General features: G+C 63.1%; 49 protein-coding genes and 3 pseudogenes (2 of these 52 cut by a window edge). 28 read left to right on the top strand and 24 right to left on the bottom strand.

Annotated elements, in window-relative coordinates:
• The 4 genes from AXW84_RS07830 to AXW84_RS07815 all read left to right on the top strand — a co-directional run.
• Window positions 1-369, top strand: the 3' portion of a protein-coding gene (locus AXW84_RS07830; RefSeq protein ID WP_068231047.1) for a TolC family protein. It extends 1,395 nt beyond the left edge of the window; the window shows 369 of its 1,764 coding nt (coding positions 1,396-1,764); its start codon lies beyond the left edge, outside the window; its stop codon occupies window positions 367-369.
• Window positions 370-489: 120 nt separating this feature from the next.
• A complete protein-coding gene (locus AXW84_RS07825; RefSeq protein WP_068231044.1) occupies window positions 490-1,821 on the top strand; it encodes an HlyD family secretion protein in 1,332 nt (443 codons plus the stop codon).
• A 34-nt stretch (window positions 1,822-1,855) separates the two neighbouring features.
• The gene (locus AXW84_RS07820; RefSeq protein ID WP_068231041.1) at window positions 1,856-2,497 is read left to right on the top strand and encodes a hypothetical protein; all 642 of its coding nucleotides are present in this window, start codon (window positions 1,856-1,858) and stop codon (window positions 2,495-2,497) included.
• Between the two features lie 34 nt (window positions 2,498-2,531).
• Window positions 2,532-4,148 carry a DHA2 family efflux MFS transporter permease subunit gene (locus tag AXW84_RS07815; protein WP_068231037.1) on the top strand — a complete coding sequence of 539 codons (1,617 nt, stop codon included), beginning with the start codon at window positions 2,532-2,534 and terminating at the stop codon, window positions 4,146-4,148.
• 64 nt (window positions 4,149-4,212) lie between these two features.
• Here AXW84_RS07815 and AXW84_RS07810 read toward each other — a convergent pair whose 3' ends face one another.
• From AXW84_RS07810 to AXW84_RS07785, 7 genes are all read right to left on the bottom strand, one after another.
• Window positions 4,213-4,941 (bottom strand): phytanoyl-CoA dioxygenase family protein, encoded by a 729-nt coding sequence (locus tag AXW84_RS07810; RefSeq protein WP_068231034.1) that lies wholly within the window; start codon window positions 4,939-4,941, stop codon window positions 4,213-4,215.
• A 1-nt stretch (window position 4,942) separates the two neighbouring features.
• Window positions 4,943-5,224: a hypothetical protein gene (locus tag AXW84_RS07805; RefSeq protein ID WP_162268250.1), complete on the bottom strand. Its 282-nt coding sequence runs from the start codon at window positions 5,222-5,224 to the stop codon at window positions 4,943-4,945.
• 103 nt (window positions 5,225-5,327) lie between these two features.
• Window positions 5,328-5,804 (bottom strand): energy transducer TonB, encoded by a 477-nt coding sequence (locus AXW84_RS24650; protein WP_157886882.1) that lies wholly within the window; start codon window positions 5,802-5,804, stop codon window positions 5,328-5,330.
• Between the two features lie 31 nt (window positions 5,805-5,835).
• Window positions 5,836-7,842, bottom strand: coding sequence for a (E)-4-hydroxy-3-methylbut-2-enyl-diphosphate synthase (gene ispG / locus AXW84_RS07800; protein ID WP_068231027.1), 2,007 nt, complete (start codon window positions 7,840-7,842; stop codon window positions 5,836-5,838).
• A gap of 342 nt (window positions 7,843-8,184) precedes the next feature.
• Window positions 8,185-9,159: an NAD(P)H-quinone oxidoreductase gene (locus tag AXW84_RS07795; protein ID WP_068231025.1), complete on the bottom strand. Its 975-nt coding sequence runs from the start codon at window positions 9,157-9,159 to the stop codon at window positions 8,185-8,187.
• A gap of 50 nt (window positions 9,160-9,209) precedes the next feature.
• Window positions 9,210-9,722, bottom strand: a complete 513-nt coding sequence (locus AXW84_RS07790) for a PAS domain-containing protein (RefSeq protein WP_068231021.1) — start codon at window positions 9,720-9,722, stop codon at window positions 9,210-9,212.
• Between the two features lie 49 nt (window positions 9,723-9,771).
• Window positions 9,772-10,137: a hypothetical protein gene (locus AXW84_RS07785; RefSeq protein WP_157886881.1), complete on the bottom strand. Its 366-nt coding sequence runs from the start codon at window positions 10,135-10,137 to the stop codon at window positions 9,772-9,774.
• 197 nt (window positions 10,138-10,334) lie between these two features.
• Here AXW84_RS07785 and AXW84_RS07780 point away from each other — a divergent pair, with 197 nt between their 5' ends.
• A complete protein-coding gene (locus AXW84_RS07780) occupies window positions 10,335-10,838 on the top strand; it encodes a hypothetical protein (RefSeq protein ID WP_157886880.1) in 504 nt (167 codons plus the stop codon).
• 190 nt (window positions 10,839-11,028) lie between these two features.
• Here the strand turns inward: AXW84_RS07780 and AXW84_RS07775 are convergent, their stop codons facing one another.
• On the bottom strand, window positions 11,029-13,218 hold the full coding sequence (locus AXW84_RS07775) for a glutamine synthetase III family protein (protein WP_068231012.1): 2,190 nt from the start codon (window positions 13,216-13,218) through the stop codon (window positions 11,029-11,031).
• Window positions 13,219-13,547: 329 nt separating this feature from the next.
• Between AXW84_RS07775 and mtaB the strand changes: the two genes are divergently transcribed.
• Genes mtaB through AXW84_RS23125 form a run of 3 tightly spaced genes read left to right on the top strand, consistent with a single transcriptional unit; the run spans window position 13,548 to window position 15,398 of the window.
• Complete coding sequence (mtaB, locus tag AXW84_RS07770; protein WP_068231009.1) at window positions 13,548-14,882, top strand: tRNA (N(6)-L-threonylcarbamoyladenosine(37)-C(2))-methylthiotransferase MtaB; 1,335 nt, start codon at window positions 13,548-13,550, stop codon at window positions 14,880-14,882.
• Between the two features lie 55 nt (window positions 14,883-14,937).
• Window positions 14,938-15,117 (top strand): hypothetical protein, encoded by a 180-nt coding sequence (locus AXW84_RS07765; protein ID WP_068231006.1) that lies wholly within the window; start codon window positions 14,938-14,940, stop codon window positions 15,115-15,117.
• Entirely contained in the window at window positions 15,105-15,398 is a 294-nt protein-coding gene (locus AXW84_RS23125; protein ID WP_071891103.1) for a type II toxin-antitoxin system RelE/ParE family toxin, read from the top strand. The genes AXW84_RS07765 and AXW84_RS23125 overlap by 13 nt, the downstream gene beginning before the upstream one ends.
• On the opposite strand, the gene AXW84_RS24645 is transcribed toward AXW84_RS23125, so the two are convergent.
• The 6 genes from AXW84_RS24645 to AXW84_RS07740 form a co-directional block, all read right to left on the bottom strand.
• Window positions 15,382-15,678 carry a hypothetical protein gene (locus tag AXW84_RS24645; RefSeq protein WP_157886879.1) on the bottom strand — a complete coding sequence of 99 codons (297 nt, stop codon included), beginning with the start codon at window positions 15,676-15,678 and terminating at the stop codon, window positions 15,382-15,384. The genes AXW84_RS23125 and AXW84_RS24645 overlap by 17 nt on opposite strands.
• Before the next feature lie 19 nt (window positions 15,679-15,697).
• Complete coding sequence (gene gldG / locus AXW84_RS07760; RefSeq protein ID WP_068231003.1) at window positions 15,698-17,431, bottom strand: gliding motility-associated ABC transporter substrate-binding protein GldG; 1,734 nt, start codon at window positions 17,429-17,431, stop codon at window positions 15,698-15,700.
• Window positions 17,432-18,157, bottom strand: coding sequence for a gliding motility-associated ABC transporter permease subunit GldF (gene gldF, locus AXW84_RS07755; RefSeq protein ID WP_068231000.1), 726 nt, complete (start codon window positions 18,155-18,157; stop codon window positions 17,432-17,434).
• 96 nt (window positions 18,158-18,253) lie between these two features.
• On the bottom strand, window positions 18,254-19,162 hold the full coding sequence (gene gldA / locus AXW84_RS07750) for a gliding motility-associated ABC transporter ATP-binding subunit GldA (RefSeq protein ID WP_068230997.1): 909 nt from the start codon (window positions 19,160-19,162) through the stop codon (window positions 18,254-18,256).
• A 94-nt stretch (window positions 19,163-19,256) separates the two neighbouring features.
• Window positions 19,257-19,952, bottom strand: a complete 696-nt coding sequence (locus AXW84_RS07745; RefSeq protein ID WP_068230994.1) for an SDR family oxidoreductase — start codon at window positions 19,950-19,952, stop codon at window positions 19,257-19,259.
• A gap of 98 nt (window positions 19,953-20,050) precedes the next feature.
• A complete protein-coding gene (locus AXW84_RS07740) occupies window positions 20,051-20,710 on the bottom strand; it encodes an SDR family oxidoreductase (protein WP_236943277.1) in 660 nt (219 codons plus the stop codon).
• 152 nt (window positions 20,711-20,862) lie between these two features.
• On the opposite strand from AXW84_RS07740, the gene AXW84_RS07735 reads away from it, so the two are divergent.
• Both AXW84_RS07735 and AXW84_RS07730 read left to right on the top strand, forming a co-directional pair.
• Window positions 20,863-21,594 (top strand): MlaE family ABC transporter permease, encoded by a 732-nt coding sequence (locus AXW84_RS07735; RefSeq protein WP_068230987.1) that lies wholly within the window; start codon window positions 20,863-20,865, stop codon window positions 21,592-21,594.
• Between the two features lie 62 nt (window positions 21,595-21,656).
• On the top strand, window positions 21,657-22,466 hold the full coding sequence (locus AXW84_RS07730; RefSeq protein ID WP_068230984.1) for an ABC transporter ATP-binding protein: 810 nt from the start codon (window positions 21,657-21,659) through the stop codon (window positions 22,464-22,466).
• A gap of 52 nt (window positions 22,467-22,518) precedes the next feature.
• Here the strand turns inward: AXW84_RS07730 and AXW84_RS07725 are convergent, their stop codons facing one another.
• From AXW84_RS07725 to AXW84_RS07710, 4 genes are all read right to left on the bottom strand, one after another.
• Window positions 22,519-23,046, bottom strand: a complete 528-nt coding sequence (locus AXW84_RS07725; protein WP_068230964.1) for a YfiT family bacillithiol transferase — start codon at window positions 23,044-23,046, stop codon at window positions 22,519-22,521.
• 84 nt (window positions 23,047-23,130) lie between these two features.
• A complete protein-coding gene (locus tag AXW84_RS07720; RefSeq protein WP_068230961.1) occupies window positions 23,131-23,751 on the bottom strand; it encodes a bifunctional nuclease family protein in 621 nt (206 codons plus the stop codon).
• A gap of 191 nt (window positions 23,752-23,942) precedes the next feature.
• Complete coding sequence (locus tag AXW84_RS07715; protein ID WP_068230958.1) at window positions 23,943-24,920, bottom strand: electron transfer flavoprotein subunit alpha/FixB family protein; 978 nt, start codon at window positions 24,918-24,920, stop codon at window positions 23,943-23,945.
• Between the two features lie 125 nt (window positions 24,921-25,045).
• Entirely contained in the window at window positions 25,046-25,786 is a 741-nt protein-coding gene (locus AXW84_RS07710; RefSeq protein ID WP_068230955.1) for an electron transfer flavoprotein subunit beta/FixA family protein, read from the bottom strand.
• 167 nt (window positions 25,787-25,953) lie between these two features.
• On the opposite strand from AXW84_RS07710, the gene AXW84_RS07705 reads away from it, so the two are divergent.
• Window positions 25,954-26,292 carry a hypothetical protein gene (locus AXW84_RS07705; RefSeq protein WP_068230953.1) on the top strand — a complete coding sequence of 113 codons (339 nt, stop codon included), beginning with the start codon at window positions 25,954-25,956 and terminating at the stop codon, window positions 26,290-26,292.
• 26 nt (window positions 26,293-26,318) lie between these two features.
• On the opposite strand, the gene AXW84_RS07700 is transcribed toward AXW84_RS07705, so the two are convergent.
• On the bottom strand, window positions 26,319-27,458 hold the full coding sequence (locus AXW84_RS07700; protein WP_071892620.1) for a TlpA disulfide reductase family protein: 1,140 nt from the start codon (window positions 27,456-27,458) through the stop codon (window positions 26,319-26,321).
• A gap of 145 nt (window positions 27,459-27,603) precedes the next feature.
• Between AXW84_RS07700 and AXW84_RS07695 the strand changes: the two genes are divergently transcribed.
• The 13 genes and pseudogenes from AXW84_RS07695 to AXW84_RS23930 form a co-directional block, all read left to right on the top strand.
• Window positions 27,604-28,290, top strand: coding sequence for a response regulator transcription factor (locus AXW84_RS07695; protein ID WP_068230947.1), 687 nt, complete (start codon window positions 27,604-27,606; stop codon window positions 28,288-28,290).
• Window positions 28,291-28,431: 141 nt separating this feature from the next.
• Window positions 28,432-29,799 (top strand): HAMP domain-containing sensor histidine kinase, encoded by a 1,368-nt coding sequence (locus AXW84_RS07690; RefSeq protein ID WP_068230943.1) that lies wholly within the window; start codon window positions 28,432-28,434, stop codon window positions 29,797-29,799.
• A gap of 119 nt (window positions 29,800-29,918) precedes the next feature.
• A complete protein-coding gene (locus AXW84_RS25785; protein WP_236943276.1) occupies window positions 29,919-30,311 on the top strand; it encodes a SulP family inorganic anion transporter in 393 nt (130 codons plus the stop codon).
• Window positions 30,290-30,877, top strand: a complete 588-nt coding sequence (locus tag AXW84_RS25780; RefSeq protein WP_068230939.1) for an STAS domain-containing protein — start codon at window positions 30,290-30,292, stop codon at window positions 30,875-30,877. Before AXW84_RS25785 ends, AXW84_RS25780 begins: the two co-directional genes overlap by 22 nt.
• Window positions 30,878-31,120: 243 nt before the next feature.
• Window positions 31,121-32,701, top strand: a complete 1,581-nt coding sequence (locus AXW84_RS07675; RefSeq protein WP_157886878.1) for a TolC family protein — start codon at window positions 31,121-31,123, stop codon at window positions 32,699-32,701.
• A gap of 55 nt (window positions 32,702-32,756) precedes the next feature.
• Window positions 32,757-33,893, top strand: coding sequence for an efflux RND transporter periplasmic adaptor subunit (locus tag AXW84_RS07670; RefSeq protein WP_068230933.1), 1,137 nt, complete (start codon window positions 32,757-32,759; stop codon window positions 33,891-33,893).
• A gap of 72 nt (window positions 33,894-33,965) precedes the next feature.
• A complete protein-coding gene (locus AXW84_RS07665; protein ID WP_068230930.1) occupies window positions 33,966-37,076 on the top strand; it encodes an efflux RND transporter permease subunit in 3,111 nt (1,036 codons plus the stop codon).
• A gap of 25 nt (window positions 37,077-37,101) precedes the next feature.
• Window positions 37,102-37,410 (top strand): helix-turn-helix domain-containing protein, encoded by a 309-nt coding sequence (locus AXW84_RS07660; protein ID WP_068230927.1) that lies wholly within the window; start codon window positions 37,102-37,104, stop codon window positions 37,408-37,410.
• A gap of 134 nt (window positions 37,411-37,544) precedes the next feature.
• On the top strand, window positions 37,545-38,486 hold the full coding sequence (locus AXW84_RS07655) for a DUF2279 domain-containing protein (protein WP_068230925.1): 942 nt from the start codon (window positions 37,545-37,547) through the stop codon (window positions 38,484-38,486).
• Window positions 38,487-38,707: 221 nt separating this feature from the next.
• Complete coding sequence (locus AXW84_RS07650) at window positions 38,708-40,081, top strand: TolC family protein (RefSeq protein WP_068230922.1); 1,374 nt, start codon at window positions 38,708-38,710, stop codon at window positions 40,079-40,081.
• Between the two features lie 116 nt (window positions 40,082-40,197).
• Entirely contained in the window at window positions 40,198-41,283 is a 1,086-nt protein-coding gene (locus AXW84_RS07645) for an efflux RND transporter periplasmic adaptor subunit (RefSeq protein WP_068230919.1), read from the top strand.
• A 100-nt stretch (window positions 41,284-41,383) separates the two neighbouring features.
• On the top strand, window positions 41,384-44,542 hold the full coding sequence (locus tag AXW84_RS07640; RefSeq protein WP_068230916.1) for an efflux RND transporter permease subunit: 3,159 nt from the start codon (window positions 41,384-41,386) through the stop codon (window positions 44,540-44,542).
• 194 nt (window positions 44,543-44,736) lie between these two features.
• A pseudogene (locus tag AXW84_RS23930) lies at window positions 44,737-47,335 on the top strand (efflux RND transporter permease subunit); the annotation flags it as partial.
• A gap of 12 nt (window positions 47,336-47,347) precedes the next feature.
• On the opposite strand, the pseudogene AXW84_RS25775 reads toward AXW84_RS23930, so the two are convergent.
• Window positions 47,348-47,569: pseudogene (locus tag AXW84_RS25775) on the bottom strand (transposase); the annotation flags it as partial.
• A 139-nt stretch (window positions 47,570-47,708) separates the two neighbouring features.
• Here AXW84_RS25775 and AXW84_RS07610 point away from each other — a divergent pair.
• The 4 genes and pseudogenes from AXW84_RS07610 to AXW84_RS07595 all read left to right on the top strand — a co-directional run.
• Window positions 47,709-48,155 (top strand): annotated as a pseudogene (locus tag AXW84_RS07610) (efflux RND transporter permease subunit); the annotation flags it as partial.
• A gap of 121 nt (window positions 48,156-48,276) precedes the next feature.
• Entirely contained in the window at window positions 48,277-48,735 is a 459-nt protein-coding gene (locus AXW84_RS07605; protein WP_162268249.1) for a BLUF domain-containing protein, read from the top strand.
• Between the two features lie 490 nt (window positions 48,736-49,225).
• Window positions 49,226-50,155, top strand: coding sequence for a LysR substrate-binding domain-containing protein (locus tag AXW84_RS07600; protein WP_068230891.1), 930 nt, complete (start codon window positions 49,226-49,228; stop codon window positions 50,153-50,155).
• 308 nt (window positions 50,156-50,463) lie between these two features.
• Window positions 50,464-51,417 carry a YeiH family protein gene (locus AXW84_RS07595; RefSeq protein ID WP_236943275.1) on the top strand — a complete coding sequence of 318 codons (954 nt, stop codon included), beginning with the start codon at window positions 50,464-50,466 and terminating at the stop codon, window positions 51,415-51,417.
• 113 nt (window positions 51,418-51,530) lie between these two features.
• Here the strand turns inward: AXW84_RS07595 and AXW84_RS07590 are convergent, their stop codons facing one another.
• The 4 genes from AXW84_RS07590 to AXW84_RS07575 form a co-directional block, all read right to left on the bottom strand.
• Window positions 51,531-51,932: a response regulator gene (locus AXW84_RS07590; RefSeq protein ID WP_068230885.1), complete on the bottom strand. Its 402-nt coding sequence runs from the start codon at window positions 51,930-51,932 to the stop codon at window positions 51,531-51,533.
• 22 nt (window positions 51,933-51,954) lie between these two features.
• Window positions 51,955-55,650 carry a PAS domain-containing protein gene (locus AXW84_RS07585; protein WP_068230882.1) on the bottom strand — a complete coding sequence of 1,232 codons (3,696 nt, stop codon included), beginning with the start codon at window positions 55,648-55,650 and terminating at the stop codon, window positions 51,955-51,957.
• Between the two features lie 214 nt (window positions 55,651-55,864).
• The gene (locus tag AXW84_RS07580) at window positions 55,865-56,992 is read right to left on the bottom strand and encodes a sulfite oxidase (protein ID WP_082773764.1); all 1,128 of its coding nucleotides are present in this window, start codon (window positions 56,990-56,992) and stop codon (window positions 55,865-55,867) included.
• A gap of 239 nt (window positions 56,993-57,231) precedes the next feature.
• Window positions 57,232-57,244, bottom strand: the 3' portion of a protein-coding gene (locus tag AXW84_RS07575; protein WP_068230880.1) for a DMT family transporter. The gene runs 431 nt beyond the window's last position; the window shows 13 of its 444 coding nt (coding positions 432-444); the start codon falls outside the window, past its right edge; it ends in the stop codon at window positions 57,232-57,234.

Here is a 57,244-nt window from a genome sequence, read left to right as displayed (position 1 = left end):
CCCGTGTTCGACGGTGGCTACGTCGGCGGCCGGGTGAAGGCCGCCCTGAGCGAGCAGCGCCAAGCCGAGTTGGAGCTGGGCAACACCCGCGGCCAGGTGGAGCAGGACGTGCGCCAGGCCCTGATTGGCTGGAACCTGGCCGCCGCCCAGGTGCAGGCCGCCGACGAGCAGCTGGCCCTGGCCGGCCGCGAGCTGGCGCTGGCCACCCAGCGCTTCCGGGCCGGCGTGGCCGACAACCTCGAAGTGCTGCAAGCGCAGGCGGCCCTGGCCAACGCCCGCGCCCTGCGCGTGCAGGCCCTGGCCCAGTACGGCGCGGCCCGGCTCAATTTCGCTGCGGCTACCGGCACAGCGCAGTCTTTTCGCTTATAAGTAGTTGTTTTTAAGATGATTTTGAAAGCCCACCATCTGTCATCCTGAGCTTCCCAGACAGTTTATTCAGCAAGGCAAAATCAGCCGGCAAGAAACCAGATTCTGAACCCTACCCCCCTCATGGCCGATCACCTTACGTCTCCCGCCCGGCGGCAAGTCGCCGACCCTTCGGACGCGCCCGACCGGCGCGTGGGTAACAACCCGCGCCGCGTGCAGCCACAGGCCAAGGATGCACCCGCCGACACCACCGAAAAGCCCATTTACCGGCGCACCTGGTTTCTCATCCTGGCGGCGGTGGGGTTGGTGCTGCTGCTGATTTGGGGCGTGCGCTACTATCTATACACCAGCGACCACGAGACTACCGACGACGCCTTCGTAGAGGGCAATGCCGTGCGGGTGAGTCCGCGCGCGGCCGGCCAGGTGCTGAAGGTGTACGTGCGTGACAACCAGCTGGTAAAGAAAGGCACGCTGCTAATGGAAATAGACCCGCGCGACTACCAGGCCCAGCTGGCCCAGGCCGAGGCTCAGGTGACCAGCGCCCGCGCCCAGCGCAACACCGCCGAGCAGGCCAGCGCCTCGCGGCGCAGCGTGATTGCCCAGCAGCAGGCCCAACTAGCCGCCGCCGAGGCCAGCGCGGCCCAGGCCCAGGCCGAGGCGCGCGCCGCCCACGCCCAGGCCGCCAACGACGCCCGCAACGAGCAGCGCTACGCCGAGCTGTACAAGACCGATGCCGTGTCGCGCCAGCGCTACGACCAGGCCCTGACCACCGCCCGCGCCAGCGCCGACCAGGCCGCCGCCGCCGACCAACGCACCCAGGCCGCCCGCGCCCAGGCCAGCCAGGCCACCGCCGTGGTGGCCCAGGCCCGCAACGACTACCGCCAGGCCACCGAGCAAATCAGCGTGTCCGACGCCCAGATTGCCCAGGCCCAGGCCGCCGCCGACCAGGCCCGGCTCCAGCTCTCCTACACCAAGCTCTACGCCACCGAAACCGGGCGCGTAACAGGCAAGGCCGTGGACGAGGGCCAGACCGTGGCCGTGGGCCAGCAGTTGCTGCTCATCACCTACGGGCAGCTGTGGGTGACGGCCAACTTTAAGGAGACGCAGCTGGCCCACATGCGGGTAGGCCAGCCGGTGTTGATTGAGGTCGACACCTATTCGGGCGAGCAGTTTCGGGGGTCGGTCGAGAGCTTCCAGCGGGGCACTGGGGCACGCTTCAGCCTGCTGCCGGCCGAGAATGCTACCGGCAACTACGTGAAGGTGGTGCAGCGCATCCCGGTCAAAATCGTGTTCAACGGCCAGCCCGACCTGCACCTGCTGGCCCCCGGCATGTCGGTGACGCCCGAGGTGGACATCACCGTGGTGCCCACCCGGCAGGCCGCCGATACCACCCACGTCGAGGCCAGCCCCCGCGTAGTGAACCACGCCGCCCGCCGCCGGGTGGGGCCCCAGTAACCTTCTTACTATCAAGTTCAACCGCTCTTCAATCATGGAAGCCCCTACCCCCCCCGGCCGCTGGGAAGCCGACCTCAACGGCTTTTTTGCCAACCTCGCGCAAGAGGACCAGGCATTTATCGACAACCTGAAGCGCCAGACCGACTTCTATAACAATACCGCGCGCCCGGCCCTCGAAACGGCTGCCGCCGCCCTGCGCCCCCACGCCCGCACCTGCGACACCGGCCTCGACGATGGCCGCGTGTACCTCATTATCCGGCACCTGGATGGCCCCGTCGAGTTTCAGTACGCCGTGGTGGCCGAGGTACGCATCGAGGCCGTACTGCCCTACGTGCACTGCTGGTTCGAGGAAAACAAGCTGGCTAAGGCCATTGAAGCCGAGCAGGGCCAGCCCGAGGCGCCGCCCAAAGAAGAGAAGGACGATAAAAAGGACAAGAAGAAGGACGACGACAAGGCCGACGGTAAAGAGGGCGGCGATGAGGCCCCGGAAGGCGGCGGCGACAAGCAAGATGACAAGGAGCCCACCCGCACCAAAACTATCGAGTTACTAGGCACCTGGCGCGACGACCGCCAGATTGAGAGCGTGACGCAGGAAGAAATCCTCGCCGATTTCCTCAACCACTACCAGGAAGCCGTGGCGCAGGCGCGCACCCACCTGCACACCACGCCGCGCTAACGCCGGCAGCCCTTCCCCTCCTTTTCCCTTCGTCATGGCGCAAACGCAAACCTTGTCTAAGCCCGCCGGGGCCGGGCTGGCCGGTCACCTCAAGTGGGCCATCGCCATCACGGTGGCGCTGGGCACGTTCATGGACGTGCTGGACAACTCCAGCGTGTCGGTGGCCCTGCAAAACATCGGCGGCAGCCTCGGTGCCTCGCAAGACGACGTGACTTGGGTCATCACGGTGCTGCTGGTGGCCAAGGCCGTGATGCTACCCACGGCGAGCTTTTTGTCCACGGCCATTGGGCGGTCGCGCCTGTTCATGCTGGCGCTAGTGGCCTACGGGGTGTCGTCGCTGCTGTGCGGGCTGTCGTCGTCGCTGGGCATGCTGCTGGTCATGCGAGCCTTTCAAGGTCTGTGCGGCGGCATTATTCCGCCCGTCGGCCAGGCCATTCTCAAAGATTCCTTTCCGCCCGAGGAGCAGGGGCAGGCGTTTGCGCTGTTTGGCGTGGCCACGGTGGTGGCCCCCACGGTGGGGCCCCTGCTCTGCGGCTGGCTCGTGGACAGCTACAGCTGGCACTGGGTGTTTTTCGTCAACGTGCCCATTGCCCTCATCACCGCGTTCTTGGTGACGGCGCTGGTGAAAGACCCGCCGGAGCTGGTGAAGGAAAAAGCCAACGCCTGGGCCAAGGGCATCAGCGTGGACTACATCGGCCTGAGCCTGCTGGGCCTGGGCCTGAGCGCGTTGCAATACGTGCTGAGCCGGGGCGAGCGCGACGACTGGTTCAGCTCGCAGGCCATTATCCTGCTCAGTGTTGCGGCGGCGGTGCTACTGGTGGGCGGCATTATCTGGGAGATGCGCGCCAAAAACCCGCTCCTCGACCTGAGCCTGTTCCGCAGCCGCACGTTCACGGCTGCCATGCTGGTCATGTTCGTGGTGGGCGCGCTGCTCTACGGCAGCACCACGCAGCTGCCGCAGTTTTTGCAGTCGCTGCTGGGCTACCGGGCCGTCGATAGCGGCCTGGCCATCACGCCGGGCGGCCTGTCGCTGATTTTGCTGATGCCCATTGTGGGCTGGCTAACGGGCAAGGTGCAGGCCCGCTGGCTGATCGGCTTTGGCCTGGTAGTTAGCTCGTTGGCCTGCTTCTACTACGCGCACATCCTGAGCACCACCGTTGATTTTCGCACGGTGGCCACGGCGCGCATCTACCAAAGCCTGGGGCTGGGCTTCCTGTTCGTGCCCATTACCGTGGCTTCCTACGTGGGCCTGGCCAAGTCCAAAACCAACCAAGTGGCTATGTTCACCAACCTGGTGCAAACCATCGGGGGCGGCTTTGGTATCGCGGCCATCGAAACCGTAATTGCCCGCCGCAGCCAGTTCCACCAGAGCCGCATCGTCGACCACCTCACCTTCACCAACCCCGACTACGCGGCGGGCCTGCGCCAGTTCGCTACCTCCGTGTTCGGCCGGGTCAACGCCAGCGGGGTCGATGCCATGCGGCAGGCCCAGGGGGCCATCTACCGGGTCGTGCAGCAGCAGGCCACCACCCTGGCTTACACCGACGCCTTCTACCTGTTGGGGTTCGCCTGCCTGTTTTCCATCGGGCTCGTTTTCCTCATGAAAGCCAATAAACCCGGCGCGGGCGGCCAGGCCGACGCAGCTGCCTAAGGCGGACGGCCGACCCCTGCTAGTTACCCAGCAGTTTTCGGGCCCCCAGCCTGCCGCGCAAGCTTCACCGAGCGTGCCACAGCGCCCGCCGCTCGCGCCACACCAGCCCCGCGGGCAGCTCCTGGGCCGAAAACTCCAGATGAACCACCCGCCGCGGCCGGTCGCTGGTGCTGCGGTTGGAGGCGTGCAGTAGCAGCGGCTTCATCAGCAGGGCCCCACCGGCGGGCACGGCGCACACAGCGGCCGTAGCTGTTTGGCCAGCAATGGTTTCGGCCGGCACCACGCCACGCCGGTGCGAGCCGGGCACCACTTTCAGGGCCCCATTAGTGGCGTCGCAGTCGTCGAGGTGCAGGCGCACGGTGATGGTGTTTTCAAGCACTTCCACCGGCGGCTGCACCGCCACCCAGCCGGCCTTGGCCGTCCAGGGCCCAAAGCCGAGCACATCGGCGCGGTGCTCCACGTTAATCATCAAATCCTGGTGCCAAGCCACTAGCCAGTTCGAGCCCGCCGGCTTGTCGAAATAAATAGCCTTGGTGAGGTGGCAGCCGGTCGGAAACAATTCGCCCAACACGTCACGCAGCGCAGCAGTATTTAATAGGGCCCCCAGCGCCGCTATTTCTTCCAGCAAATTGCGAATTGCAAACACGTCCTGGCTACGCCGGAAATTGGCGCCAGCCGCGGGGGCGCTTTCGATGCAGTGCAGCAGGGCGGTTACTTCGAGCAGAGTGAGGAGCTGCGGGAGAATTGTTAAACCATGCTGCCGGAGCAATTGAACTGATGCAGAAGTAACCATATCAATCGCCAAAAGCTAACAAGCCGCAATCAGCTGCAAATGCTTGCTTTAAGATGGAAGCCAGATTGGGTATAGCCGCAGCAACGGCAGGCGTTAGCATTACCCGCTTTTGTTGCACGTTCTGACTTATCCAGCGAAACTTACCGTAATAATCGAGGTGACTTTCAATTATTTTTAAATTCTGGGCTTGTACAAATTCCTCGTACTCAATACCGCCGACATAGGTTAAGCCCCGGTGATGCACGGGTTTTTCGTCGGGGATAAAACTAAAATCAAGCATCAATAATACTCAGGTTGTAACAGGCAAATAGCAGAAGCATTTTGGTAACGGCTGGAAAATTTAGTACGTCATCGCCATGTGGCGGATGAAGGCACAAAAAACGCTATTAATTAGCTTCTTTTCCAAAATCGATTCCAGTTGTAATACCAACTGGTACAGCGCGCCCTTTCTGAATGCCGGGATTAAGAGTACCCAATGTTCTTACAGCAGCGGCAGCCGCTTCGAGGCAAGCATTGTTTAATCTTTTGTCAAAGGCAGGCATTGGCACTACGTCAGTAATTCGGCCATCCCGAGCAACCATAAATCGAACAAAAACTTTAGCTGGCTTATTGATCGGTTTGAAATCCGCCGGATATACAAGACCTTTTTGAATTGCATTATGAATTCTGATTTCTTTTTTCGCATTGCTCAAATTTTGGTCACTGGACAATGAAGGCATACTATCTACATAGACATAAGGACCATCAGCTACAACTATAGTATCCTTGGATACTGACGATTGCAGAGTCTGGCCTTGCGAGGTATTAGGCCATAAAATCAAGCCGCAAAAAGAAACAATAAGAATTTCCCAGACTTCTTTCATGACTCGTAAATCAGTTTAGACAAACTCATCATTAAACTCCCACCGGTTCGCCCACCACTTCCTTTTCAATCCACTTGCCGTCTTCGCGCATTAGCTCGATTAATTCGTCCACGGCGCGCTCTTCGGGGACGGCTTTTTTGATGACGTCCTGGCCGCGGTAGAGGGCGATTTTGCCTTTGCCCACGCCCACGTAGCCGTAGTCGGCGTCGGCCATTTCGCCGGGGCCGTTCACGATGCAGCCCATGATGCCAATTTTGATGCCCTTGAGGTGGTCGGTGCGCTGGCGAATCAGAGCGGTGGTTTCCTGCAAGTCGAACAGGGTGCGGCCACAGCTGGGGCAGCTGATGTATTCGGTCTTGCTCATGCGGGTGCGCGCCGCCTGCAAAATGCCAAAGCTGAGCTGGTTGAGCCCCCCCACGGTGCCAAGCCAAGCCTCCTGCGGCATTTCGGTCAGCAGCTCAGTGCTCAGCGCTACCCCGTCGCCAAGGCCATCGATGAGTAGCCCCCCCGCATCGGTGGCCGCGTCGAGCTGCGTTTGGGCAGCCGGTTGGGGCCCATGGGCCCGGCAGATGACGACCGGGCAGCTCACGCCGGCGTTTATTAATTCAAAAAAGGCCCGGCGCAGTTCCGGCATGGCGTGGGCGTTGGTCGTCACGAGTGCTACCACCACGGCACGGTCGTCGCGCAGGCGGGCGAGCAGGGCAGCGTCGAGTACGTCGAGCGACAGCAGCAAGAAGTTGAGCTGCGGGTGATGCTCGGGCAACCCACTGCGGCGCGGGTCGGCCATGTAGCGGTCGGCCGTCATCAGGGGGTAATGGTCGAGGCGGCGGCCGGTGTCGGCCCAGGCGGTGTAATTCACGATTTCCTTCAGGCCGTTGGGCAGCATGAAGGGCACCGGCCGCTCGCCGGTGTAGATGTAGTCGGCCCCCAGGTCCGACATCTGGAACTTATCGAGGAACTGCGAGTATAGGTGCCCGGCGGCGCGCAGGTCGCCGTATTCCAGCCGCGGCAGCCGCGAAAGGTCGGCGACGACGCGCGGCACGTTCAGGCCCCCAAAGTTGGCCACCTCGTGGGTGTGGCGGCGCAGGTACTGAAACGGGTTGAGGGGCTCGGGGCCCACCAGCGGCCGGATGGGCCGGGCCGTGGCGGCGCGGCCCACGTAGCGGTCAATCAGCATGCGGGCCACGGGGGCCTCGGCCTCTGGGGCCTCCGTCAGGCTCACGCGCACGGTGTCGCCCAGGCCATCTTCGAGCAGCGTGCCGATGCCCACGGCCGACTTGATGCGGCCGTCCTCGGCCTCGCCGGCCTCCGTCACGCCCAGGTGCAGCGGGTAGGGTTGCAGGCCCTCTTCGTCGAGCTTTTGCACCAGCAGGCGGTAGGCCTGCACCATCACCTGGGTGTTGCTGGCCTTCATGCTCAGCACCACGTCGTGGTAATTCTCCTCCTCACAAAGGCGCAAAAACTCCAGCGCCGACTCCACCATGCCCAGCGGCGTGTCGCCGTAGCGGCTCAAGATCCGGTCGCTCAGCGAGCCGTGGTTGGTGCCGATGCGCATGGCCGTGCCGTACTGCTTGCAGATTTTCACCAGCGGCCGGAACCGCTCGCGGATGCGCTCGACCTCGGCCGCGTAGCTGGCGTCGGTATACTCAATTTCCTCAAACTTCTTTTTGTCAGCGTAGTTGCCGGGATTTACGCGCACCTTTTCCACGATGCGGGCGGCCAGCTCGGCGGCGTTGGGCGTGAAGTGAATGTCGGCGATGAGCGGCACATTGCAGCCGCGGGCCCGCAGTTCCTTCTTGATTTCCAGCAGGTTCTGGGCCTCCTTCACGCTGGGGGCTGTGATGCGCACGTACTCGCAGCCGGCGGCCACCATGCGCAGGGTTTGCTCCACCGAGCCGAGGGTGTCCATCGTGTCGACGGTGGTCATGCTCTGCACGCGGATGGGGTAGTCGCCGCCCATGGGCACGCCACCGATGTTCACCACCCGCGCCACGCGGCGCTTGTACTCGGTCAGGCTGGGGCAATACGTCTTGTTCATGGCCAGAAAACTAGGGGCCCCGGTCGAAAGTTGCAGGGCCACACAAAGGTAACTTGATGGCGCGACGCCTGGCCCCGCCCGCATTATTCCACCCGTCGCGGCATTGCCGGGGCCCCACGCCCGCGGCCACACCCGCGCCACGGTAGGGCGGCCCGTGGCTCGGTTTTGCGGCGGGTACAGGTTTTGGGTCAGCACCCACGCCGATAGGGCCCAGGCTAGCGGTTTTCAAGTCAGTATACCGCCAACGGCTTGTAGAACGGAGTAGCACTCCGTTTCCGTGCGAACGCCAAACGGAGTGGCACTCCGTTTTACAACACCGGGTACACTTGCTTGCAAACTGCTTTAGCTTCTCACCTCCAGCACAATTTTGCCAATGTGGGCGCTACTTTCCAGCAGCCGATGCGCCCCAGCGGCTTCGGCCAGCGGAAACGTTTGGTGGATGAGCGGGCGAAACTTACCGGCCGCCACCAAAGGCCACACGTGCTGCTCAACGGCGGCGGCCAGCGCGGCCTTGAAATCGGCCGAGCGCGGGCGCAACGTGCTGCCCGTGATGGTAAGGCGGCGTTGCATTACCTCCAGTGCACTAAAGGCGCCGGCCCCACCCTGCGTGGCGTTGATGAACACCAGGCGACCGTCATCCTTCAGCAAACGCAGATTTTTGGCGATGTAGTCGCCGCCCACCATGTCGAGAACGACGTCCACACCTTCGCCTTTTAGCACCTCCTCGAAGTCCTCGGCTTTGTAGTTGATAGCCCAGTCGGCGCCCAAGTCGCGGCACGCCGCGCACTTGGCATCGGAGCCGGCCGTGGTGGCCACGCGGCTGCCCAAAGCGTGGGCCAGTTGGATGGCCGTGGTGCCGATGCCGCTGCTGCCGCCGTGCACCAGCAGCGTTTCACCAGGTTGCAGGGCCCCGCGCTGGAACACGTTGTGCCACACCGTGAACACGGTTTCGGGCAAGGCTGCGGCCGCTACCGGGCCCAGGCCGTCGGGCACGGGCAGGCAGTGCCGGGCGTCCACCACGGCATATTCGGCGTAGCCACCGCTCGCCAGCAGGGCGCACACGGCGTCGCCGGGCTGCCAGCGCGGGGCCCCGGGGCCGCAGGCTTCCACCACACCCGCTATTTCGAGGCCGGGCACCGAGCCCGCCACGTCGCCACTCCCGGCGTACTTGCCCTGGCGCAGCAGCACGTCGGGGCGGTTCACGCCGGCGGCCTGCACGCGCACCAGCACCTGGCCCGCGGCGGGCCGGGGCTTGGGTGCATCGGTGAGCTGTAACACGTCGGGGCCGCCGGCTTGGCGGATGGTAATGGCTTTCATGGACGGCGCGGATGGGTACGGGGCCCTGTACGGGCCCCACCGCTGGGCCGTTACCTGGCCGCCAGCTGCTGCTGCAAATCCTGCACCTGGTGCTCCAGCTCCAAGTTGCGGAACGTTACCTTGGCTTCGAGGTCGGCGTAGGAACTTTGCAGCTGCTCGGCCACCAGCTTCTGGTCGTGGATGTCGGTGCACGTGCCAAACCACGTGGTGAGGGCCCCCTGGGCGTCGTGCCACGGGCGGGCCTGGCCCAAAAACCAACGGTAGCTGCCATCAGCCGCCCGGAAGCGGTATTCAATGCCGTAATTGTCGCCCGTGGCCAGCGAGTGGCCCCATACGTCGCGCGCCCGGGCCCGGTCGTCGGGGTGTAGCAGGTTGTTCCACATATCGGGCCCCACGCTGTCGGCCAGCGTGCAACCGGTGAAATCAATCCACCGCTGATTGAAATAAATGTGGAAGCCGGCAGCATCGGTTACCCACACCAGCTGCGGAATCATGTCAACCAAAAACGTAAACTGTTCCGCGCCAATAGCGGGCACGGCGGCGGCAGAAGCGTTGGGATTCACAGGCAAATAAATAAGTAGCGAGAAATGGCCAAATTAACGTGCAGGGCGCCTAAAGTCGGCCAAGCTGGAGCTCCATACCCGACGCAAAATACAGGCTGAGCTGGCTGCGCAGCCCATCGGCCGAGCGGCGCAGGCGCGTCACTAAAGCCCGGGTTTCCTCAGCGGGCAGCTCGAAGCGCAGGTACGGGCGGTTCAGCAGCTCGTCGCGCGTCACGGCCCAACGGCCAGTTTCGGCAGGGCCGTCAGACGCTGCGTGCGTTTCCAACTGCCCGGGGCCCAGTACCAGCCGCGTGGCCTGGGCCAGCAGGCTGTCCGGATCGTTGCGATTCAGCACCCGGCTGAGCACCGCCCAGTCGCCATTGAAATACGCATCGGGAATTTGTTGTAGATTAATATCCAGAAGCAAATCAGTCATGTACAGGTATAAACTGCGCCGGCAATGCTCCAACGCAAAAATAAAAACCGGCTCAGGCCCAACCAGAAGCGAGCCGCTTTGCTCGCCCTTGGGGGCCCAAATCACAACCAACAACGGTAGTGCTGCCGTACTCGTTCCGTAATTGACCCTGTTCACTCTCCTGAAAGGAAACTTTACGCCCCGCCGTGCCCCGCCTTATGAAGACCCCCGCATTGTTTCCTTTGGTGGCCCGCGCTGCCCGCCGCACCGGCCTCACGGCTTGGCAAACGGGCCGCTTGTTTCGCCAACTCGCCGCCCGGGCCCTCGACGCGGTGCAGGACGTGCTGCGGGCCGAGGTAGAAAAAGGCAACTTTAAGCTGGTGGCCGACTTTTTGTCCAATAAGGCCGTGCCCGCTGCCCGGGTGCTGCTACTCGAGCGCATGAGCGTGCGCCTGCTGGCCCGCCTGGGCTTGCGCGGGGCCCTGGCTTCCAACGTGGTGGGCTGGGTGCTGCCCTTTGTGCTGGAGAAACTAGTAGTGGCGGCCCTGAAAAGCGGCCTGCTCGATAAGCTGAAGGCCAACCCTACCGTGGGCGAAACCCTCGGCCGGCTCGACGAGCTGCGCCTCGCCACCTGGCACTTGCTCGTGCCCGACCCCGGCAGCGGCGCCGAGCTGGTCGAGGATGGGGCCCCGGCCCAGCTTCCCAGCGGGGGCCCCGCCTAGCCACCGGCCCGGGGCCCCATCCTCGGCCAGCCCGGCACTTCACCGCCTTGCCCGCGCCAGGGCCGCCCAAGGCCTCAAGCTGCCCACCATGGCCCACAAAAAAAGGCAGCCTACGCAGGCTGCCTCTTTCAAAACCGGGGCGCGGCGAGAATTCCCACCCAACACCGGACCCGATTCTACCCCTTGGGGCCTAGTTCCGGAACAAAAGCTCGCGGTACTTAACCAAGGGCCAGTCCTCATCGGCCACCATCTGCTCGAGCTTATCTACGGCACGGCGGATGGGGGCGAACTTCGTTTTAATGTCGTCGCAATAAGCAATGGCCTGCTCGCGCACATCGGTTAGCTTGTTGGCGTCTTTGCGGGCTTCTACCATCGCGTCGACGTTGGTTTTGATGGTCGACACGTAGCCCGAAATGGCCTTAATCATTTCAATCGTCACCTGCGCGTGGTCGGTGTCGAGGCCCAGCTCGCGCAGGCCGCGCACGTTTTCCACGAGCTTGGTTTGGTAAGCAATGGCCGTGGGGATGATGTGGTTGATGGCCAAATCGCCCATCACGCGGCCCTCAATCTGAATCTTCTTCTGGTACTCTTCCAGCAAAATCTCGTGCCGGGCGTGCAGCTCCACCTTCGACAGGATGCCGTGGCGAACAAACAGGTCCGTAGAATCTTGCGTCACCAGGGCATCGAGGGCCAGAGGCGTGGTCGGCACGTTTTTCAGGCCCCGGCGAGCGGCTTCCTCTTTCCACTCGTCAGAATAGCCGTTGCCCTCGAAGCGGATGCTTTTCGAGCTGATAACGTATTGGCGCAGCACCTCCACGATGGCCACTTCCTTCTTTTTGCCCTGGTCAATCAGTTCGTCCACTTCAGTTTTGAAATCGATGAGCTGGTCGGCCACGATGGCGTTCAGCGTCGTCATGGCCGACGAGCAGTTGGCCGATGAGCCCACGGCGCGGAACTCAAACTTATTGCCGGTGAAGGCAAACGGCGACGTCCGGTTGCGGTCGGTGTTGTCGAGCAGAATGGGCGGAATCTTGTCGATGCCGAGCTTCAAGTAAATGTTGTCGCCCTTGTCGAGCGGCACCTTGGCCGTGCGCTCCAACTCGTCGAGCACCGAGTCCAGCATCGAACCCACGAACACCGACATGATGGCGGGCGGCGCTTCGTTGGCCCCCAGGCGGTGGTCGTTAGACGCCGAGGCGATGCTGGCGCGCAGCAAGTCGCCGTAGCGGTGCACCGCCTTGATGGTGGTGATGAAGAACGCGAGGAATTGCAGGTTTTCTTTCGGCCGGCGGCCGGGAGCGAGCAAGTTCACGCCCGTATCGGTGCTCATCGCCCAGTTGTTGTGCTTGCCCGAGCCATTCACGCCAGCAAAGGGTTTCTCGTGCAGCAGCACCTTGAGGTTGTGGCGCTCGGCCACCCGCCCCATGATGTCCATCAACAGCTGGTTGTGGTCCACGGCCAGGTTAGCATCCTCGAAAGTAGGGGCACACTCAAACTGGTTAGGGGCCACCTCGTTGTGGCGGGTGCGCAGCGGAATGCCGAGTTGGTTGGCTTCTTCCTCAAATTCGAGCATGAAGCCGTGGGCCCTTGCCGGAATCGAACCAAAGTAATGGTCGTCGAGCTGCTGGCCCTTGGCCGGAGCGTGGCCAAACAAGGTGCGGCCGGTCATCACCAGGTCGGGGCGGGCGTCGTACAGTGCCTTGTCTACCAAGAAGTATTCCTGCTCGATGCCCAGCGTAGTGTGCACCCGGCTCACGTCCTTGTCAAAGTACTGGCACACGTCGAGTGCAGCTTTTTCCAGCACGGCCAGCGACTTCAGCAGCGGGGCTTTGTAGTCAAGCGCCTCGCCAGTGTAGGCCACGAAGATGGTAGGAATGCACAGCGTTTTGGCGCCTACGGTTTCAATAATAAATGCGGGTGAGGTAGGGTCCCAAGCGGTGTAGCCGCGGGCCTCAAACGTATTGCGGATGCCACCGTTGGGAAACGACGAGGCATCGGGCTCCTGCTGCACCAGCGCCGAGCCTTTGAAGCTCTCGATGGCGCGGCCTTCCGAGTTCAGGTCGAAAAACGAGTCGTGCTTTTCGGCCGTTGCGCCGGTCAGGGGCTGGAACCAATGCGTGTAGTGCGTGGCCCCCTTGGCCATGGCCCAGGTTTTCATGGCTGAAGCCACGGCGTCGGCCACGTTGCGCTCCACTGCGGCGCCCTGCTTTACGGCGGCTTGCAGCTTCTTAAAATATTCGCCGGCCATATTGGCCCGCATAGCTTCTAGGTTGAACACGTTTTGGCCGAAGCTGTCGGAGCGCCGCGGGTGGGCGGGCTTTACAGTAACGGCTTTGCGCTCGTTAACCAATTCAAGCGCTTTGAAACGGAGGATAGCCATACGGGTGGGTAAAGGAAGAAGGCTAAGTTAAAATTTCAACAACAGGTGTGTTTTTGTAAGGACAAAGATATGGTTTGAATTAATTTTACCAACGAACACCTCCTAAAACAGGGTATTTTCCTGAAAAAAACGGAATTTTAAAGTTTAACGTAAAAAATTAAAGGGACTTGCAAACGTTTCAAGTAAGCGCAACCGTTCCCGCATAAGTTATATCGAGCGGCTTGTTTGATGGTAATGCTTCCACCATGCGGAAGAGTGCTCCTGCACTCTGCCCATAAGCTCATACTCATCGGCTAGGGCCCCGAGCCCTGTTCGTATCTTTGCGGGCTATGGCAACTTCCCAATCCGTCGCCTTTTACACGTTAGGCTGTAAGCTCAACTTCTCCGAAACGTCGGCCATCGGCCGGCAATTTGAGGACAAAGGCTTTCAACCGGTGGCGTTCGAAGCCGGCGCCGACTACTACGTTATTAATACCTGCTCCGTCACGGACCACGCTGACCGCAAATGCCGCAAGGTAGTCCAGCAGGCCCTGAAGCACAACCCCGCGGCCTTCGTGGCCATCGTGGGCTGCTACGCCCAGCTTAAGCCCGAGGAGATTTCCAACATTCCCGGCGTGGCGGCGGTACTCGGCGCGGCCGAGAAATTCCAGCTCGCCGACACCATTGCTGGCTTGCCGAGGCCGGCGGCCGGGGCCCCCGGCCACGTGCGGGCCTCCCCTATTTCGGCCGCTACGGAGTTTCACCCGGCCCACTCGTTTGGCGACCGCACCCGCACGTTTTTGAAAGTGCAGGACGGCTGCGACTACTCGTGCTCATTTTGCACCATTCCGCTGGCGCGGGGCGGCAGCCGCTCGGGCAGCATCGCCAGCGTGGTGGCGCGGGTGGAGGAGTTGGCCGCCCAGGGCGTGCCCGAAATCGTGCTCACGGGCGTGAACCTGGGCGATTTCGGCCTCCAGGGCCCCGAGCGCGAGCGGCGCGAAGACTTCACCCAGCTGGTGGCGGCCCTCGATCAAGTAAAAGGTATCCGGCGCTTCCGCATCAGCAGCTGCGAGCCCAACTTGCTGACGGACGAGATTTTGACGACTGTGGCGGCCTCGCGGTGCTTCATGCCCCACTTCCACATCCCGCTGCAAAGCGGGTCCGACAAAATACTGGGCCTGATGCGTCGCCGCTACCGCCGGGCCCTCTACGCCCAGCGCGTGGCCCGCATCAAGGAGCTGATGCCGCACGCCTGCATCGGCGTGGACGTGATTGTGGGCTTCCCGGGCGAGACGGACGCCGACTTCCTGGATACCTACCAGTTCCTCAACGAGCTACCCATCAGCTACCTCCACGTATTCCCATACTCGGAGCGGCCCGACACGCTGGCCCCTACCCTGCCCGGCCGCGTGCAAGACCGGCTGCGCCACGAGCGCACCACCCAGCTCCGCAGCCTCTCGGAAAAGAAAAAGCGTGCCTTTTACGAGGAGCACATAGGCCTGGAAACCGAAGTCCTGTTTGAGGACGACGTGCACAACGGCCGCATGGAAGGCTTCACGCCCAACTACATCCGCGTGGTGGCCAAGTACGACCCGCTGCTGGTGGGCGAAACCAGGGCCCTCCGCCTAAGCGCCGTCAATGCCCAGGGACTGATGGAGGCGGAAGAAGTTGGGGTGCTGGTGTAGGCCGTAGAAAACTACTGGCTTCCTATCTTTAACGGAACGCTCAATCCCATCCGCCATGACTAAAGAAACCTTGAAAACCACGATTGACCAACTTCCCGATAAGTTTGAGTTGGAAGAACTGATTGACCGCCTGATTTACATCGAGAAAATAGAGCAAGGATTTGCCGCTGCTGAGCGCGGAGAATCCAAGACGCACGAAGAAGTCAAGGAATTAGTAAAGTCATGGCGCAAATAGTCTGGTCGAATCCGGCAATCGAGGATTTGCACCAACTGCGTGAATTTTATTCACAGTTCTCTGAAGGCTATGCCAACCGGCTTATTGATAAGCTAATTGCGCGGGTGGATATTCTAATAAACTTCCCGCAGAGCGGCCGAATGGCTCCGCAATTTAAGGATGGGCTTACGCGGGAATTGGTGAGTGGGGATTATAGTATTATCTACCGTATCCACACTACGGATACAGTTGTTATTTCCCGTATTCAAAACAACGCCAAGCCACTCACGCGGCTGAATTAGAAACATCGAGTTCCAACTTCTTATTCCATTCCACAACGTCGCTTAAGCAGTGTAAATAAGAATTTGGGGAGTCTTTTAAATCGATTCCTTCTACCAAAAAAATAGCATCCCAAATTTTTCTTTCATCCTTTGCGGGAAGGAAATTTATACGCCGTTCTTCTAACCCAACACGGGTTTTATAAGCCCAATTGGAAGCTTCTTCACGGCTAATTTCCTGCGAAAGCACACGTTGGAGAATAACGCTAATCATTCTCAGGTCAACATAGCTGGAGTTCTCCATCTTTTAAATGGGCTAAACTTTAGCTTGCAAAACTCGCAAACCGCCGCTTGCGCCGCCAGGCGCGCAGGGCCCCAAACAGGCCCAATAGCAGCAGTGGGGCCCCCAGGTTGAGGAGTTGCCAGCGGCGGCGCTCCTCGGCGAGGCGCACTTTGTCGAGGGGGCGGAGGGTGATTTGCTTGCCGCGCACGGCGATGAGGCCGGTGTCGTCGAGCAGGTAATCGGTGGCGTTGAGGACCAGTTCGCGGTTGGCGAATTCGGTGTTGGCGAGGCGGTCGAAGCCCAGGCGCAGGGGGCGGCCGGTTTTCTTATCGATTTCGCTGCGGATGAAGTCGCCGTCGGCGATGACCAGGATTTTGCTGGGCTTGGCCTGGGCGTTTTTCTCGGGCTGGTACTGCATGGTGCCGGGCCGCGTGCGGTTGGCAAACAGCGACTTGAACTGGCCTTCGAGCAGGTAGCCCACCGGCTGGAACCCGTTTTGGTAGAGCTTGGGGTTGGGCTCGAGGCGGGCGTCGTTGAAGTTGATGGGCACCGGGGCGGGCAGCACGCGGGTGTAGCGCGAGGTGGTCATGAGGGCCGTTTTGCGCACGCCCACGGCCTTCACCGTGTCGAGGTTGCCGGCAAACTTGAGGTACACCGCGTCGAGGTTGCGGGTGATGGGGTGGGCACTGAACTTGTTAACGAGCGGGTAGAGCTGCCAGGGCATGGGCTCAATTTTGGGCTTGTTGCCCTCCATACCCGTCACCAGCGGAATCTGGCCCGAGTTGAGGTCGAGCACCAGGTTTTGGTTCAGGCGCAGGCCGTACTTGAAGAACAGGTCGTCAAGGTTCAAATTGTAGGGCGTGGCCAGGGCGGCGCCGTTGCGGCTCACGCTGTCGAGGTCCACGCGCAGGGCATCGACGAAAAACAGCGCCCGCCCGCCCTGCGTGATGAACTGGTCGAGCTTGAACTTCTCTTCCTCCGAGTACGGCGATTTGGGCTGGGCCACCACGATGGCGTCGAGGGCCCGCAGGTCCGGCACCTGGCTGAGGGTCACGCGGTACACGTCGTACTGCTGCTGCCAGGCCCCCAGAATGTCGCCGGCTTCGGCGTTGCTCAGCTCGCCGTGGCCCTGCACCACGCCGATGCGTTTGCGGCGGCCGGGCACCAAGTTACGGATAGTGCTGGCCAGCTCATATTCCAGGCCCTCAATGCTTTGGTTGAGGCGCACATCGGGCGAGGCGGTTTGGCTGCCGCGCAGCAGCAGCACGTTTTTCTCCTTACCGCCCACGCTCACCACGGCCCAGGGGAAGATAATTTTCTCGACGCGCTTGCCGTTTTCGGTGGCACCCAAGTTAGTGGGCTTCAAGCCTTTTTTGAAGAGCGTCTGGTAAAACTTGTTGCGGTTGGCCTCGGTGCTGCCCGCGCTGGGGTCGATGAAAATGTAGTTCAGGTTGGCCCCGCCGTACACCTTGAACTCGTTCAGCGTTTCGCGCACGCCCTGCTCGAGGCGGCGGAAGGCGGGCGGAAAGTCACCGGTGAGGTACACCGTGATGGTGACCGGCTCCTTCAAATCGGAGAGCAGCTTTTTGGTGGCCGGGGCCATCGTGTAGCGCTTCTCCTCTGTTAAGTCGAGGCGCACAAATAGGCGCTGGCCGATAAAATTCAGCAGCAGCAAGCCCCCCAGCACGGCGGCAAAACGCAGCAAATCGGCGCGTTTGCGCGAGGGCACGGCGGGGGCCCCGGGGGCGGGCAAGTGGTCAGTCGTCGTTTCCATTTACCAGTTGCGGCTGCGCAAAACCAACCGCGTGGCTTGCAGCGCCACGGCCACCACACTTAAAAAATATACCACGTCGCGCGAGTCCACCAAGCCCTTGCTCAGGTCGCGGTAGTGGGCCGCGATGCCGAGCTGGCTTACGTAGTACGCCGCGCTGCCGTCGAGCACCGAGGCCAGCGAATCGAAGCCCGAGTACAGCAAAAAGCACCCCACCACGGCCACCAGGAAGGCAATAATCTGGTCGCGCGTGAGCGCCGAGGCCAGCACGCCCACCGCCGCAAACACCGCCGCCAGCAGCGCCAGCCCCAGGTACGAGCCCACGGTGGCCGCCGAATCGATGTTGCCGGGAGGGCTGCCCAGCCGGTAGACCGAGAAGTAGTAGAGCAGCGTAGGCACCAGCGCCAGCAGTGCCAGCAGCAAGCAGGCCAGGTACTTGCCGCCGATGATCTGGCCGTCGGTGAGCGGGCGCGTGAGCAGCAGCTCGATGGTACCGGCCTTTTTCTCCTCGGCAAACGTGCGCATGGTGATGGCCGGAATCAGGAACAGGAACAGCCAGGGGGCCAGCGAAAACAGCGTCTGCAAATCGGCAAACCCGTAGTCGAGGATGCTGCTGTCGGGGAATACCCAGACGAACAGGCCCGTCGCCACCAGAAAAACCCCCAGCACCACGTAGGCCACGGCGGAGTTCAGGAAAGCGTTGAATTCTTTATTTAAAATAGTGAGCATATATTGATTGATGTGAGGAATGTGATAATGTGGGAGATATGAGAATTATTTAATTCCCACATTTTCCACATCCGCACATCTCCACATTTAAAAAACTTACTTCGTCAATTCCCCAAACACGGCTTCCAGCGACTGCTGCTCCTGGCGGAGGCCCAGCAGCACCCAGCCCTCTTGGGCGGCAAGGCGCGAGATGGCGCCGCGCAAGTCCGTGCCGGGCGCGCTGCGTAGGCTGACGAAGCCGCCGGGGCCCGCCTCTACGCCGCGCACGCCGGGCAGCTGGGCCAGGCGGGCGGCGTCCACGGGGCCCTCAAATTCGGCGCGGACGATGGTTTCGCCGGCGGCGCGGGCGGCCAGCTCGGCCACTGGGCTGTCGGCCACCAGCTTGCCGCGGCTGATGATGATGACGCGCGAGCACAGCGCCGTGACTTCGGGCAGGATGTGGGTGCTGAAAATCACCGTTTTGTCGTGGCTCACTTCCCGAATCAGCTCCCGGATTTCCTGGATTTGGTTGGGGTCGAGGCCCGTGGTGGGCTCATCAAGAATGAGCACGCTGGGATCATGGAGCAGCGCCTGGGCGAGGCCCACGCGCTGGCGGTAGCCCTTGCTCAGGGCCCCAATTTGCTTGTTTTGCTCGCGGCTCAGGCCCACGCGGCGCACCAGCTCGGCCACGCGGTTGCGCAGGCTGGGGCCCCGCAGGCCGTGCACCGCCCCGATAAATTCGAGGTACTCGTGCACGTACATGTCGAGGTAGAGCGGGTTGTGCTCGGGCAGGTAGCCCACCTCGCGGCGCACGGCCAGGCTCTCGGTTTGTACGTCGTGGCCAGCCACGCGCACGGTGCCGGCGCTGGGCGGCAGGTAGCCGGTGGCAATCTTCATGGTCGTGCTTTTGCCCGCGCCATTGGGCCCCAGGAAGCCCACAATCTCGCCCTTGCCCGCCGTGAAGCTGATGTCATCCACGGCATTCTGGGTGCCGTAGATTTTGCTCAGGTGTTCTATTTCTACCATTTTAGTTGTCAGTGCTAGTTGTCAGTTGTTCGTTCGCTTTAATTGCCGACAGCACATTCTGACAACTAACAACGAGCAACTAATAACTAAGCTATTACTTTTTGACTTGCGCCGGCCGCAGCTGGATTTCCGACACCATGATGGCCGCGGAGGCTTCCAGGGCGTGCACAATGGCGTCGGCCACGTCGGCGGGCTGCATCTTGTAGGGGTTGGGCTGGGCCCCGGGCTGGCCGCCGTTGAAGTTGGTTTCGACCGAGCCGGGCATAACGCAGGTGACGCGGATGCCGTCGGGCCGCAGCTCCTTAAACAGCGCGTCGGAGAAGCCGCGCAGCGCATACTTAGTGGCGCAGTAGCCCGCCATGCCCTCGGTGCCCACCGTACCGGCCAGCGAGGCCACGTTGACGATGTGGCCAGCCTGCTGCTTTTTCATCTGCGGCAACACGGCGCGGGTGCAGAAAAACGGCCCGTTCACGTTCGTTTCGAACATCAGCTGCCAGTCGGCGCTGTCGAAGCCGTCCACGTCGCCCATCACGCCCACGCCGGCGTTGTTCACCAGCACGTGGATTTCGGGCCCCAACTCGCGTTGGGTGTTGGTGAAGGCCTCGGCCACGTCGTGCTCGTCGCGCACGTCGCATTCAAAGAACTGGAACCGCTCGTGGTCCAAGCCCTCGGGCGCAGTGCGGCCCCAGCCGGCCACCAGGGCCCCTTTTTGCAGGAGCGCCTCGGCGGTGGCGCGGCCGATGCCCTTGGCGGGGCCCGTGACGATGGCGATTTTGCCGGATAAGTCCATGGGGTACTTCTAAAAAGAATGCGGGGCCCCCATCGCAACGCGGGCGGGGCCGGGGTGCAAAGTAACGGCCTCAGTGCTGCCGGGCCCCAGGGCCCTCATTAAATATCACCTAACTGGGGCCGAATCAGCAGCTCCTCAACCACGGCCTGGGGCGAAAGGCTGAACGCCCCGAAGATGGCCTCGGCCACGTCGTCGGCCCGAATGAAGCGCTCGGCGGGCAGGTCCACGCCCTCCCAGCTGGCAGTGAGGGTGGCCCCGGGCAGCACGGCCGTTACCCGAATGCCTTGGTCCTTAAGCTCTTCGCGCAAGTTGCGGGTGAAGCCGTAGAGGGCGTGCTTGGCGATGCCGTAGGAACCGCCCGTGGGGTAGGCCGTGATGCTGGCCGTGGAGCAGAGCGTGAAAATGTGCCCGCTGCCCTGCCGGATGAGCGTGGGCAGCAGCGCCCGCGTGAGGTCGTAGGCGCTGAGCAGGTTCACGGCCAGCAACTGGCGCAGCTGCGAGCCGTCGGCGGGCTCGTCTTGCAGGCGGCCGGGCAGGAAGGCCCCGGCGTTGTGCACCACGGCGGCCAGCGTGCCCGGTTGGGCCAGCACAAACTCGGCGAAGTGCGCGCAGCCGGCCGGGTCGGCCAGGTCGGCGGGGAGGGTGTGCAGCACGGCCCCGGGCACGTGGTGCGCCACGGTGGCGGCCAGCACGGCCAGCTCGTCGGCGGCGCGGGCGCAGGTGGCCACCGCGTAACCGGCCCGGGCAAAGCGCAACACTACGGCCCGCCCGATACCTTTGGTTCCGCCGGTAACAACGACTAAATTTTGGTTTGCTTCCACTCGTTTTCTTGGTTTTTACGTAAGCTGCCCGGCAGCACTTCGCGCGCCCGATTGTTATCCCTTTACCTTACCGCTTCGCACCTGACTTTATGTTTACAACTTTTGGCAAGTTTGTCCTTTTCCTGCAAGGTATGCTCAGCCGCCGCGAACGGGTGGCCGTGCTTTGGGCCCGTACCGTCGACGAGGCCATGCTCATCGGCGTCGATTCGGTATTCATCGTTGCCATCGTGTCGGCCTTTATCGGGGCCGTAACCTGCGTGCAGATTGCTTATAACCTCACCAATCCGCTCATTCCCAAGGCCACCATCGGCTACATGGTGCGCGAAATGACGATTTTGGAGCTGGCCCCCACCATCACCAGCATCGTGCTGGCGGGCAAGGTGGGCAGCAGCATCGCCGGGGGGCTGGGCACCATGCGCATCACCGAGCAAGTATCGGCGCTGGAGGTGATGGGCATCAATTCGGCCTCGTACTTGGTGTTTCCGCGCATGCTGGCCTCCATCCTCATGTTTCCGCTGCTCGTGGTTTTGGCCATGGTGCTGTCCATTCTGGGTGGCTACTTGGCCGGTACGCTCACCGGTGCCATGGCCCCGCAAGATTTTATTGAGGGCATTCGCGAGGATTTTGTACCCTACAACATCGTGTTTGCGCTGATTAAATCGGTGGTTTTTGCGTTCTTAATTTCGGGTATTTCCTCCTTCAAAGGGTTCAATACCACGGGTGGGGCCCTGGAAGTAGGCGCGGCCAGCACCGGCGCCGTTACCAACTCCATCATCGCCATCCTCATCGCCGACTTCGTGCTGGCCGCCGTTCTACTTTAAGCTGCTAGCTTTTATTCGTTAAAAGCAGGTGTTTAACAGCTATCAGCCAACAGCTAAATCTCATGATTGAAGTATCTAACGTCCAAAAAGCTTTCGACGGCAACCCCGTGCTCCGCGGTATTAACTGCGTCTTCGAAACGGGCAAGTGCAATTTGCTGCTTGGCGGCTCGGGCACGGGCAAAAGTGTGCTCTTGCAGTGCATTGTGGGCCTGATGAAGCCCGACATCGGCTCCATTACCTTCGATGGCACGGTGTACACCAACAACAAGGTGGCCATCCGCCAGGAAATCCGCCGCAAAATCGGGATGCTGTTCCAGGGCTCGGCGCTGTTCGACTCGATGACGGTGGCCGAAAACGTGGCCTTCCCCCTGCAAATGCTCACGCCCGAAATGTTGGCCGACGAGCGCCGGGACCGGGTGGAATTTTGCCTCAAGCGCGTGGGCCTGGAAAACGCGGGCAACAAGATGCCAGCCGAGATTTCGGGCGGCATGAAAAAGCGCGTGGGCATCGCCCGCGCCATCGCCCCGCAGTGTACTTACCTGTTTTGCGACGAACCCAACTCGGGCCTCGACCCGGCCACGAGTATCAAAATTGACAACCTGATTCACGAAATCACCCACGAGTACAACATCACCACCGTCATTGTGACCCACGACATGAACTCGGTGATTGAAATCGGGGAGCACATCATTTTCCTCCACAAGGGCGAAAAGCTGTGGGACGGCACCAAGGACGAAATCCTGAACGTGGAAGTGCCGGAGCTTAAGGAGTTCATCTTTAGCAGCAGCCTGGTGCGCGCCGCTAAGCGGGTGGACGACGAAGGCGGCCTCGCCGCCATCACCGACGAGCATCCCGAGGGGGCCAACATTTAGGGCCCCACGGCTTTGCAAAAGAGGGCCCCGCTATTAGCTGGGGCCCTCTTTTTTACTTCAGCAATTCTAAGTGGGCCAGGTGGTGGCGCCCGTGCCAGGCGTACAGCACCAGGGCCTGCTCCAACGTGGACGTGGTTTTGTAGCCGGGATGGTAGAACGTGCGCTGCCACTGCACCTCATCGAGGTGGTGCAGCAGCACCAGCCAGCGCGTGTGCAAGGACTCCAACAGGACCAGCGATGTGGTGACGGGCGTGGCGGCCACGTCGGGCAGCTCGGCCCAGGCCGCTTCGTCGTAGGGGCGGATAGTGGGGTAGTCTTCCGTCAGGGCCAGCTTGAAGCGGGCGTAGGCATTGAGGTGCGAGTCGGCCACGTGGTGGGTGACCTGGCGGCCGCTCCAGCCGCCGGGGCGGTAGGGTTGCTCCAGGCGTACGCCGCCCACGGCCTGGGCTGCGGCAGCAAGCTGGCTTGGCAAGTTGGCCAGCTGCTGCAAGTAGGGCGCGCGGCCGGGGGGCCCCAGCGGGGCCGTGGGCAGGGCGGGTCGGCCTGTGGGGTAGCGCAGGGCATCGTCAGAAGGATTCATTGGCAAAGATTAAGGCAAAAAATGGCTAAAAGCAAAAGCGCCTCCCCGGGTGGGAAAGGCGCTTTTGATAAGTATTGCGGGGCCCTACTGGCCGTTGCGCTTGTTGAGTTCGTCGCGGATCTTGGCGGCTTTCTCGTAGTCTTCCTTTTCGAGGGCCTGGCTCAGCATCTTGCTGAGCTCTTCGACCGGCACCTGGCCGCTGGGCTCGGTGGGGCGCGGGGCCTTGGGGGTTTCGGCTTCGCCGTCGGTATCGTCGTCGTCCTCGTCGTCGCTTTCCTCTCCGCCCTCGTCAAGATCGGACAGGATGATGCCGGCCTCGCTCAGTACGCTTTCCACCGTGAAGATGGGCACGTCGAAGCGCAGGCCAATGGCGATGGCATCGGAGGGCCGGGCGTCGATTTCGAACGTGGTGGCGCCGTCCGAGCACACAATGCGCGAGTAGAACACACCCTCCTTAAGGTCGGAAATCACCACCTCGATGATGGCCACGTGGACGTGCTCGGCAAAGGCCTTGAACAAATCGTGCGTCAGCGGCCGGGTGGGGCTGATTTTCTCAATCTGGATGGCAATGCTTTGGGCCTCGAACATGCCGATGATGATGGGCAAGCGGCGGTTGCCGTGCTTCTCGCCCAGGATCAGGGCGAAGGAGCCGGACTGCGACTGGCTGGAGGAAAGGCCTAAAATTTCAAGCTGGATTTTTTTCAAGGGAAGTTGGCTACCGCTGACCTGCGGTTGGGGCCCCGGGCAAACGGGGGGCCTTAGAAGGTAAGATTAATTTTTGAACGTTACGACAAATAAAGGAGAACGGCCCGGAAGAAAAACGCGCCAGGCAAAAAAAAGAACCTGGGGCCCCGGAATATGTTCCGGGGCCCCAGGTTCCTGCCGGCCCCGCGGGGCTAGTTCAATTCTTTTACGGCGGCCGTCAGCTTGGGCAGCACGTCGAACACATCGCCCACAATGCCGTAATCAGCGGCTTTGAAAAATGGCGCTTCGGGGTCTTTGTTGATGACCACGATGACCTTCGAGCTGTTCACGCCGGCCAAGTGCTGGATGGCGCCCGAAATGCCGCAGGCAATGTACAGGTTGGGCGAAATGGTGATGCCCGTTTGGCCCACGTGCTCGTGGTGGGGGCGCCAGTCCACGTCGCTCACCGGCTTCGAGCAGGCCGTGCCGGCGTGCAGGGCCTTGGCCAGGTCCTCGATGAGGTGCCAGTTTTCGGGGCCCTTCATGCCGCGGCCGCCCGATACCACGAGTTCGGCCTCGGGCAGCAGCACGCCGCCGGTTTGCTCTTGCATCACCACTTGCTTGGGGGCGTCGGCAAAGTCAGCGTCCGACAGCTGAGCAGCGAAGGCCACCACCTCGGCGGTTTTCCCAGCTTCGTGCTGGGCCTCCAGGCTGTTCTTTTTCACGGCGATGATTTTGCGGTCGCCGCTGAGCACCACGTCCGAAAACGCCTTGCCCGAAAACGCGCCGCGCTTCACTACGAACTGGCCGCCGTCGGTTTTGGGCAACTCCACCGCGTTGGTGGCCAGGCTGGCCTTAAGGCGCACCGACAGGCGCGAGCCCACCGAGGCACCGATGTTGGAATTGGCCAGCACCAGCACTTGGGCCCCCTCCTGCTCGGCCGCCGTGGCGATGAGCTTGGTGTAGGCGTTGTTCACAAAATCTTTCAGGCGGGGCTCGGCGTCGTACAGCACTTTCGTAATGCCTTGCTCGCCGAGCTTGGCCAGGTTGGCTTCCGTGGCTTCGCCCACGGCCACGGCCGTGGCCGTGGTGCCCAGCATGGCGGCCACCTGGGCCCCATAGGTAGCCACTTCAAGCGACGACTTCTTCACTTCGCCCTCGGCGCATTCAACTACAACTAGAACAGACATGATTTTTGCTTTTTTGTCATCCTGAGCGCAGCGAAGGACCTTATCACGCTAGCGCCGTAAGAATTAGTGATTGCGACGAAAGCAGCCGTGATAAGATGCTTCCTTCGTCAGCCTGACAAATAGAATTAGATGACTTTGGCTTCGTTGCGCAGCAGCTTGATGAGCTCGCCGGCGTTGGCGGCGTCGATGAGCTTGACGCCCTGCTTCTTGGGGGGCAGCGCGAATTCGGCCACCTGGGTGCGGGCGGGGTCGCCCACGGGGGCTACCACCTTCAGGGGCTTGGTGCGGGCCGTCATGATGCCGCGCATGTTGGGGATGCGGGGCTCGCACATGGGCTGCTGGCACGAGGCCACGAAGGGCGTGCTCACTTCCACAATCTCCTTGCCGCCCTCAATTTCGCGCTCCAGTGTGGCGGTGGTGCCCGCCATGTCCAGTTTCATGGCCGGGGCCACCGTGGGGATGCCGAGCAGCTCGCCCACCATGCCGTGCACCTGGAAGCCGTTGTAGTCGATGCTTTCCTTGCCCATCAAAATCACGTCGTAGCCGCCGTCTTTGGCCACGGCCGCAATTTGCTCAGCCACAAAAAAGGCGTCCTGCGGGGCGGCGTTCACGCGAATGGCGTCGTCGGCGCCGATGGCCAGGGCCTTGCGGATGTTGGGCTCGGTGTCGGCCTCGCCCACGTTCAGCACCGTCACGGTGCTGCCGGCGTTAGCCTCCTTCAGCTCGATGGCGCGGGTGAGGGCGTATTCGTCCCAGGGGTTGATGACGAACTGCACCCCGGCTTTGTTAAACTCCTTATTATCGGGCGTAAAGCTAATTTTGGTGGTCGTGTCGGGCACGTTGGAAATGCAAACCAGAAACTTCATCTAGGCAAAATTTGAGTGAGCGGAGAGCGTAAAAATAGGCGGCATGCATAACAACCGACCGTATGCCCCGGAGGTTCATCCGCGGGGGGCCGGCGCGTGTTATCATTAACATACGGCGTAAAAGCCGCACTTTTGCCGGCCCAAAGATAGCCAATTCTCCCACTCCAATGAGCGCTGCCCCCTCCCGTTTAGAACAACTGTTAGCCTTTTACGCCGACGACCCCGCCGACCCGTTCACCGTCTACGCCCTGGCCACCGAGTACCGCGCCGCCGAGCCCCTGGTGGCCTGGGAATACTACCAAAAACTCCTGGCCGAGCACCCCGACTACGTAGGCACCTACTACCACGCCGGCAAGCTGCTCGAGGGCTTCGGCCGCAAAGACGAGGCCGAGCAAGTGTACCGCAAGGGCTTGGCAGTGAGCCGCAAGGCGGCCCAGATGCACGCCGCCAGCGAGCTGCAACAGGCCCTGAACAGCTGCCTGGGCCTGGATTACGAGGACGACTAGGGCCCCCGGGGGCCCCGCCCCAGGGGCTACTTCACGTACCGCGCCAGCGCTGCCTGCAACTCGTCGCCGCGCAGGTTGGTGGCAATGATTTTGCCGGTTGGGTCAATCAGGAAATTCTGGGGAATGGCGCGCACGTTGTAGCGGCGGGCCACCTCGCCTTCAAAGCCATGCAAGTCCGATACTTGGGTCCAGGGCAAGTGGTCTTCCTCAATGGCTTTCAGCCACTTCCCCCGGCTTTCTTCGTCGTCGAGCGACACCCCCAGGACCTCGAAGTTGCGGCCTTTGTAGGCCTGGTAAGCCTTCGTTACGGCGGGGTTCTCGGCGCGGCAGGGCCCGCACCAGGAAGCCCAGAAATCGACCAGCACGTACTTGCCCCGGTAGTCGGCCAGCGAAACCGGCTTGCCGTCGGGCGTGGGCTGGGTGAAGCCGGGCGCCTGCGCCCCAATTGCCACCGCCTGGAGGCGCTGGAGCATTTCACCGTATTTGCGGCCGGGCGCACTGTTTTTTAGGGCGGGGCTGAATGCGTTGTAGAGGGGGGCCACTTCCGTGTACTCGGGCACGGCCATGGCTTGCGTCAGCATTTCCAGGCTCACCCAGGAAGTTGGGTTGGCCTTGATAAACGCCAGGGTGTAGCGATTGTATTCCGCGAAGCTGGCCTGGCCTTGCGCCTGCATCCGCTCCGCGAACGCCGGGTCTTTGCGCTGCGCCTCCGATGCCTTGCGGTACTCAAGCCCCCGCGCTTTTTGCTTGTCGAGGAGGGGTTGCAGCGAAGCCTGGAACCGCTGGTAATCAGCAGTGAGGGGGCCGCCCGTGAGGCGTGCCTTGGGCAGCGAGTCGGCGCTGGTGACCAGGATGAGGCCGGCTTCTAAAAATAAACCGACGCGGTCCGGTGACTTAAAATACATTTTGTTTACCCAGCCATCCCGCAGCTTACCACCGCGCTCCAGCACCAAATCGGCCGACGAGGGCACCTGCGTGCTGCCCTTTAATTCAAACGCGCCGTTTTTTAAGACAGCCGAGTCCAGGCGCTCGGGCCCGCGCACCAGGTAAATTTTGGCCGGCGCATTTAAGTGCCCGACTTTGCCCTTCACCGCGAAAGGATAGCTGGTTTGGGCCGGGGCCAGCCCGGGCGCCACCAGTAGCAGGCTAAGCAGGTATTGTTTCACGGGGAGCTTGGGGAAGGCAGGGTGAGCGCATAGCCAACGCCGGGCAAGCCAAATGTAGTATTTCCGCAGGGCAGCACCGCCGGGCCGGGGCCCCCACGGCGGCGGCAACCGCACTTGCGGCGGCCGCGGCGTTATTTTGCAGCACATGCCGACCAAAATACTGTTAGTAGAAGACGAGCCCAAGGTGTCGGCCTTTATCCGGCGCGGGCTGGAGGAAGAGGGCTACGACGTGACCGTGGCCTACGACGGGCCCTACGGCCAGCGCCTGGCCCTGGGCCAGGCGTTCGACCTGCTGATTCTGGACGTGATACTACCCGGCCAGAGCGGGCTGGAGGTGCTGCGGGCCGTGCGCGCCCAGGACCAAAACCTGCCCATCCTCATGCTCACAGCCCTGGGTACCACCGAGGACAAGCTGCTGGGCTTCGACGGCGGCGCCGACGATTACTTGGTGAAGCCCTTCGACTTCGTGGAACTGCTGGCCCGCGTGCGGGCCCTCACGCGCCGCCGCGGCCGCGGCCACGAGGCCAAGGGCAACCAGCTGCACCTGGCCGACCTGACCGTGGACACGGCCGCCAAAACGGTGGTGCGGGCCGGCCAGCCCATTAAGCTCACCGCCCGCGAGTTCAACCTGCTGGAGCTGCTGCTGCGCCACCAGGGCCGCGTGCTGAGCCGGGGCGAAATTGCCGAGCACACCTGGGAAGAATCGTTCGACACGGGCTCGAACGTGATTGACGTATACGTCAATTATTTGCGCAACAAGGTGGACAAAGGGTTCGATAGAAAGCTGATTCATACCGTAGTGGGCATGGGCTACGTGATGCGGGAGGAATAATTCTTTAAAATGTGAAAATGTGCTGAATGTGAGAATGCCTTTATTAACCAAGCAGGGGCAATGGTTTTTGCCTTTTCGTATTTGGTAAATCAACTGAAAATTACATTTTTCACATTCAGCACATTTTCATATTATTAAAAAATGACCATTCGCAACCGACTGACGTGGCTGTTTTTGGGCATAGTGGCGGTGCTGCTGCTGGCCGTGCTGGCGGGCGTGTTTGCCTTACAGGAGAGCTACACGGGACGTGAATTCCGGCAGCGGCTGCGCGACCGGGCCCAGGTGACGGGCTACATCTACCTGGAAAAGGACGAGATGCGCGCCGGGGCCTTCCGCGACTTCGAAAAGAAGTACCTGCAAGCCCTCAACAACGAGATTTTGCAGGTGTACGACGAGTACATGCGGGTGCGCTTCGTGGCCGCCGACCGCCGGGTGCAGCTGTCCGACGCCACGCTGGCGCGCATCGTGGCCTCCAAGGAATTGTATTTTACGCTGGGGAACCGGCAGGCGGTAGGCATTTTTTACCGCGATAACCAGGGCGACTACATCATTGTGGCTGCGGCCGAAAATAAGTACGGACGCCAGCGCCTCGAGTACCTGGCCAGCATCATGGGGGTGGTGTTTGTGGTGAGCTTGCTGGTGATTTACCTGGCCGGGCGGGGGTTTGCGGGGCGCGCCCTGGCCCCCATCGCGGCCCTCAACGACCAGGTGGACCGCATCACGGCGCAGGACCTGCACCGACGCGTGGACGAAACGCCGCTGCGCACCTCCGAGCGCGACGAGCTGACGCGCCTCGCCCGCACCTTTAACCGCCTGCTGGCCCGGCTCGAAACCAGCTTCGAGGGCCAGCGCACCTTCGTGCGCAATGCCTCGCACGAGCTGCGCACGCCGCTCACGGCCAGCATTGGCGAGCTGCAAGTGCTGCTGGCGCGCGAGCGGGAAGCGGCCACCTACCGCGAGGGCGCCGCCTCAGTGTTGGCCGAATTACAGCAGCTCAAAACTCTCATCAACAACCTTTTGGACCTAGCACAGGCCGATGCTGTCGGGGCCCTCACCGAGGAGGTGCGCCTCGACGAGCTGCTGTGGGAGGTGCGCGGGGCCCTGCCGCCGGCCCAGCGCGGGCGCGTGCACGTCGACCTGGGGCCCCTGCCCGACGATCCAGCCGCGCTGGAAATCGTCGGCCACCGGGCCCTGCTGGCCCGGGCCGTGGGCAACCTCGTCGACAACGCCCTGAAGTACTCGCCCGCCCCCGCTACTGTGGACCTGCGCCTGCGCTGCCTGGCTGGCGGCTTCCGCCTGGAAGTGGCCGACGCCGGCGCCGGCATCGCCGCCGCCGACCTGACCAACGTATTCCAGCCGTTCTTCCGCGCCGCCGAAGCGCGGGGCGTGGTGGGCCACGGCGTGGGGCTGCCGCTGGCCCGCCGCATTGTGGAACTGCACGGCGGCACCTTGGCCTTGCAATCGGCCCCCGGGCAGGGCACCGTGGCCGAGGTGTGGCTGCCGGCCTAATGCCCCCCCGCCCGGTGCCGGCGGCGCACGGACGCCCTGCCAGCGGGCGGGGACCCCGTGCGCCAAGGTTTGCTCAGCCGCCGCGGCCAACCTGGGCGCTGCCCCACTCGCGCCGCCCCGTGATTTTGGGCGGACTGCGCACGAAATCGGTGGGCGACATTGCCTCCATCGCCGGCGGGCTGCCCACGTTTCATGTGCCGCAGGTGCCTTTCACGTGGGCTACGCTGGCGCTGGTGGGGCCCTACGCCTTCATTATGGCGCTGGCGGGCCTCACCGAAAGCCTGCTGATGCGGACGGTGGTGGACGAGATGACCGAAACCCGCGGGCGCGGCAACCAGGACTGCGTGGCCCAGGGCCTGGCCAACCTGGCCTCGGGCCTGACCGGCGGCATGGGCAGTTGCGCCATGATTGGCCAAACGATGGTCAACCTCGAATCGCGCGGGCGTGGGCGGCTCTCGGGCGTGGTGGCGAAGGGGCCCTGGCGCTGTTTGTGGTGGCCGGCGCGGGGCTGATCGAGCGGCTGCCGCTGGCGGCGCTGGTGGGCGTAATGTTCATGGTCGTCATCGGCACATTTGAATGGGCCAGCCTGCGTATTTTGCGCCGCATGCCCCGCGCCGACGTGCTGGTGATGCTGCTCGTGACCATCGCCACGGCCGTGTCGCAGAACCTGGCCCTGGCCGTGCTGCTGGGCGTGGTGGTGTTGGCCCTGGCCTTTGCCTGGGAAAACGCCAAGCGCATCCGGGCCCGCAAGCACGTGAACGCGGCCGGCGTGCGCCACTACGAAATCTTTGGGCCCCTGTTCTTCGGCTCGGCGCAGGCCTTCGGCGAGAAGCTTGACGTGAACGGCGGCCCTGCCAAAGTCATCATCGACTTCCGCGAAAGCCGCGTCGCCGGCATGTCGGCCATCGACGCGCTGCACAAGCTCACCGAGCGCTACCAGCGCCTGGGCAAAACTGTGCCCCTGCGCCACCTCAGCCCCGATTCGCGGCACCTACTGGGCCAGGCTGGGCCCCTAGTCGACGTCAACATCGAGGAAGACCCGCTCTACACCGTGGCCGGGGCGAATGTGATGTACTAGGGCGATTTACGATACCGCTCAGCGCAGTAGTACGGCGGCTTGCAGCCAACAATGAACCCAAAAGAGGGCCCCGGGGCCCTCTTTTTTTATAAATAATTTAAATTTTAATCCGTTTCTAATGTGCCTTTAATACCGGTCTAATACGGCAGCAGGACTTTTGTGTAAGTCTTCGGGGCAGCGTTGCCCCGGGGCCCCTTCACCCCTTCCTTGTTGCTTGCCGGCCGTTGGGCCGGCGCGTTTTTTATGCGATTAACCGCACGTTTTTTCCGAACCCTGGCCGTGGCCGGGGGGCTGGGGCTGCTGCCGGGCCTGGGCCGGGCCCAGCGTATGGCCACCCCCAGGCCCCCCTCGAGCATGTCGCGCCCCCAGGCCGGCACCCCCAACGCCTTACCGGCCGCCCCCGGCCAGCCCGCCGCCCGCCCCGCCCAGGCCCCCGGCCAAACGCCCGCCGCCGGGGCCCTACCTACCAACCAGCTGGCCCAGCCCGGCCAGGCTGGTACCGCGCCGATGGCCGGCAGCCCCGGCTACGGCCAGTACCCCGTGGTGCCGGGCATGCCCGCCGGGGTGCCCATTCGGGCGGCGCTGGGGGCCGCCGACACGCTGCGCCTGACGCTGGCAGAGGCCCAGCAGCAGTTTGTGCAAACCAACTTCCAGCTGCTGGCCCAGCGCTTCAACGTGAACCTGGCGCAGGCCACGGTGGTGCAGTCGGCCCTGCGCGACAACCCCAACCTGTCGGCTGAGGTGAACGCCTACAACCCCAACACGCGGCAATTTTTCCCGTTTGGCACCGATAAATCCCTGGACCCCAACAACCCCACCGGCAACACGGTGGTGCTGCAATTGCAGCAGCTCATCAACCTCTCGGGCAGCCGCGCCAAGCTCGTGCAGCTCAGCAGCACCAACGCCGAGGTGCAGCAGGCCGCCTTTGAGGATTTGCTGCGCAACTCGCGCTTCCAGCTCTCGCAAACGTTTTTTAACGTGGTGGCCGAGCGGCGCAAGCTGGACCTGCTGCGCGCCCAGCGCGACCAGCTGGCGCGCCTGCTGGTGGGCTTCCGCGAGCAGCTGCGGCTGGGCACGGTGGCCGGCTTCGAGGTGACGCGCTTGGAGCTGGAGCGCCAGAGCCTGGAGAAGGACCGTTCCGACCAGCTCACTCAGCTGGGGCAGGACGAGGCCGCGCTGCGCGTGTTCTTGGCGCTGCCGGGCACCACGTTTGTGGCCCCCATCGGCCAAGACCTGCTGCCCGCGCCGCCCGCCACGCTGCCCACCCTGGCCGACCTCACGACCCTGGCCTACCAGTACCGGCCCGACCTGCGCGCCGCCACCAAGCAAACCGACTACGCCCAACAAAACCTGCGCTTGCAGCACGCGCTGGCCGTGCCCAAGCTCACCATCGGGGCCGACTACGCCAGCTACGGCAACGCCTACGCCCACTACTACGGCCTGCAAACCGCCATCGACCTGCCCGTGGCCAACCGCAACCAGGGCAACATCCAGGCGGCGCAGGTGGGCATCCAGCAGAGTGCCCAGGGCCTGAACCAGAACAAGTTGCAGGTGGAGCAGGACGTGGCCGCCGCCGTGGAGCAGGTGCAGCGCGCCACCGAGCTGCGCCGCAGCGTGACGCCCGAGTACGTGGCCACCATCGCCGACGTGAGCCGCAACGCCGCCGCTGACTACAAGCGCCGGCTGATTGACTTGGTGAGCTTCATCGACAAGTTTCGGGCTTACAACGCCGCCCAGCTCAACCTGATTGACATCGGCAACCGCCTGGAGCAGGCCAAGCAGCAAGTCAATTTCGTGACCAACACCCCCGTCTTCCAAGACTAGGGCCCCACGGCGCGGCCCCCTCCCCTCTTTCGCAACTGCTATTTTATTGTTCGTAATGCGCATTTCCCATTTGTTGCCCGTGCTCCTGGTCGTGGGCACTACCGGCTTCCTGTCCGGCTGCAAGACCAAACCAGAAGACAAGCTGCCCGTGAACACCAAGGACCTGGGCTCAGGCTACCGCACCGACACGGTGCTGCTGCGCAGCCCCGACCAGGAGCTGCGCTTCACCGGCAAGGTGGGCTACGACCAGCGGCGCGTGGACCGGGTGTTTCCGGTGGTGAGCGGCAACGTGCTCGACGTGACGGCCGCCCTGGGCCAGCGGGTGCAGCAGGGCCAGGCCCTGGCCCGCGTGCAGAGCGCCGACGTGAGCGGCTACCAAAACGACTACAACGGGGCCCGCTCCGACTACGCCGTGGCCGAGCGCAACGCCGCCAACACCGAGCAGCTTTACAAGTCCAACTTCGCCTCACAGAACGACCTGATTGCCGCCCGCGCCCAGCTCGACAAAACCCGCTCGGCCCTGAACCGCACCTCGCAGGTGCTCAAGATTTACGGCGGCAACGCCCAGGGCACCGGCGGGGCCCAGCCCACCTACACCGTGAAGGCCCCCGCCAGCGGCTTCGTGGTGGAGCGCAACATCAACGCCGGCATGCAGCTGCGGCCCGACAACAACACGCCGCTCTTCGTAATCTCGGACCTGAGCCGGGTGTGGGTGCTGCTCAACATTTACGAGAGCGACGTGGCCGCCGTGAAGGTGGGCCAGCCGGTGAACATCACGGCCCTGGCCTACCCCGACAAGACGTTTAAGGGCACCATCACCAACATCAGCAACGTGGTGGACGCCGACACCAAGGTGCTCCAGGCCCGCGTGGAGCTGCCCAACCCCGGCGGCCTGCTCAAGCCCGACATGTTTTGCAGCATCACCCTCGACTTGCAGCGCCCCGGCCAGGCCCTGGCCGTGAACCCCAAGTCGTTGATTTTCAGCAACGACCAGTACTTCGTCGTCCGCCGCCGGCCCGGCACGCCCGAGCTGAAGTCGGGCGACGACGCCAGCAAGTCCTACGAGCTGGTGCCGGTAAAGGTGCTGCGCAACACCGACCGCTACACCTACGTGGGCGGCAGCCTGCACCCCAACGACCAAGTGGTGACGCAGGGCAGCCTGCTGCTCTTCAACGACTTGAGCGCCAACTAGGGGCCCCCGTGGCCCGGCTTTTCGCGCTGCCCCGCCGGGGCGGCCCTCCCTTCCTTTGCCTTTTCGTTTGCCATGAACAAATTCATCAAGGGCCTGATTGGCTTCTCGTTGCACCACCCCTACGTCGTGTTCTTCATGACGGGGCTGGTGGCCATTGCCGGGGCCGTCAGCTTCTACTACACCCCCGTCGAGGCCTACCCCGACGTGACCAACACCGAGGTGGTCATCATCACCCAGTGGCCGGGCCGCTCGGCCGAGGAAGTCGAGCGCTTCATCTCCATCCCAATCGAAACCGAGATGAACTCGGTGACCCACAAAACGGTCATCCGCAGCATTAACCTGTTCGGGCTCTCGTTCATCAAAATCGTGTTTGAGGACGGCACCGACGGCTTCAACGCCCGCATGGAAACGGCTCAGAAGCTGGCCAACGTGAACCTGCCTGACGGCGTGACGGCCGGCGTACAGCCGCCTACGGGCCCCACCGGCGAGATTTACCGCTACACCCTCACCTCGAAGCAGAAGTCGGTGGCCGACCTCAAAACGCTGGAGGACTGGGTAATTGAGAAAAACCTGCGCGCCGTGCCTGGCGTGGCCGACGTGGTGAGCTTCGGCGGTAAGGTGCGCACCTTCGAGGTGGCCGCCAACCCGGCCTTGCTCAACAAGTACGGCCTGACGGCCCTCGACGTGTACCAGGCCCTGCAACGCGCCAACGTGAACGTGGGCGGCGACATCCTCCGCGAAGGCCAGCAGGCTTTTGTGGTGCGCGGCATTGGCATCGTGAAAAACGTGCCCGACATCGAGAAAATCATCATCAAGAATGTGAACGGCGTGCCGGTGCTGGTGCGCAACATCGGCACGGTGCAAACCTCGTTTCTGCCGCCGCTGGGCATCGTGGGGCGCGACAACAATGACGACGTGGTCGAGGGCATCGTGCTGATGCGCAAGGGCGAAAACCCCGGCGCCGTGCTGCCCGTGCTCGAAGCCAAGGTGGACTACCTCAACAAAACGGTGCTGCCCGGCGACGTGCGCATCAAGGTCTTCTACGACCGCTCGGAGCTGAACCAGCACACGCTGCACACGGTGGGCGAAAACGTGGCGATGGGCATTTTGCTGGTCACCATCATCCTGCTCCTTTTTTTGGCCGACTGGCGCACGACGGTGACCGTGGCGCTGATTATTCCGCTGGCCTTGCTGTTCGCCTTCATCCTGATGCGCATCAAGGGGATGAGCGCCAACCTCCTGAGCATCGGGGCCATTGACTTCGGCATCATCATCGACGGGGCCGTGGTGATGGTGGAGGGCCTGTTCGTGATGCTGGCCCATTGGGCCGAGCACGAGGGCATGGAAAACTTCAACAAGCGCGCTAAGCTGAGCAAGATTTTGCACACCGGCACCGAGATGGGCAAGTCCATCTTCACCTCCAAGCTCATCATCGTCACGGCGCTGATTCCAATTTTTTCGTTCCAGAAAGTCGAGGGCAAGCTGTTCTCGCCGCTGGCGTTCACGCTGGGCTTTGCCCTGCTAGGGGCCCTGCTGCTGGCCCTCACGCTGGTGCCGGTGCTCTCGTCCATCCTCCTGAAAAAGAACGTGCGCGAGCGCCACAACCCCATCCTGGAGGGCCTCAACAAAGCGTACCTGCCGCTGCTGAACAAGGTGATGGCTTACCCGCGCCGCACCATGGCGGTGGCCGTGCTAGCGCTGGTGCTGGGCGTAGGCTCGTTCCACTTCGTGGGCACCGAGTTTCTGCCCCACCTCAACGAGGGCTCGATTTACGTGCGGGCCTCCATGCCGCTCTCCATTGCGCTGGAAGACAGCTACCAGTATACCCAAAAGTTCCGGCAGGTGTTTGAGCAGTACCCCGAGGTGCGGGGCGTGATTTCGCAAACCGGCCGCCCCAACGACGGCACCGACGCCACGGGCTTCTTCAACCAGGAGTTTTTCGTGGACCTGTACCCAGCCGACGAGTGGAAGCGCAGCATCACGAAAGACCAGCTGATTGCCGAGATGCAGGGGGCCCTGGCCAAGTACCGCGGTGTGGACTTCAACTTCTCGCAGCCCATTTCCGACAACGTAGAGGAAGCCGTGTCGGGCGTGAAGGGTTCGATTGCCGTAAAAATCACGGGCGCCGACCTGAACATCCTCGACAAAAAAGCTACCCAGGTGTACGACCAGCTGAAGAAGGTGAAGGGCATCGAGGACCTGGGCGTGTTTCGCAACCTGGGCCAGCCCGAGCTGCGCATCACCCTCGACCCCGACAAAATGGCCCAGTACGGCGTGGCCGCCGCCGACGCCAACGCCGTGATTGAGCTGGCCATCGGCGGCAAGGCCGTGAGCGCTGTGTACGAAGGCGAGCGCAAGTTCGACCTGCGCCTGCGCTACGACCAGTCGTTCCGCTCGAACATGGACGCCATCGGCAGCCTGATGGTGCCCACGCTGAACGGCGGCAAAATCAAGCTCGGCGAAATTGCCACCATCCAGAACGTGGCGGGCCCGGCCTTCATCTACCGCGAAGACAACACGCGCTTCATCGCCGTCAAGTTCTCGGTGCGGGGCCGCGACCTGGGCAGCACCATTGCCGAGGCCCAGGGCCTGGTGGCCAAAAACGTGGCCCTGCCCCAGGGCTACCACACCCAGTGGAACGGCGAGTTTGAGAACCAGGAGCGCGCCCAGAAGCAGCTCTCCATCGTGGTGCCCATCAGCATTCTGGCCATCTTTTTCATCCTGTTCATCTCGTTCGGCAACGCCCTGGACTCGACGCTGGTGCTGCTCAACGTGCCGTTTGCCCTCATCGGCGGCATCGCGGCGCTGCTCCTCACGCACACTAACTTCAGCATCTCGGCCGGCGTGGGCTTCATCGCCCTGTTTGGGGTGGCCACGCAGGACGGCGTGATTCTGGTGAACAAGTTCCGCCAGAACCTGCGCGACAAGATGGACCTGGCGCACGCCATCAAGGACGGGGCCCGCACCCGCCTGCGCCCCGTGGTGATGACGGCCCTGATGGCCTCGCTGGGCCTGCTGCCCGCCGCCCTCAGCCACGGCATCGGCTCCGAAACCCAGAAGCCGCTGGCCATCGTCGTTATTGGGGGCCTCATCACGGCCACCGTGCTCTCGCTGCTCGTGCTGCCCACCGTGTATGAGTGGGTGTACAGCAGCAAGATGGAGCGCGCCCGCAAGCAGAACTAACCCGCCCCTGGGGGCCCCGCCGACCATGCACATCGCCAAAAACCTGCGCTACCTGCGGCGGCGGGCCCGGCTCTCCCAAACGGCGCTAGCCCAGCACGTGGGCCTCTCCACCAACGGCCTCAGCCGCTACGAACAGGGCCACGCCACCCCCGGCGCAGAAATGCTGGAACGGCTGGCCCGCGCGCTGGGCGCCACCCCCGACGAGCTGCGGTACGTGGATCTGCTCCACGCCAGCCGCTATCGCAAGGCCGACGCGGCGGTTGCAAGACGACAGTTGACGCCCTCCCCGCTTGCCATGCCCGACGCCCAGCCACAAGACGAAGCGGATAAATAAATTATTATCCCTGAATTTAAAACGAGAAAAGCGCCGGCCCGATGGGCTGGCGCTTTTTCTATTCTATGAGGGTGGTGGTTGGAGTCCAAAACTGACAATTAGGCGTAATTTCGGCCTAACGAGCGCTTCTCCACTTGAAAATTCTTCACCTGCTCGTCTGCTTCCTGGCCCTGGGCCAGGCCACGGCCCAGGGCCTGCCGCCCGCCCCGCCCCCGCCGATGCCCGACCCGCTGGCTGCCGGCGGCATCCACACCGGGCGGCTGGTGGGCGTGGTGGTGGGCACGGCCGTGGTGTACGCCCTCACCTCGTATTTGCTGGGCAAAACCTGGTACACCAAGCGCGTGCCCTTCCACACCTTCGACGACAACGGCGAGTGGCTGCAAATGGATAAGGTGGGCCACGCCACCACGGCCTACGCCATCAGCCGGGGCGAGTACGAGCTATTTCGCTGGAGCGGCGTGCCTGACCGCACAGCCATCCTCACCGGGGGCCTCATCGCGCTGCTCTACCAAAGCACCATCGAGGTGTTCGACGGCTACTCGCAGGGCTGGGGCTTTTCGAAAGGCGACATGGCGGCCAACGCGGCCGGCATTGCCTTGTTCATGGGCCAGCAGTACGGCTTCGGCGAGCAGCGGGCCAGCCTGCGCTACGGCTTCAGCAGCAGCCTGTACGCCAAGTACCGGCCCGAGTTGCTGGGCCGCACCCGCGGGGCCCAAATGCTGAAGGACTACAACGGCCAGCAGTACTGGCTCTCGGTGAACGTGGCGTCGGTGCTGCCCGTGGGGCCCTCCTTCCCGCGCTGGCTGAACCTGGACTTGGGCTACAGCGGCAGCGGCATGACGGGCGGCCACGCCAACCCGCCGCTGTACGGCGCCGACGGCCGGCCGGTGCAGTTCCGGCGCGTGCGCCAGTTTTACCTCTCGCCCGATGCCGACTTCGCCCGCTTGGCACCCGCCGGCTCCACGGGCAGGATGCTGCTCGGGGCCACGCAATTTATAAAGTTGCCGGCCCCGGCCCTCGAGTTCAACCCGCGCGACGGCGTGCGCTTCCACCCGCTGCTACCGGCCGCCAATTGAACTGCCCAATGCAGCCCTTAGATGAGCATTGGATAAAATTACTAATCAATAAATTGCTTGATAATCAGTAGATTATTGAATATATGTGTTATGTTTTTTATGAATTTTCATAAAAAGCACTTTATATCTTCATCTTGCAATCATTGCCTGGGCCGGACCTTTGGCCTCCCGGGTTGTGCGAATCCTGTATTGCAGGCCTTAATTGTACTATTTAACGTTGTATGTTGCGTTCGTTTTTCTTGTTAGTTGGTTGGGTGCTATGTTGTGAAGTAGGCGCCGCGCTGCCAGGGCGGGCCCAGGCCGTGGTCCCGGCGCCCGCCTCCCGCGTGGGGGCCCCCGCCCCGGCGCCCCGGCCGGTGGCGCCCGTGCCCGCTGCCCAAGCCGCGGCCGTCGATACGGTGCAGCTGACGCTGGCGCAGGCCGAGCAGCGCTTCGTGCAGAGCAACTTGCTGCTGCTGGCCCAACGCTTCAACATCACAGCCGCCCAAGCCCAGATTTTGCAGGCCCGGCTGTGGGACAACCCCGTCGTGAGTGTGGAGCAAAACATCCACAACCCCGAAACGGGCCGCACGTTCGACGTGACCCGCACCGGCGAGAGCATCTTGCAGGTGCAGCAGCTGGTGGCCATTGCCGGGCGCCGCCGCGCCGCCGCCAACGTGGCCCAGGCCGCGGCCCTGGTCGAGCAGTACAACCTGCAGGATTTGCTGCGCACGCTGCGCCTCCAGCTGCGCACGGCCTTTTACGACCTGTACTACAAGCAGCGTACCCTGGCCGTGTACGACACGGAAATCACGTCTTTCCAGCGCATCATTCCGGCCTACCAGCAGCAGTACGAGAAGGGCAACATCGCCCAGAAAGAGGTCGTCCGCCTCAAGGCGTTTCTGTTCGTGCTCCAGAACCAGCGCCAGCAGCTGTTCGTGGACATGGCGCCCAACATGAGCGACTTGCGCGTGCTGACGCGCGACACCTCGGGGGCCTACCTTACGCCCCAGGTGAACCTGCCCCGCACCCGCGACCTGAGCCTGGGGCCCTACGCCATGCAGCAGCTCGTGGACTCGGCTCAAATCTTGCGCGGCGACTTACTGGCCCGCACCGCCTATTTGCAGCAGCAGGGCAATAATCTGCACTACCAGCGCGCCCTGGTGGCCCCCGACCTGCTGGTGGGCTACACCTACGACCGCGCCGGCTCCTACATCCAGAACTACAACGCCCTGACGCTGGGCGTGGCCGTGCCCGTGTTCAACCGCAACCAAGGCAACATCCGCACCGCCCAGGCCCTCATCCAAAGCGGCCAAGCCCAGCTTGGCCAGGCCCGCCTAGTGGTGCAGAACGAGGTGCAGCAGAACTACCAGCTCGTGAGCCTGATTGACGCGCAGTTCAAGCAAGCCGACCGCGACACCACGCCCTTCGACCGCATTATCGGCGGCATTGAGCAAGCCTACGCGCGGCGCCTGATTGGCCTGGTCGAGTTCCTGGACTATTATCAGTCTTACAACGACAACCTAGTGCAACTCAACCAATTGCGCGCCAGCCGCATGCGCGCTTTTGAGCAACTGAACGCGGCCGTAGGCCGGCCTGTTTTCCGGGCAGAATAAAAATTGTCGGGTGCACCGTCGGTTATTAGTTGCCGGTTCGAACGGCAACCAGTGGCTGGCCACGGGCAACGAACGACTAGCAACTGACTATCAGTATTTAAGAAACCAACTATATAATGAATCGCATTCCCTTTGCCCTGCTGGTTACCGTTGCCTTGGCTGGCTGCTCTAAAGCCGAAGTTAAAGAAGAGAAGAAGGAAGGCTTTCGGCTTTCCGACACCATGATGCAGCAAATTGTGCTCGACACGGTGCGCCTACGCCCGGTGCAGGACGAGCTGGTGTTGACTGGCGAAATTGCGGCCGATGGCGACAAAACCGTGCAGGTGTTCCCGCAGGTGGGCGGCGTGGTGGAAAAGCTCAACGTGCAGCTCGGCGACAAAGTGACCAAGGGCCAGTTACTCGCCGTCATCAAATCGGGCGAGATTGCCGATGTGCAGAACCAGACCACGGCTTCTACTTCGGACCTCGACATCGCCCGGAAAAACCTGGACGTGGCCCAGGACATGTTCAAAGCGGGCCTAAGCTCGGAACGTGACGTGGTACTGGCCCGCGCGGAAGTGACCAAGGCCCGCGGCACGGTGGGCAAAAACCAAAAGCAGCTCAGCGTGTACGGCATGGGCAAAGACGGGATGTATGAGCTACGGGCCCCTATTTCCGGTTTCATCACCGAAAAGAAAGCCACCGAGCACGAGCAGTTCAACGTCAACGACAGCAACGTGGGCAACCTGTTCACGGTGAGCGACCTGGACGACGTCTGGATTATGGCCAACGTGTTCGAGGCCGACATCTCGAAGGTGAAGGTGGGCTACTCGGCCGACGTAACGACCCTGGCTTACCCCGACAAGCACTTTAGGGGCCGCATCGACAAGGTGTTCAACGTGTTGGACCCCGACAGCAAGGTGATGAAGGTGCGCGTGCGCCTCGTAAACCCCGGCTACCTGCTCAAGCCCGAGATGTACGCCCAGGTACGCGTGGAAAACACCGAAGGCATCAAGGCCCTGGCCATACCCGCTAAATCGGTGGTGTTCGACAAGGACCGCAACTTCGTGATGGTGTACAAGGACCGCACCCACGTCGAAACCCGGCCCGTCACCATCAGCAAAACCGTGGGCGAGTACACATACGTGACCAAAGGCCTTCAGGCCGGCGACGTAGTGATTGCCAAAGACCAATTGCTCGTGTACGACGAGCTCAACGACTAACCCCACTCCACGGGCAGTGCCTTGCTGGCCTTGCTTCGAATCACCGTTGGCTTTATAACCTACCCAATCTTCACCGATTTTTCATCGTTAGAAGCTGAAAATGAATAAATTTATTCAGGGCATTATTGCCTTTTCGTTAAAAAACAAGGGCTTCATCTTTTTGATGACGCTGGCCGTGGTGGTGATGGGCGTGGTGAGCTACCGCAACACGCCCATCGAGGCCTTCCCGGACGTGACAAACACGGAAATTACCATCATCACGCAGTGGCCCGGCCGCTCGGCCGAAGAGATGGAGAAGTTCGTGACCGTACCGATTGAAATTGCCCTGAACCCGGTGCAAAAAAAGGCGTCAGTCCGTTCCACTACGCTCTTTGGGTTGTCGGTGGTGAAGGTAATTTTTGAAGACGGCGTGGACGACGCCTTTGCCCGCCCGCAGGTGAACAACTTGCTGCGCGAGGTGGACTTGCCCGACAACATCACGCCCGACGTGCAGCCGCCCTATGGCCCCACCGGCGAAATTTACCGCTACACGCTGGAAAGCAAGACGAAGACCGTGCGCGAGATGAAAACCCTGCAAGACTGGGTGATTGAGCGCAACCTGAAGGCCGTGCCCGGCGTGGCCGACGTGAACAGCTTCGGCGGGGAGGTGAAGGACTACGAAATCAGTGTAAACCCCGGCAAACTCCTGAACCTAGGCCTCACGCCGCTCGATTTGTACAACGCCGTGCAACGCTCCAACATCAACGTGGGCGGCGACGTCATCAACCAAGGGCAGCAGAATTATGTGGTGCGCGGTATTGGCCTGCTCAATAATATTTCGGACATTACCAATACGGTCATTAAAAACGTGAACGGCGTGCCTATTCTGGTGCGCGACGTGGCGCGGGTTACCGAGTCGGCACTGCCGCGGCTGGGCCAGGTGGGCCGCGGCATGGCAGACGACAAGCTCGAAGGCATTGTGGTGATGCGCAAGGGCGAAAACCCTTCGGAAGTCATTGCCCGGCTGCACGATAAGGTGGCCGAGCTGAACTCGAAAATCCTGCCGCCCGACGTGAAGATGGTAACCTTCTACGACCGGCAGCAGCTGATTGACTTCTCGACCGAGACCGTGATCCACAACCTCCTGGAGGGCATTGTGCTGGTCACGCTCATTGTGTTCCTGTTCATGGCCGACTGGCGGACGACGGTCATCGTATCGGTGATTATCCCGCTGGCGCTGCTCTTTGCCTTCATTTGCCTGCGGCTGCGCGGCATGAGCGCCAACCTGCTGAGCATGGGGGCCATCGACTTCGGTATCATCATCGATGGAGCCGTGGTGATGGTGGAGGGCCTGTTTGTGGCGCTCGACCACAAGGCCCACCAAGTGGGCATGGAGCGATTCAACAAGCTCTCCAAGCTGGGCCTGATCAAGAAGAGCGGGCGCGACATGGGCAAGTCCATCTTCTTCGCCAAGGCCATCATCATCACGGCGCTGCTGCCGATTTTCTCGTTCGAGAAAGTCGAAGGCAAGGTGTTCAGCCCGCTGGCTTGGACGCTGGGCTTTGCCCTGTTGGGGGCCCTCATCTTTACGCTCACGCTGGTGCCGGTGCTGGTGAGCATCCTGCTGAAAAAGAACGTGCGCGAGAAGGACAACTTCTTCGTGCGGGCCGTGAACAACGGGGCCAATCGGTTTTTCCGCTTTACCTACGCCCGCAAAACCATCAGCTTGGCCATTGCCTTCGCCGTGACGGCCGTGGGCCTGTATTCGTTCTCGTTTCTGGGCTCGGAGTTTCTGCCGGAGTTGAACGAGGGGTCGATTTACGTGCGGGCGCAGTTGCCGCTGAGCATCAGCCTCGAGTCGTCGAACGACTTGTGCAACCAGATGCGGCGGGTGTTTTTGAGCTTCCCGGAAGTGAGCGATGTAGTGAGCCAGACCGGCCGCCCCAACGACGGCACCGACCCGACGGGCTTCTACAACAACGAATTTCTCGTCCAGATCAAGCACACGCCCGAGGTGGAAAAGGAGATGAAGAGCAAGGCCTACCGCGAAAACCTAGTGGAGCGGATGAAGGGCAAGCTCGACCGCTTCACCGGGGTTGACTTCAACTTCTCGCAGCCGATCACCGACAACGTAGAGGAAGCCGCTTCGGGCGTGAAGGGCAGCATCGCCGTTAAGATTTACGGTACCGACTTGGCCACGCTCGAAGGCAAGGCCCGCGAAGTGTACGAGGTGCTGAAAACGGTGCGCGGCATCGACGATTTGGGCGTGCTGCGCAACATTGGCCAGCCCGAATTTCACGTCGACCTCGACGAGCGCCGCATGGCCAGTTACGGCGTGAGCAAGGCCGACGCCAGTTCGGTGCTCGAGATGGCCGTGGGCGGCAAGCAAGCCACCCAGCTCTACGAGGGCGAACGCAAGTTTCCCGTTCGGGTGCGCTACGAGCCGCAGTTCCGGCAAACCCCGACCGAGATTAGCGGCCTGATGGTGCCCACCCAGTCCAACACCACCATCCCGCTGACGGAGATTGCCAACATTAGCAGCGTGACGGGCCCCAGCCTGATTTACCGCGACGACAACCGCCGGTTTGCCGCCGTCAAGTTCAGCATCCGGGGCCGCGACATGGGCTCGACCATTGCCGAGGCCCAGGAAAAAGTGAACCGCCACGTGCAGCTGCCCAAGGGCTACGAGCAGAAGTGGACCGGCGACTTCGAAAACCAACGCCGCGCTCAGCAACGCCTCACCCAGGTGGTGCCGGTGTCGCTGGCCCTCATCTTCTTCATCCTGTTTGTGCTGTTCGGCAACCTGAAAGATGCGGGCCTGGTGCTGCTCAACGTGCCGTTTGCTATCATCGGCGGCATCGCGGCGCTGCTCATCACAAACACCAACTTCTCCATTTCGGCCGGCATTGGCTTTATCGCCTTGTTTGGCATTTGCATTCAGAACGGCGTGATCCTGATTTCGGTGTTCAAGCAGAATCTGGTGCGGAAAATGACGCTGGACAGTTCCATCAACGAAGGCGTGATTTCGCGGGTGCGCCCGGTGGTGATGACGGCCCTGATGGCCACCATCGGCCTCATGCCCGCCGCCATCAGCACCGGCATCGGCTCGGAAACCTCCAAGCCGCTGGCCATCGTCGTCATTGGGGGCCTCATCACGGGCACCGTCTTGACGCTGTTCATCTTCCCGCTGGTGTTCGAACGCTTCTACCGCTCCGAGCACACGCACTACGTGCCGCTGCCCGGCGAGCCCGGCCACCTGGAGCCGGTGGCCGTGCACTAGGTAGTAAGAAACCGATTCAACCAAAAAGCCCGCTGCCCTCCCAGGCAGCGGGCTTTTTGGTTGCCTGCTATTCATGAAGAACTCACCAATTACTCATTAAATTTTCATCATGTATTCATTTTGCAAGGTATTTCTGGGCGATTTGGGCCCGGGTATTTCTTATTTTTCTACTCGTCGAATTCTCCCTTTCCAGCATGAATAAATTCATTTCCGGCATCGTTGCTTTTTCGTTAAAGAACCGGTTTTTCGTCTTTTCATGACGGCGCTGCTGGTGGCCGGGGGCACGTACAGCTACGTGCACACGCCCATCGAGGCGTTTCCCGACGTCACCAATACGCAGATGATTATCGTGTCGCTGTGGCCCGGCCGCTCGGCCGAAGAAGTAGAACGGTTCGTGAGCACGCCGATTGAGGTGGCCATGAACTCGGTGCAGGTGAAGAGCAACATGCGCTCGATCAGCATGTTTGGCTTGTCGGTCCTCAAAATCAACTTTGAAGACAACGTGGAAGATTTCTTTGCCCGGCAGCAGGTGAACAACCTGCTGAGCGGCGTGAATTTACCGGTCGGCTGCGAATCGCACGTGCAGCCGCCTTACGGCCCGACGGGGGAGATTTTCCGCTACACGGTACAGAGCCGCGCCGGCCGCAGCACCAACGAGCTGCTGGCTATTCAGGACTGGACGGTGGAGCGGCAACTAAAACCGGTGCCGGGGGTAGCCGACATCGCGGCCTTCGGGGGCACCCGTAAAGTGTACGAAATCAGCGTGAACCCTGCTTGGCCAAGTACGACATGACGCCGCTGGAAGTGTTTGAGCCAGTGCAGAAGTCAAATATGAACGTGGGCGGCGACGTGATTGAGAAGAACTCGCAGAGCTACGTGGTGCGCGGCATCGGCCTGCTCACCAAGCCCGAGGACATCGGCAACATCATCGTCAAGGACATTAACAACGTGCCCGTGCTGGTGCGCAACGTGGCCCAGGTGGTGGAAAGCAACGCCCCCGCGTGGGCCAAGCCGGGCTGGACGACCAGTCGGACGTGGTGGAGGGCATCGTCATCATGCGCAAGGGCGAAAACCCCGCCGAAGTGCTGGGCCGCGTGAAAGCCAAAATTGCGGAGCTCAACGAAAAGGTACTTCCCAACGACGTATACCTCAAAACGTTCTACGACCGCGACGTGCTGATGGACCACTGCACGCACACGGTCATCCACAACCTGATCGAGGGCATTTTGCTGGTGACGCTCATCGTGCTCGTCTTCATGGCCGACTGGCGCACCACGCTCACGGTGGGCGTAGTGGTGCCGCTGGCGCTGCTGTTTGCCTTCGTGTGCTTGCGCCTGAAAGGCATGAGCGCCAACCTGCTGAGCATGGGGGCCATCGACTTCAGCATCATCATCGACGGGGCCGTGGTGATGGTGGAGGGAATTTTCGTGGTGCTCGACCACAAGGCCCACCAGGTGGGCATGGAGAAATTCAACAAGCTGGCCAAATTGGGCATGATTAAGAAAACGGGCGGCGAACTGGGCAAGGCCGTTTTCTTCGCCAAGCTAATTATTCTGACCTGTTTAATTCCCATTTTGGCCTTCGAGAAGATGGAGGACAAAATGTTTAGCCCGTTGGCCTATACGCTGGGATTTGGTTTGATTGGGGCGCTGATTCTGACGCTGGTGCCGGTGCTCTGCTCGCTGCTGCTGAACAAGAACGTGAAGGAGAAGAACAACCCGGTGGTGAACTTCTTCGACCGCATCGTGACGAGTGGCTTTGGCTTCACGTACCGCCACAAGCTGCTGAGCTTTGGCGTGGCGCTGGCGGTGGTGGTGGCGGGCCTGTACTCGTTCAAGTTCTTGGGCTCGGAGTTTCTGCCGGAGCTGAACGAGGGGGCCCTGTGGGTGGAAACCAAGCTGCCCATGTCGTCGTCGCTCACGGAAACCAACAAGATGGCGGCCAACTACCGCCGCATCCTGCGCTCGTTTCCGGAAGTGACGTCCGTGCTTTCGCAAACCGGGCGCTCGAACGACGGCACTGACCCGTCGGGCACCTACTACGTGCAGGCCCAAGTCAACCTCAAGCCCAAGGAGGAGTGGAAGCGCAACATCACCAAGGAGCAGCTGATTTGATGAGATGGACAAGAAGCTGAAGGAGTACCCTGGCATCGTGTTCAATTACTCGCAGCCCATCATTGACAACGTGGAAGAGGCCGTGGCCGGCATCAACGCCGCCCTGGCCGTCAAAATTTTTGGCAATGACCTGAAAGAGCTCGACGGCAAGACTAACGAGGTGATGAAAGTGCTCGGCGGCGTGCGCGGCGTGAAGAACTTTGGCATTCTGCGCAACTTGGGCCAGCCCGAAATGAGCGTGCGCCTCGACCAAACCCGCATGGCTGCCTAAGGCGTGTAAACCGCTGATGCCCAAACGGTAGTGGAAATGGCCGTAGGCGGCAAGGCCGCCACCCAGATTTACGAGGGCGAGCGCAAGCTCGACGGGACCGTGCGCTACCCCAAGCAAAACCGCGACACGGAAGAGAAAATTGGCGAGCTGCGCGTGCCCACCATCCGCGGCGGCAAAGTCGCGCTCAAGGAAATCGCCGACATCGGCACCAGCAACGGCCAGCGCTTCACCGCCGTCAAGTTCAGCATCCGCGACCGCGACATGGGCTCGACCATTGCCGAGGCGCAGCAGAAAATGGACCAAAGCATCAAGCTCGGCAAGGGCTACCGCATCGAGTGGGCCGGCGAGTTTGAGAACCAGGTGCGGGCCACCAAGCGCCTCACGCAGGTGGTGCCGGTGTCGCTGTACGCGGGCATCCCGCCAGCGCTCCCACTGCTGATACACGGCGGACCAGGGTGGCAGGTCATGCGGCAGATAACGCCAGGGGCAACCCGTGTGGGCCAGGTAGCGCAAGGCATTGAACCGGGCCCGCAGCGGGTGCTCCCGCTGGGGTGCGTCTTCGCGCATCAAGCACAGGTAGGGGCACACAAATGCCCATTCGTCGTCCGAAATATCGCTGGGGTAACACCGAGTCGTCGCCATCTCCCTAATTTAACCCCAGTACAGAACAGGCTCTAGTGGGCGCGTGAGGGGGCGGCCGGGTGGTGCAACAGGGCCCCCAGTCACTTTTGACCCCACTTTTTCAGCCCGCAGCCGCAACAGGTGGCGATGAGCTTGCACCAACTTTTCGATTTCGGCCGGCATTGGTTTCATCGCCCTGTTCGGCATGTGCACTCAGAACGGCGTAATCCTGATTTCGGTGTTTAAGCAGAACCTGGTGTGCAAGATGACGCTCGACGACAGCATCTGTGAGGGCGTTAGCAGCTGCGTGCGGCCCGTGGTGATGGCGGCCCTCATGGCCACCATCGGCCCGATGCCAGCCGCCATCGGTACGGGCATTGGCTCGGAGACCTCTAAGCCACTGGCCATTGCCGTGATTGGGGGCCTTGTCACGGGCGCCCTCCTCACGCCGTTCATTTTCCCGCTGGTGTTCGAGCGCTTCTGCCGCTCCGAGCACAGCAAGTACGTACCCCTTCGCCGAGGGCCCCGCCGAGCGGGTAGCCGTGCAGGAGGAAAGGCAGTTTTGGGAGGGAATTTTTGGAAGGAGTGGCAAGGGACGAAGCATTGATGTAAGTACTTTCATTCCTGATGTCTCCTCCCTCCTCCCATTTCTGGTTAAGTTAGCCGAAATTTTAGCGGGCCTTCCGGTGCTTTTCCGGCCGGGGGCCATAATTAGGCCTGCGATGAGCGTGTACCAACTGATATACCAAAGCTTAGCCCGGCAGCCGTTTAGCACGGCGCAGCTAGCGGCGCAGCTGGGCCAGTGGCGGCCCCGCAACCAAGCCGCCCGCATCACCGGCCTGCTGCTTTACACCGACGACGAGCACCGGGTGCTGCAAGTGCTGGAGGGCGACGAGGCCGCTGTGCGCAGCCTCTACTACGACAAGATTGCCCCCGACCCACGCCACCACTACTGCCAGGTACTGCGCGAGGGCCCCGTGCCCCGCCGCAGCTTCCCCGACTGGAGCATGGGCTTTCGGGCCGCCGCCGCCGCTGATTTGCAGCGAATCGCGGGCTACTTCGACCTAGAAGACGGCGGTTTCCTGCTGCCCCAGGCCCACAACATGCCCTCGGATGTGTTACTGCTGCTGCTACGCTTCGTGGCCGAGTACGACGAAGCGCCCTGGCGGGAAGAACCCGCCGCATGAAGCCGCCGCCAGCTATTTCTTGGGCTGCCCGGCGTAGCGCCGCCGCCAAGGTTCCTGCATGCAACAAAGCCCGTGCTATCCCCACGCTTTTAGCGGCCCAACTGTAGCTGCGCTGCTCCTTGGGGCCCCAAGGGGCAGCGTAAGTAGTTACTGGTTACCCATGGGTTGGCCAGTGCTCGCGCCGGTGGTAACGGCGGTTAGCTCTGCCCCCTTCGGTAGGCCCTTGGCGTATGGGGCGACGCGGGTGTCGGTATTGCCGGCACCCGGCCGGGGGCGGCCTTCGTGGTGCTTGGTGGAGTCAATTCCGTAGAGTGTACCGTCGGATTTTCGGCCGCAAGCCGTGAGCAGCAGGGCGCAAGCGAGGCGTGCGCAGAAAATTAACTGGAAGACGTGGGAAAATAAAAATGAGGAACGCATAACCCATGCACCCCATGGCGGAACGGGCCCCGGGGCACGGCCCCGCGCCGGCAGGGCCCCGTACTTTGCCGCCATGTCCGATTTTCGCCTTCGCGTGTTTGCCGCCGTGGCCCGGCACCTGAGCTTCACCAAAGCCGGCCAGGAGCTGTTTGTGAGCCAGCCGGCCGTCACCAAGCACATCCGCGAGCTGGAGGCCCAGTATGGCCAGCGGCTGCTGGCGCGGCGCGGCAACCGCGTGGCCCTCACCGAGGCCGGCCGCCTGCTGCTGGCCCACGCCGAGGCCGTGGCCGTGGCCCAGCAGTTGCTCGACGACCAATTGCTGGCCCTGCGCGACCCCGACGAAGCCGCCGGCCGCCTGCGCCTGGGGGCCAGCACCACCCTCAGCCAGTACGTGCTGCCGGGCTTGCTGCCCGCGTTTCAGGCGCGCTACCCGCAGGTGCAGCTCACGTTCCTGAACGCGAATTCTGAACACATTGCCGATGCGCTGCTGCGCGGCGAGCTGGACCTGGGCTTCGTGGAGGGCCGCTCGCGGAGCCGCGACCTGCATTATGAACTGCTACTGCCCGACGAGCTCGTGGCCGTACGCCGGGCCACGCCCGCCGGGCCGCCCACCCAACCGCTGCCGCTGGCCGGGGCCCTGGCCCACCCGCTGGTGTTGCGCGAACGCGGCTCGGGCACGCTGGAAATCCTGGAATTTGCCCTGCGCGCGGCCAAAATCAAGCTCAGCGACCTCACCGTGGCCATGTACCTGGACAGCACCGAGGCCATCAAGGGCTACTTGGAGGCGGCCCCGGGGGCCCTGGGCTTCGTATCGCGCCGGGCCCTGACGCGCGAACTGGCGGCCGGGCTGCTCGAAATAGTGCCCGTAGCGGGCCTGCGCCTGCCCCGGCAGTTCGAGGCCGTATGGGTGCAGGGGCAGCCGCTGGCCCGGCCGGCCCAGCGGTTCCTGAGCTTTGCCCAGAACGCGTGCCAACCCAGGGCAGCGGAGAATACGAAGGCATAGGTTTTTAGGCGGGTGGGCAGTTGCGGGGCTTCAGTGTGCCCGTCACCTCGCCCATTAATCAGGGCGTTGCGGCGCGCAAAGGTGGGTTACATAGTTGGTGCAGCAGCTAGGTGCCGAGCTATAACCCAAGGTTATTCGGAATAACATTTCTGAATAATATAACTGATTTTCAACGCAGTACCTTTGCGTGGTAATAATTCTGCTACGCTATGCCGACTTTGCTCCCCCCGCCACTTGCCCCTCAGCCCGCGCCTGTTCCGGCCACTGGGGGCCCCGGGCTCAGCGGAACCACGGGCTTTTTCCGTCGCTTGCACCCGCCACGCGTGGCGTTTGGACGGGCAGTTACGCTGCGGCAGGTGGCGTTTGGGCTATTTCTGGTGTTTTGCCTCACGCCCTGGGCCTCGCCGCCCGTGGCCCTGGCGCTGGGCCTGGTGCTGGCCCAAACGGTGGGCAACCCCTTCCCGGCCCGCACCAAGGCGCTCACCCACCAGCTGCTGCAATTTTCGGTGGTTGGACTGGGCTTCGGCATGAACGCCCACGCCGCGGTGCAGGCCGGCCGGGAAGGCGTCCTGTTCACGGTCGTTTCCATCCTTGGCACGCTCACGCTGGGCTACTTCGTGGGCAAGTGGCTGGGGCTGGGGCGGCGCGTGGTGCACCTCATCTCGTGCGGCACCGCCATTTGCGGGGGCTCGGCCATTGCGGCCATCGGGCCGGTGCTGCGGGCCAAAGACGCGGAAATGTCGGTGGCCCTGGGCACGGTGTTCGTGCTGAACGCCCTGGCGCTGTTCGCCTTCCCGCCCATCGGCCACGCCCTGCACCTGAGCCAGAACCAGTTTGGCCTGTGGTGCGCCATCGCCATCCACGACACCAGCTCGGTGGTAGGCGCGGCGGCCGCCTACGGCAACCAAGCCCTCGAAGTGGCCACCACCGTGAAGCTGGCCCGGGCCCTGTGGATCATCCCCGTCGCCATCGGCACCTCGCTGCTCTTCAAGCAAAAAGGCGTAAAAATCAAGATTCCCTACTTCATCTTCGGCTTCATCGGGGCCATGCTGCTCAACACCTTCGTGCCCGCCGCCCAGCCCCTGGGGCCCCTGCTGACGCACCTGGCCAAAATCGGGCTCACCGTGACGCTGTTTTTCATTGGCGCGGGGCTGTCTGCCGCCGTCGTGCGCTCGGTGGGCGCCAAACCCTACGTGCTGGGCGTGCTATTGTGGGTAGTCATTTCCACGGCCTCGCTCTACGTGATTTTGCACGCGGTGTAGGGCCCCAAGAGCGTGGACTTTGCAGTCTGAGCGCGAGCGCAGCGAGCAGTTACCGTAGCACAAGCCAGCTACGGGATGCTCGCTGCGCTCGCGCTTGGACTACAAAGTCCGAGCTACAAAAAATGCTGCGCCAGCAGTTCCTCCACTTTGGGCCGGGTGAGGGGCTTGCTGACGAGCCCGGCGATGGGCAGCGTCTGGAGGCGGACCAGGTCGTGAGGGTGCAGGGTGGTGGTGAGCACCACCACGACCACGACCACGGCCGCCCGCTGGGCTACGGGCAGCTGCTGGTATGCTTCCAAAAAGGCGATGCCACCGAGCATGGGCACGTTCACATCGAGCAGCACCAAGACGGGGCCGGGTATGGCGCAAGCGCTGTCGAGCAGGGCCAGGGCCTGGGCCCCGTTTTCGGCCACCAGGCAGCGGCCGGCCACGGCCATATTCTTCAGCAGCAACTGGTTCAGGAAGTTGGTCGTGGGGCCGTCGTCGACGAGGAGCACGCAGGAGAGCTGGGGCATACGGGGCAAAACCTGGCGATAATTAGCCGGGCAACGTGACGATGAAGGTGGAGCCCACGCCCGGCTGGCTGTGCACGGCGATGGTGCCGCCGGCGTTCTCCACAATTTTCTTGACCGTGTACAGGCCCACGCCCGAGCCTTCCACGTGGTCGTGCAGGCGCTGAAACATGCCAAACAGCTGGCCTTGCTGCTCGGGGCTGAGGCCGAGGCCGTTGTCTTCCACTTCGAGCAGCACCCGGCCGGCGGTGCGGCGGCCGCGCAGCACCACCACGGGCGGGCGGCCGGGCGCGTGGTACTTGGCCGCGTTGCTGAGCAGGTTGTAGAGGATGCTGCGCAGGTTTTTGGGCGAAAAGCTGACGGTGGGCACCGCCGCCAAGTCTACCAGGAAGGTGGCGCGGGTGGCGGCCAGCAGCGGGGCCAGGTCGAGGCGGATGGCCTCGGCCAGGGCGGGCAGGTTCACGGGCTCCGGGGTTTGAAATTGGGACTGCTGAAGCTTGGAGACGTCGGTGAGGTGCCCCAGCGTTTGCTGGAAGCGCTCGACGGCCCCCTGCATCATGGCCAGCAGGCGGGGCACCAGCTCGGCTTGCAGGGCTGCCGGGGGCAGCTGCTCGCGCAGAGCTTCGAGCAAGCCCTCGATGTTGGCGATGGGCGCTTTGAGGTCGTGCGAGGCCGTGTACACGAACGTGTCCAGGTCGGCGTTGGTGCGGCTCAGGCGGTCGTTGGTGTCGCCCAGCTCCTCGTTGGTGGCCCGCAATTCTTCGTTGATGGCGGCCAATTCCTCGTTCAGCGTCTGCACCTGCGCGCGGGCCAGCACTTGGTCCGTCGCGTCCACGGCTACGCAGGTGATGGCTATTATCTGGCCTAGCTCGTCGCGCAGGGGCTCGTACACAAAGTTGAAGTAGCCCGGGGCCCCCGGGGCGTGGTAATTGAGCTGCACCGGCCGCTCCACGGCCACAAACGGCTGCCCGGTGCGCCACACCTCGGCCAGCAGCTCGGGCACGCCCTGGGTTAGCAGCTCGGGCAGGGCCTCAAAAAAGGGCCGGCCCAGCAGGTGCGCCAGCGGGCGGCCCAGCATCTCGGCCATCGACGCGTTGATGACGTCCAGCGTGTAGCGGGGGCCCCGGAACACGCAAATGGCCACCGGGGCCTGCTCAAACACCCGCCGCAACTCGCCCTGCTGGGCCTCGCGCTCCTGGCGGGCCCGCACCTGCTCGGTCACCTCGTAGGCAAACACGGAGATGCCCACCACCTCGCCGCCCTCGCGGTGGGGCTGGTAGTTAAAATTGAAGTAAACCGTTTCGGCCGGCTGGCCCGCCTCGGATGCGAAGCGCACGGGCGCCTCGGTGCCCACGTAGGGCTGGCCGGTGCGGTACACCTCGTCGAGCAAGGCCACGAAGCCCTGCTCGGCAACCTCGGGCTGCACCTCGGCTACGGTCCGGCCCTGCATCAGCCGGCCCGGAAACAGGGCCTGGTAGGCGGGGTTGTAGTACTCGATTTGGTGGCCGGCTTCGCGCAGCAGCAGCACGGCGGCCGGGGTTTGCTCGAACACCTGGTAGAGGGCCTCGCGCTCCGCCGCCCGGCGCTGGGCGGCGGCCAGCACCGCGGCTTGCAGGGCATCGAGCTGCTGGTGGGCCCGCACTTTCTCGGTCGTGTCCACGATGAACGCCAGGATGCCCTGGATTTGGCCTTGGCCGTCGAACAGCGGCTGGTACGCAAAATCCACGTACCGCTGCTCGGGCTGGCCGGTGCGCGCGTCGTGGAGCTGGGCGGGCGTTTCGATGCCCACGAAGGGCTGGCCCGTGGCATACACCTGGTCGAGCAAGCCAATGAAGCCCTGCGGCACCACTTCCGGAAACACCTCGGCCACGGTGCGGCCCAGCGCCGTGCGCCCGGCGGCCAGGGCTTGGTACTGGTCATTGAAGAACGAATAGTGGTGCTGGGGCCCCATGAGCGTGGCAATGGCGGCCGGCACCTGCCCCAGTACCTGGCGCAGCAGGCCCTGCTGCACCCGCAGCTGCTCGCGCTGCGCCTCGGCCTCGGCCAGGGCGGCGCGCACCTCCTCGGTGCGCGCCGCCACGCGGGCCTCCAGCTCCCGGTTGAGGGCCCCCAGCGCCTGCTGGGCCTCGGCCAGGGCGGCGTTATTCACCAAAAACTCCTCGTTGCTGGCCCGCAGCTCCTCGTTGATGGCGGCCAGGTCTTCGTTCAGCCCCTGCACCTGCTGGCGGGCCAGCACCTGGGCGGTTACGTCCGCGGCCGAAGCCGTGATGCCCACAATGTGCCCCTGGCCGTCGCGCAGGGGCTGGTAGGCAATGTGGTAGTAGCCCAGCGTGGGGCGCCCGTCGCCGGCGCGGTCCACGCGCACGGGCTGCTCGCGCAGGTAGTACGGCTGGCCGGTGCGGAACACGTCGTCAAAAATGGCTTCGAGCCCCTGGCCCGCCAAGTCGGGCAGCGCCTCAAAGTGGGGCCGCCCGATAATTTGCGCCGTCGAGCGGCCCCAGATGAGGCCCATTTCGGGGTTGGCCAGCGTCACGATGTGCGCCGGGCCTTCCAGGATGGCAATGGCCACGGGGGCCTGCTCGAACACGCGCGCCAGCTCGGCGCGCGCCGCCTCGGCAGTGGCCTGGGCGTCGGCGGCGCGGCGGGCGGCGTTCAGCAGGGCCCGGTTGGTGGCTTCCAGCGTTTGCTGGGCATGCGCCAAGGCCGCGTTGCTGGCCAAAAACTCCTCGTTGGTGGCGGCCAGCTCCTCGTTGGTGGCGGCCAGCTCTTCGTTGGTGGCGGCCAGCTCCTCGTTGGTGGCGGCCAGCTCTTCGTTGAGCGTGTCGAGCTGCCCGTTCAGCGCGGCCGACTCCGCGGCGCTGGCCTCGGCCGCGCGGCGGGCGTGCACCTGCCCCGTCACCTCGTAGGCAAACACGAGGATGCCGTCGATGGCCCCGGCCAGGTCGCGCCGGGCCTGGTAGGTGAAGTTGTAGTAGCGCTCCTCCAGCGCGGCGGGGCCCGAGTTGTCGTGGTCGAGCTGCACGAGCATTTCGGTGGCAAAAAACGGCTCGCCGGTGCGGTACACGCCGTCGAGCAGCCCAAAAATGGGCTGGCCGGCTAGCTCGGGCATGGCCTCGGCAATGGGCCGGCCCAGCAGCGGGCGGTTGCCCACCAGGGCCTGGTAGGGCCCGTTCACGAACTGAAACCGGTGGCCGGGGCCCTCGAATACGCAAATCATGGCCGGGGCCTGCATCAGCACGTTGTCGAGCTGGCGGCGCTGGCGCTCGGCCTCGGCCGAGGCGGCCTGCTCGCGGGCCTGGCTGGCGCGCAGGGCCTCCTCCACGGGCGTGCGGGGGTGGTCGCCGGTGTCGGTGAAGCTCACCAGCAGCTGGCCGCCCACCCGCCGGGCCGCGATGCGGAAGTAGTTGTCGTAGCCGTCTTGCTGGTAGTTCACCTCGTGGTGGCCCGGCGCATCGCCCAAAAACGTGTCGCGGTGGAAGGGAAAGCTGCCGTTGGTGCGGGTTTCCGGAAACTGCTCCAGGAAAGTAACGGCGGGCTGGGCCGGCAAGCCCAGCATCCGCTGGGCGGCGGGGTTGAGGTAGGCAAAGACAAAATCGACCACCGCGCCGGCCGCGTCGCGCACGGGCTCGTAGAGCACCACGCCCGTCAGCGAAAGGTCGAGCAGGGCGGGCAGCAGCTCGGGGGAGAAGGCGGCAAGCGCCAGGGCCTCAGCAGGGGGCATAAGCAAAAATACGGGCAGCAGAACGTTGGGCTAAAGTAACGGCGCGGGCCGACTACAGGCCGGGCCGGGCCCCACCCCAGCGCGCGCTACCAGCAAGCGGTGCGGGCCCGGCCGAGGCCTTGCGGGTGCGGCCCCGGGGCCCCGGGCGCAGGGCCGAGCACCGCTTGGTGGCACCGCGCGCCGGGGCCCCAAAACGGTGCCTACCCTTTGACAACTATTGCACAACAACCTCTACGGCCGCGATTTTATTGATCATGTAGTTGCGGCGGTCGGGGTCGTGCGCGGGGGGCTGGGTGCGGCCGGCGCCGTCGGTGGCGCGGGCCCGCAGGGTGTGGCGGCCCGGTGCGGTGGGCGGCGTCCAAATAAATTCCCAGAGGCGCCAGGCGAAGGGCACGGCGGCGTCGAGCAGCTGGGCGGGCTGCCAGGTGCGGCCCTCGTCGGCGCTGATTTCCACCCCGGTCACTTCGTCCTCGCCCGTCCAGGCCGCGCCGAACACGCGGTAGGGCTGGCCGGCGGGCACTACCTCGTATAAGGCCGGGCGGGCAATTTCAGCCTTCACCAGCATCTCCGTCACGGGCACGAGGGTGGGCTGGCCGTGCGCGCGCTGCCAGTAGGCGTACTCCAGCGTTTGCCAGTAGCCGGCGTAGGGCACGGCGCTGACCGTCAGCTTGCTGAGCCACTTCACCGAGGCCATGCCGTACCAGCCCGGCACCACCAGCCGCGCCGGGAAGCCGTGCTCGGGCGGCAGGGACTGGCCGTTCATGAGGTAGGCCACCAGCACCTCGGGCTGGCGGGCCTTGGCCAGCGGCAGGCTGCGGGCGAAGTGGATGGCCCCCGGCGACTTGGGCTCGTCGGCGACCGTGCCGTGGTCGGCGCCTTCGAAGATGACTTCCAGGGCCCCGGCCTGCACGCCGGCCCGCGCCAGCAGGGCGGCCAGCGGCACGCCGGTCCAGGTGGCGTTGCCCACGGCGCCCTGCTCCCAGAGCAGGCCCTTGGCCTTGGGGGTCAGCCGGGCGCGGCCGTTGCCGGCGCATTCCAGGGTGGCCGCCACGGTTACGGCCGGCAGGGCGCGCAGCTCGTCGTAGCTGATTACCAAAGGGTTTTGCACGGCGCCCCCGATGCTGAGCTGCCAGCTGGCGGCCTCCAGCGCGGGGATGGGGAAGTGGCTGCGGACGTAGAAGCGGTTGTTGGGCACCAGTCGGTCTTCCAGCGTGGGGAAGGGCAGCTCCAGGTTCATCGGGTCTTTCTCGCGGGTGATGAGGCCCGGAAACGTGCCCCGGCTGGCGGCGGCCGGGCCCGGCGCGCGGCCGGTTTCGGGCAGTGGATCGGTTGCTTCTTCCATGGCGGCAAGGTAATATGAGAGGCGGCGACTGCCCGGGCCGGGCAACGTTAGGCGGTACTGCCGGGGGCCCTAAAAGGTTGGCCTGCTGCCCGCCAGCCTCGTAAATGCACTGGCTGGCCAGCGCGGCGGCTGGGCCAGTTTCCTTGTGAGGGGTAATTTCGACTGCCTCACTTTGCGTGGTTCTGCGCGCGGTGTAAGGCCCGGGGCCCCAGCGCAGCCCTACCACGCCGCGCCCCTACCTACTTGCGGTTG

Source organism: Hymenobacter sp. PAMC 26628, assembly GCF_001562275.1.
In the GTDB taxonomy this organism is placed as follows: Bacteria; Bacteroidota; Bacteroidia; order Cytophagales; family Hymenobacteraceae; genus Hymenobacter.
Note: the sequence above shows the minus strand (reverse complement) of the source record. Positions and strands in the feature narration are given on the sequence as shown.

Excerpts from the sequence above, each read along its gene's own strand:
- AXW84_RS07745 (WP_068230994.1), bottom strand. The coding sequence starts at position 19,952 with ATGGACTTATCCGGCAAAATCGCCATCGTCACGGGCCCCGCCAAGGGC.
- mtaB (WP_068231009.1), top strand. The coding sequence starts at position 13,548 with ATGGCAACTTCCCAATCCGTCGCCTTTTACACGTTAGGCTGTAAGCTC.
- AXW84_RS07775 (WP_068231012.1), bottom strand. The coding sequence starts at position 13,218 with ATGGCTATCCTCCGTTTCAAAGCGCTTGAATTGGTTAACGAGCGCAAA.
- AXW84_RS07660 (WP_068230927.1), top strand. The coding sequence starts at position 37,102 with ATGCACATCGCCAAAAACCTGCGCTACCTGCGGCGGCGGGCCCGGCTC.
- AXW84_RS07725 (WP_068230964.1), bottom strand. The coding sequence starts at position 23,046 with ATGAATCCTTCTGACGATGCCCTGCGCTACCCCACAGGCCGACCCGCC.
- AXW84_RS07715 (WP_068230958.1), bottom strand. The coding sequence starts at position 24,920 with ATGTCTGTTCTAGTTGTAGTTGAATGCGCCGAGGGCGAAGTGAAGAAG.
- AXW84_RS07765 (WP_068231006.1), top strand. The coding sequence starts at position 14,938 with ATGACTAAAGAAACCTTGAAAACCACGATTGACCAACTTCCCGATAAG.
- AXW84_RS07585 (WP_068230882.1), bottom strand. The coding sequence starts at position 55,650 with ATGCCCCCTGCTGAGGCCCTGGCGCTTGCCGCCTTCTCCCCCGAGCTG.
- AXW84_RS07645 (WP_068230919.1), top strand. The coding sequence starts at position 40,198 with ATGAATCGCATTCCCTTTGCCCTGCTGGTTACCGTTGCCTTGGCTGGC.
- AXW84_RS07785 (WP_157886881.1), bottom strand. The coding sequence starts at position 10,137 with ATGACTGATTTGCTTCTGGATATTAATCTACAACAAATTCCCGATGCG.
- AXW84_RS23125 (WP_071891103.1), top strand. The coding sequence starts at position 15,105 with ATGGCGCAAATAGTCTGGTCGAATCCGGCAATCGAGGATTTGCACCAA.
- AXW84_RS07730 (WP_068230984.1), top strand. The coding sequence starts at position 21,657 with ATGATTGAAGTATCTAACGTCCAAAAAGCTTTCGACGGCAACCCCGTG.
- ispG (WP_068231027.1), bottom strand. The coding sequence starts at position 7,842 with ATGAACAAGACGTATTGCCCCAGCCTGACCGAGTACAAGCGCCGCGTG.
- AXW84_RS07810 (WP_068231034.1), bottom strand. The coding sequence starts at position 4,941 with ATGGTTACTTCTGCATCAGTTCAATTGCTCCGGCAGCATGGTTTAACA.
- AXW84_RS07665 (WP_068230930.1), top strand. The coding sequence starts at position 33,966 with ATGAACAAATTCATCAAGGGCCTGATTGGCTTCTCGTTGCACCACCCC.
- AXW84_RS07705 (WP_068230953.1), top strand. The coding sequence starts at position 25,954 with ATGAGCGCTGCCCCCTCCCGTTTAGAACAACTGTTAGCCTTTTACGCC.
- AXW84_RS07650 (WP_068230922.1), top strand. The coding sequence starts at position 38,708 with ATGTTGCGTTCGTTTTTCTTGTTAGTTGGTTGGGTGCTATGTTGTGAA.
- AXW84_RS24645 (WP_157886879.1), bottom strand. The coding sequence starts at position 15,678 with ATGGAGAACTCCAGCTATGTTGACCTGAGAATGATTAGCGTTATTCTC.
- gldA (WP_068230997.1), bottom strand. The coding sequence starts at position 19,162 with ATGGTAGAAATAGAACACCTGAGCAAAATCTACGGCACCCAGAATGCC.
- AXW84_RS07600 (WP_068230891.1), top strand. The coding sequence starts at position 49,226 with ATGTCCGATTTTCGCCTTCGCGTGTTTGCCGCCGTGGCCCGGCACCTG.
- AXW84_RS07795 (WP_068231025.1), bottom strand. The coding sequence starts at position 9,159 with ATGAAAGCCATTACCATCCGCCAAGCCGGCGGCCCCGACGTGTTACAG.
- AXW84_RS07710 (WP_068230955.1), bottom strand. The coding sequence starts at position 25,786 with ATGAAGTTTCTGGTTTGCATTTCCAACGTGCCCGACACGACCACCAAA.
- AXW84_RS07825 (WP_068231044.1), top strand. The coding sequence starts at position 490 with ATGGCCGATCACCTTACGTCTCCCGCCCGGCGGCAAGTCGCCGACCCT.
- gldG (WP_068231003.1), bottom strand. The coding sequence starts at position 17,431 with ATGGAAACGACGACTGACCACTTGCCCGCCCCCGGGGCCCCCGCCGTG.
- gldF (WP_068231000.1), bottom strand. The coding sequence starts at position 18,157 with ATGCTCACTATTTTAAATAAAGAATTCAACGCTTTCCTGAACTCCGCC.
- AXW84_RS07820 (WP_068231041.1), top strand. The coding sequence starts at position 1,856 with ATGGAAGCCCCTACCCCCCCCGGCCGCTGGGAAGCCGACCTCAACGGC.
- AXW84_RS07690 (WP_068230943.1), top strand. The coding sequence starts at position 28,432 with ATGACCATTCGCAACCGACTGACGTGGCTGTTTTTGGGCATAGTGGCG.
- AXW84_RS07640 (WP_068230916.1), top strand. The coding sequence starts at position 41,384 with ATGAATAAATTTATTCAGGGCATTATTGCCTTTTCGTTAAAAAACAAG.
- AXW84_RS07815 (WP_068231037.1), top strand. The coding sequence starts at position 2,532 with ATGGCGCAAACGCAAACCTTGTCTAAGCCCGCCGGGGCCGGGCTGGCC.
- AXW84_RS07590 (WP_068230885.1), bottom strand. The coding sequence starts at position 51,932 with ATGCCCCAGCTCTCCTGCGTGCTCCTCGTCGACGACGGCCCCACGACC.
- AXW84_RS07675 (WP_157886878.1), top strand. The coding sequence starts at position 31,121 with ATGCGATTAACCGCACGTTTTTTCCGAACCCTGGCCGTGGCCGGGGGG.
- AXW84_RS07735 (WP_068230987.1), top strand. The coding sequence starts at position 20,863 with ATGTTTACAACTTTTGGCAAGTTTGTCCTTTTCCTGCAAGGTATGCTC.
- AXW84_RS07780 (WP_157886880.1), top strand. The coding sequence starts at position 10,335 with ATGAAGACCCCCGCATTGTTTCCTTTGGTGGCCCGCGCTGCCCGCCGC.
- AXW84_RS07695 (WP_068230947.1), top strand. The coding sequence starts at position 27,604 with ATGCCGACCAAAATACTGTTAGTAGAAGACGAGCCCAAGGTGTCGGCC.
- AXW84_RS24650 (WP_157886882.1), bottom strand. The coding sequence starts at position 5,804 with ATGAAAGAAGTCTGGGAAATTCTTATTGTTTCTTTTTGCGGCTTGATT.
- AXW84_RS07580 (WP_082773764.1), bottom strand. The coding sequence starts at position 56,992 with ATGGAAGAAGCAACCGATCCACTGCCCGAAACCGGCCGCGCGCCGGGC.
- AXW84_RS07670 (WP_068230933.1), top strand. The coding sequence starts at position 32,757 with ATGCGCATTTCCCATTTGTTGCCCGTGCTCCTGGTCGTGGGCACTACC.